Annotated in this window: 41 protein-coding genes and 1 pseudogene (2 of these 42 only partly in view); 17 read left to right on the top strand and 25 right to left on the bottom strand. The window is 57.2% G+C overall.

Annotated features, from left to right (window positions below; translation table 11 throughout):
* From HPC62_RS19020 to HPC62_RS19010, 3 genes are all read right to left on the bottom strand, one after another.
* Positions 1 to 85 carry the 5' end (the start) of a type II toxin-antitoxin system HicB family antitoxin gene (locus HPC62_RS19020; protein WP_216655287.1) on the bottom strand. The gene continues 275 nt to the left of window position 1, outside the view, so only the first 85 of its 360 coding nucleotides appear in the window; the start codon lies at positions 83 to 85; the stop codon falls past the left edge of the window.
* A gap of 590 nt (positions 86 to 675) precedes the next feature.
* A complete protein-coding gene (locus tag HPC62_RS24015; protein WP_267313417.1) occupies positions 676 to 3,420 on the bottom strand; it encodes a hypothetical protein in 2,745 nt (914 codons plus the stop codon).
* Positions 3,421 to 4,000: 580 nt separating this feature from the next.
* Positions 4,001 to 4,771, bottom strand: a complete 771-nt coding sequence (locus HPC62_RS19010; RefSeq protein WP_205369888.1) for a type II toxin-antitoxin system HicB family antitoxin — start codon at positions 4,769 to 4,771, stop codon at positions 4,001 to 4,003.
* 1,068 nt (positions 4,772 to 5,839) lie between these two features.
* Between HPC62_RS19010 and HPC62_RS19005 the strand changes: the two genes are divergently transcribed.
* The 3 genes from HPC62_RS19005 to HPC62_RS18995 all read left to right on the top strand — a co-directional run bounded on the left by HPC62_RS19005 (position 5,840) and on the right by HPC62_RS18995 (position 9,773).
* On the top strand, positions 5,840 to 6,397 hold the full coding sequence (locus HPC62_RS19005; RefSeq protein ID WP_172358078.1) for a hypothetical protein: 558 nt from the start codon (positions 5,840 to 5,842) through the stop codon (positions 6,395 to 6,397).
* 140 nt (positions 6,398 to 6,537) lie between these two features.
* Positions 6,538 to 7,155 (top strand): pseudouridine synthase, encoded by a 618-nt coding sequence (locus HPC62_RS19000; RefSeq protein WP_172358077.1) that lies wholly within the window; start codon positions 6,538 to 6,540, stop codon positions 7,153 to 7,155.
* A 194-nt stretch (positions 7,156 to 7,349) separates the two neighbouring features.
* Positions 7,350 to 9,773 carry a serine/threonine phosphatase gene (locus HPC62_RS18995; RefSeq protein ID WP_172358076.1) on the top strand — a complete coding sequence of 808 codons (2,424 nt, stop codon included), beginning with the start codon at positions 7,350 to 7,352 and terminating at the stop codon, positions 9,771 to 9,773.
* Between the two features lie 22 nt (positions 9,774 to 9,795).
* On the opposite strand, the gene HPC62_RS18990 is transcribed toward HPC62_RS18995, so the two are convergent.
* From HPC62_RS18990 to HPC62_RS18960, 7 genes are all read right to left on the bottom strand, one after another.
* Positions 9,796 to 10,026: a DUF4327 family protein gene (locus HPC62_RS18990; RefSeq protein WP_172358075.1), complete on the bottom strand. Its 231-nt coding sequence runs from the start codon at positions 10,024 to 10,026 to the stop codon at positions 9,796 to 9,798.
* Positions 10,027 to 10,476: 450 nt separating this feature from the next.
* On the bottom strand, positions 10,477 to 11,100 hold the full coding sequence (locus HPC62_RS18985) for a chromophore lyase CpcT/CpeT (RefSeq protein WP_172358074.1): 624 nt from the start codon (positions 11,098 to 11,100) through the stop codon (positions 10,477 to 10,479).
* A gap of 55 nt (positions 11,101 to 11,155) precedes the next feature.
* On the bottom strand, positions 11,156 to 12,055 hold the full coding sequence (locus tag HPC62_RS18980) for a carbon dioxide-concentrating mechanism protein CcmK (protein WP_172358073.1): 900 nt from the start codon (positions 12,053 to 12,055) through the stop codon (positions 11,156 to 11,158).
* A 168-nt stretch (positions 12,056 to 12,223) separates the two neighbouring features.
* Positions 12,224 to 12,865: a transferase gene (locus HPC62_RS18975; RefSeq protein ID WP_172358072.1), complete on the bottom strand. Its 642-nt coding sequence runs from the start codon at positions 12,863 to 12,865 to the stop codon at positions 12,224 to 12,226.
* Between the two features lie 110 nt (positions 12,866 to 12,975).
* On the bottom strand, positions 12,976 to 14,670 hold the full coding sequence (locus HPC62_RS18970; protein WP_172358071.1) for a ribulose bisphosphate carboxylase small subunit: 1,695 nt from the start codon (positions 14,668 to 14,670) through the stop codon (positions 12,976 to 12,978).
* Positions 14,671 to 14,974: 304 nt separating this feature from the next.
* Entirely contained in the window at positions 14,975 to 15,277 is a 303-nt protein-coding gene (locus tag HPC62_RS18965; RefSeq protein ID WP_068507758.1) for a EutN/CcmL family microcompartment protein, read from the bottom strand.
* A 10-nt stretch (positions 15,278 to 15,287) separates the two neighbouring features.
* Entirely contained in the window at positions 15,288 to 15,629 is a 342-nt protein-coding gene (locus tag HPC62_RS18960; protein ID WP_068507759.1) for a carbon dioxide-concentrating mechanism protein CcmK, read from the bottom strand.
* Positions 15,630 to 17,208: 1,579 nt separating this feature from the next.
* Here HPC62_RS18960 and HPC62_RS18955 point away from each other — a divergent pair.
* The 3 genes from HPC62_RS18955 (at position 17,209) to HPC62_RS18945 (ending at position 21,951) form a co-directional block, all read left to right on the top strand.
* A complete protein-coding gene (locus tag HPC62_RS18955; RefSeq protein ID WP_172358070.1) occupies positions 17,209 to 19,044 on the top strand; it encodes an NAD(P)H-quinone oxidoreductase subunit F in 1,836 nt (611 codons plus the stop codon).
* Positions 19,045 to 19,182: 138 nt separating this feature from the next.
* On the top strand, positions 19,183 to 20,694 hold the full coding sequence (locus HPC62_RS18950; RefSeq protein ID WP_172358069.1) for an NADH-quinone oxidoreductase subunit M: 1,512 nt from the start codon (positions 19,183 to 19,185) through the stop codon (positions 20,692 to 20,694).
* 114 nt (positions 20,695 to 20,808) lie between these two features.
* A complete protein-coding gene (locus HPC62_RS18945) occupies positions 20,809 to 21,951 on the top strand; it encodes a CO2 hydration protein (protein ID WP_172358068.1) in 1,143 nt (380 codons plus the stop codon).
* 97 nt (positions 21,952 to 22,048) lie between these two features.
* Here HPC62_RS18945 and HPC62_RS18940 read toward each other — a convergent pair whose 3' ends face one another.
* The gene (locus tag HPC62_RS18940; protein WP_172353244.1) at positions 22,049 to 23,362 is read right to left on the bottom strand and encodes an NF041680 family putative transposase; all 1,314 of its coding nucleotides are present in this window, start codon (positions 23,360 to 23,362) and stop codon (positions 22,049 to 22,051) included.
* 89 nt (positions 23,363 to 23,451) lie between these two features.
* Between HPC62_RS18940 and HPC62_RS18935 the strand changes: the two genes are divergently transcribed.
* The gene (locus HPC62_RS18935) at positions 23,452 to 23,739 is read left to right on the top strand and encodes a hypothetical protein (protein WP_172358067.1); all 288 of its coding nucleotides are present in this window, start codon (positions 23,452 to 23,454) and stop codon (positions 23,737 to 23,739) included.
* Here HPC62_RS18935 and HPC62_RS18930 read toward each other — a convergent pair.
* Positions 23,717 to 24,780 (bottom strand): ISKra4 family transposase gene (locus tag HPC62_RS18930; RefSeq protein ID WP_172353946.1). Its coding sequence is split into 2 segments (ribosomal slippage): positions 23,717 to 24,624 and positions 24,624 to 24,780, totalling 1,065 coding nucleotides; the frame shifts between segments, so codons are not numbered across the junction. The genes HPC62_RS18935 and HPC62_RS18930 overlap by 23 nt on opposite strands.
* 58 nt (positions 24,781 to 24,838) lie before the next feature.
* On the opposite strand from HPC62_RS18930, the gene HPC62_RS23570 reads away from it, so the two are divergent.
* The 3 genes from HPC62_RS23570 (at position 24,839) to HPC62_RS18915 (ending at position 28,464) form a co-directional block, all read left to right on the top strand.
* On the top strand, positions 24,839 to 25,840 hold the full coding sequence (locus tag HPC62_RS23570) for a transposase (RefSeq protein ID WP_172358066.1): 1,002 nt from the start codon (positions 24,839 to 24,841) through the stop codon (positions 25,838 to 25,840).
* A 441-nt stretch (positions 25,841 to 26,281) separates the two neighbouring features.
* Positions 26,282 to 27,343, top strand: coding sequence for a uroporphyrinogen decarboxylase (gene hemE / locus HPC62_RS18920; protein WP_172358065.1), 1,062 nt, complete (start codon positions 26,282 to 26,284; stop codon positions 27,341 to 27,343).
* A gap of 77 nt (positions 27,344 to 27,420) precedes the next feature.
* On the top strand, positions 27,421 to 28,464 hold the full coding sequence (locus HPC62_RS18915; protein WP_172358064.1) for an NAD-dependent epimerase/dehydratase family protein: 1,044 nt from the start codon (positions 27,421 to 27,423) through the stop codon (positions 28,462 to 28,464).
* A gap of 250 nt (positions 28,465 to 28,714) precedes the next feature.
* Here HPC62_RS18915 and HPC62_RS18910 read toward each other — a convergent pair whose 3' ends face one another.
* Complete coding sequence (locus tag HPC62_RS18910) at positions 28,715 to 31,006, bottom strand: M48 family metalloprotease (protein WP_172358063.1); 2,292 nt, start codon at positions 31,004 to 31,006, stop codon at positions 28,715 to 28,717.
* 265 nt (positions 31,007 to 31,271) lie between these two features.
* Complete coding sequence (gene prfC, locus HPC62_RS18905) at positions 31,272 to 32,900, bottom strand: peptide chain release factor 3 (protein WP_172358062.1); 1,629 nt, start codon at positions 32,898 to 32,900, stop codon at positions 31,272 to 31,274.
* A gap of 241 nt (positions 32,901 to 33,141) precedes the next feature.
* Between prfC and HPC62_RS18900 the strand changes: the two genes are divergently transcribed.
* Positions 33,142 to 33,480, top strand: coding sequence for a DUF4870 domain-containing protein (locus tag HPC62_RS18900; RefSeq protein ID WP_172358061.1), 339 nt, complete (start codon positions 33,142 to 33,144; stop codon positions 33,478 to 33,480).
* 175 nt (positions 33,481 to 33,655) lie between these two features.
* Here the strand turns inward: HPC62_RS18900 and HPC62_RS18895 are convergent, their stop codons facing one another.
* The 9 genes from HPC62_RS18895 to HPC62_RS18855 all read right to left on the bottom strand — a co-directional run bounded on the left by HPC62_RS18895 (position 33,656) and on the right by HPC62_RS18855 (position 47,776).
* Positions 33,656 to 35,281 carry a S8 family serine peptidase gene (locus HPC62_RS18895; protein ID WP_216655286.1) on the bottom strand — a complete coding sequence of 542 codons (1,626 nt, stop codon included), beginning with the start codon at positions 35,279 to 35,281 and terminating at the stop codon, positions 33,656 to 33,658.
* 170 nt (positions 35,282 to 35,451) lie between these two features.
* On the bottom strand, positions 35,452 to 35,886 hold the full coding sequence (locus HPC62_RS18890) for an RNA recognition motif domain-containing protein (protein ID WP_172358060.1): 435 nt from the start codon (positions 35,884 to 35,886) through the stop codon (positions 35,452 to 35,454).
* A gap of 507 nt (positions 35,887 to 36,393) precedes the next feature.
* Positions 36,394 to 38,166 (bottom strand): ABC-ATPase domain-containing protein, encoded by a 1,773-nt coding sequence (locus HPC62_RS18885; protein WP_172358059.1) that lies wholly within the window; start codon positions 38,164 to 38,166, stop codon positions 36,394 to 36,396.
* A 121-nt stretch (positions 38,167 to 38,287) separates the two neighbouring features.
* Positions 38,288 to 40,450, bottom strand: a complete 2,163-nt coding sequence (locus HPC62_RS18880) for a molybdopterin oxidoreductase family protein (RefSeq protein WP_172358058.1) — start codon at positions 40,448 to 40,450, stop codon at positions 38,288 to 38,290.
* Positions 40,451 to 40,789: 339 nt separating this feature from the next.
* Positions 40,790 to 41,632, bottom strand: a complete 843-nt coding sequence (locus HPC62_RS18875) for an ABC transporter ATP-binding protein (RefSeq protein WP_172358057.1) — start codon at positions 41,630 to 41,632, stop codon at positions 40,790 to 40,792.
* Positions 41,633 to 41,693: 61 nt separating this feature from the next.
* On the bottom strand, positions 41,694 to 43,694 hold the full coding sequence (locus HPC62_RS18870; RefSeq protein ID WP_172358056.1) for a nitrate ABC transporter ATP-binding protein: 2,001 nt from the start codon (positions 43,692 to 43,694) through the stop codon (positions 41,694 to 41,696).
* A gap of 38 nt (positions 43,695 to 43,732) precedes the next feature.
* Positions 43,733 to 44,575, bottom strand: coding sequence for a nitrate ABC transporter permease (gene ntrB / locus HPC62_RS18865; protein WP_172358055.1), 843 nt, complete (start codon positions 44,573 to 44,575; stop codon positions 43,733 to 43,735).
* Between the two features lie 136 nt (positions 44,576 to 44,711).
* Positions 44,712 to 46,040, bottom strand: a complete 1,329-nt coding sequence (locus HPC62_RS18860) for a CmpA/NrtA family ABC transporter substrate-binding protein (RefSeq protein ID WP_172358054.1) — start codon at positions 46,038 to 46,040, stop codon at positions 44,712 to 44,714.
* A 203-nt stretch (positions 46,041 to 46,243) separates the two neighbouring features.
* Positions 46,244 to 47,776, bottom strand: a complete 1,533-nt coding sequence (locus tag HPC62_RS18855; protein WP_172358053.1) for a ferredoxin--nitrite reductase — start codon at positions 47,774 to 47,776, stop codon at positions 46,244 to 46,246.
* Between the two features lie 335 nt (positions 47,777 to 48,111).
* Here HPC62_RS18855 and HPC62_RS18850 point away from each other — a divergent pair, with 335 nt between their 5' ends.
* The 6 genes from HPC62_RS18850 to HPC62_RS18825 all read left to right on the top strand — a co-directional run bounded on the left by HPC62_RS18850 (position 48,112) and on the right by HPC62_RS18825 (position 55,497).
* Entirely contained in the window at positions 48,112 to 49,569 is a 1,458-nt protein-coding gene (locus tag HPC62_RS18850) for a HEAT repeat domain-containing protein (RefSeq protein WP_172358052.1), read from the top strand.
* Positions 49,570 to 50,063: 494 nt separating this feature from the next.
* A complete protein-coding gene (locus tag HPC62_RS18845; protein ID WP_172359045.1) occupies positions 50,064 to 51,677 on the top strand; it encodes a peptide ligase PGM1-related protein in 1,614 nt (537 codons plus the stop codon).
* 101 nt (positions 51,678 to 51,778) lie between these two features.
* Positions 51,779 to 52,663 carry a LysR family transcriptional regulator gene (locus HPC62_RS18840; RefSeq protein WP_172359044.1) on the top strand — a complete coding sequence of 295 codons (885 nt, stop codon included), beginning with the start codon at positions 51,779 to 51,781 and terminating at the stop codon, positions 52,661 to 52,663.
* Between the two features lie 229 nt (positions 52,664 to 52,892).
* Positions 52,893 to 53,870, top strand: coding sequence for a bestrophin family protein (locus HPC62_RS18835; protein WP_172358051.1), 978 nt, complete (start codon positions 52,893 to 52,895; stop codon positions 53,868 to 53,870).
* 256 nt (positions 53,871 to 54,126) lie between these two features.
* Positions 54,127 to 54,681, top strand: coding sequence for a DNA starvation/stress protection protein DpsA (locus tag HPC62_RS18830; protein ID WP_172358050.1), 555 nt, complete (start codon positions 54,127 to 54,129; stop codon positions 54,679 to 54,681).
* A 51-nt stretch (positions 54,682 to 54,732) separates the two neighbouring features.
* Positions 54,733 to 55,497 (top strand): sirohydrochlorin chelatase, encoded by a 765-nt coding sequence (locus tag HPC62_RS18825; RefSeq protein WP_172358049.1) that lies wholly within the window; start codon positions 54,733 to 54,735, stop codon positions 55,495 to 55,497.
* A gap of 41 nt (positions 55,498 to 55,538) precedes the next feature.
* Here the strand turns inward: HPC62_RS18825 and HPC62_RS18820 are convergent, their stop codons facing one another.
* Positions 55,539 to 55,847 (bottom strand): sensor histidine kinase, encoded by a 309-nt coding sequence (locus HPC62_RS18820; protein ID WP_225910655.1) that lies wholly within the window; start codon positions 55,845 to 55,847, stop codon positions 55,539 to 55,541.
* A gap of 377 nt (positions 55,848 to 56,224) precedes the next feature.
* Positions 56,225 to 57,671 (bottom strand): annotated as a pseudogene (locus HPC62_RS23565) (PAS domain S-box protein) (its annotated part continues 2,075 nt past the right edge of the window); the annotation flags it as partial.

Here is a 57,671-nt window from a genome sequence, read left to right as displayed (position 1 = left end):
CGCGACCATGCAGCACGCCGGCCTGAATATCCACCTCAATCTCTGCTGTATAGCCTTTGTATTCCAACATGTTGCGTTCCAACATCTTGCATTCCAGCATGTCGATCTTGACCCAAACCCATCATCAGCGTGATTCGTGCAGCTCAGACTCAGTAACTCAGACTCAACTGAAGCTTCTACCTTAGTTGAGAACTAGCTGCTGTGGCGTTCCTCAAAGGAGGGAATCTTGGCTCAGCCCTGGGGAGGTCGCCAAAATCAGGGCGATCGCCACAGGGCTGAAACGCAGCCGCGAGCAAGCAAAAGACTTCTGCAAGCAAACTTACAAATCTGCAAGCAAGCTTAATGAAAGAACGTTTGGGAACGAATCTATCCTAGACCGGATGAACTTTTGAAAAAGCCTATCAGGTTTCGCAATAAGATACCAAGAAGTTCGATTGCAAGATGTGCTATCACCCGCCTCTAGTCTGTTTCATCAGCAAAACGCCGAAACCCGGACAGATTCACAGCCCAACCCTCGAAATTCCTCGATGGTTCATGCTGTGGGCGATCGCCAAGTCGAGGATTCCAGGCTTTTAGGCGATTTCGATCTTAGCGCGGCAGGTCAGCAGTTGTGGGTGGAACGACTGGTATGCAGAACCAGTTGCAGGCAGAACCAGTTGCGGGCAGGACGATAGGTTAGGTCGCCGTGGCATTGCTCGTTGGATCAAACAGGTTGCTAAAGTCCAGGCTGTTGGGTTGCACATTCTGCAAAATTGCCAGTGTCCTGCTTCCATAGCGGATGAGGGTATCGCTGCCGCTGGCGCTAAAGGTCAACTGGCTAGGAGATAGGCCGCCCGTTAGTCGCAGTTTGTCTAGCCCCACCTCGAAGTCGGCGATCGCATCCACGCCCGGCCGCAGGCCCAGCACGAAGGTATCTCGCCCAGCACCGCCCACCAGCGTATCGTTGCCGATGCCGCCGTCTAGCAGATCATTGCCATCGCCGCCGCGCAGCAGGTCATCGCCACTCAGCCCCAGCAGCACATCGTTGCCGCCCATGCCATTAATCGTGTCGTTGGAGTTGTCGCGGCCTGTAACGCGGTTGTCATAGTCATTGAGGAAGGTGACAACGTTACTCCGGAAGACAGTCAGGTCTTCGCGCCAGTGGATGACATCAAAGTCATCGGCGATCGCCGTGTGTCCGTCAAACAGCAGGTTGCCGTTCCCAACAAAGTTGTCGAGGTCTTTCAGCGCAAAGTCCTTCAGGCGAATCGTGAAATCGGACGCGCCATCAAAAGTAATCAGCAGGTCAGCCCCGACCTGGGTCAGCAGCATGTTTCTTGCAGTGAACGGCGTACCCACCAGCTGAATCATATCCAGCTCATCCGGATTCGCCGCTGTAATGCTGCCTGTGCCCACGCCGCTGAAGTTCGCAATCACGACTTCGCGGCCCACCGAGACTGAGAGGGTTTCTTTTCCAGCACTCACTAGGGCTTCAGGGTGACCCAGTTGCAGCACAAAAGTCTTGTTGCCTCCTGCGCCATCCAGCATCGCAGGAGGGGGTGTCGGCGACACAGGCACATTGTCCGGCGGGTTGGGTAACTCCCCGTCGCCTGGCTGGTCGTTCTCTCTGCTACCGGGCAAACCCGATTCATCCGGCGGAGTCGGCTGGGTCGGTGGGGGCCCGTCTGCGCCGCCAGAATTGGGTGGGGGCGGCCCGATTGGCGGCTCTGGCAGATTGGGCGGAACGATGGGCGGGCTAGGAAGCTCATCGTCGCCATTTCCCAGTCCTGGCGGCTCAGGCAGTCCGTCATTGTCGCCACTGTTTCCGCTATTGCCACCATTGCTGCCACCTGGCGTATGATCACCCGGCGCGTGATTACCTGGCGTATTGTTATCCGGCGTATTGTTATCCGGCGCATTGCCACCCGGCCCATCTGGCGCATTGCCACCCGGCGCATTGCCACCCGGCGTATGATCACCTGGCGCATTATTACCTGGCACCTCACCACCGGGGGTATCGCCTGGATTACCCAAATTGGGTGGCGGTTGGGTTGGCCCTGGTGGAGGGGCAGGGGGTTCCGGGATGTTTGGGGAATCTGTTCCAGGCGGGCTATCGATGGGCGGCTGGGGAGTGTGTGGAGTTCTGGGTGATTTTGGCTGGCCGCCGCCCCCGCCGCCCCCATTGTCAGGGCTTCCCGGATCGCTACCGCCATCGTCGCTGCCAGGACTTCCCGGATCGTCGCCATCCAAATCGCCGACAACGGGATCGCCTCCTGCCCCATCCGCTCCAGGTTCGGAAAGGTCTAAGGTTGGATACTCAAAGATGGGTGGAGGGGTTGGGCGCGTCGGCTCTCCGCCATTCGTGGGGTCTAGATCGGACGCGGGCGGATCTCCGGCTCCGTCGTCGGGCCAAGTTTCGCCGTCAAGAATCGGAAACTGCGATCGCTTCCCGCCAGCTTTTGGCAGACTGGGGCTATGATCTTCGTCTGGTTCCGCAGGGATGGCGGGTTTTGGTAGAGCAGTCTCTTGAGGACGCAGCGCACCTGGGGCGATCGCCCCATCCAGCGCCCCATCTACAGCAGACCCACTTGTCTGCCCTAGTACGTGCAATGCTACGAGATCGTCAAACTTTCCGCCGCCTCTAGGTGCGTCTTCTGCTCTGACCAATCGATCCAAATTGGCCCAGCGGCGGAGCCAGTCGAGGCTTTCGGCCAGTTCCACAGGCTTGGCAGAATTCCAGCGATGCGCCTCAGTAGACAGCAGGTGGTACAACAGTAGCGCGACAAGGGCTTCGGTCTGCTCTGGTCTTTCCGAGTGAAATCGCAAAAATTGGGACGACAGCCCTGCAACGCTCAGCCCGATCCAGGGCAAAACCGATTTTGAAGCGGTGGGAGCATCGGTTTCTAGGGCCGGGCTGGACTCTTCCGCGACTGGCGTTTCGCTAGGTTCATCGACAGGGTGGGGTATTTGCTGCAACCACTTGAGGAAGTCGCTGGCCGTGTGGATCTGAATGCTGCCATCAAAATTGAAGTAGTTTCCAGGTATGAATGCAACAATGCTTAACCTATCCCGCTGGGCGATCGCCAACTCATGTGGCTTGGAATCGTGATCCTCTCCCCACTCATGCCCCTCTGGCAGCGGCACCAGGCAGAGGTTGATTTGGTCAATCAGGTCTTCAATTCGCTGTGCCAGTTCTGGATGTTGATACTCTCTGCGAATCACGTCCAAAACTCGATCTAGCCCTGGCTTTAGAACCACCACCGGGATGCGAGTGCGAATTAATTCTTGAATAATGCTGTGGGCCTGCTTTTGCAGCTCGACGATAAAAGAGTCAATCTCTGCGCTTGGATACAGGAACGCAAAAACCTCGCTAGCCAAAATCGCAGCGGGCAGGCTAGTCGAGGAAACCAGCGAAACGTGAGGGGGGCGGGCAGGACTCACGAGAAATTTCCTGAGGGGAGCTAAAACCAGTAGTAGTCTATAGGTTCATCTATTTGGGGGATGCGGCCACCTATGCCAGTAGCTTAACCGGACTAGTTCCACTCTAAAAAGTGGCACAGCTTAGAGGTTCAAACCCTGGAAAAAGCTCCACCTAGCGGGGTTGAAAGCGCTCCCTCTCAGAACTGTCTCTTCCGACTCTTGCGACTATTGCGACGATTGATAAAAGCCTGACACCAGTTGCCAGGTGTGGGCACAACGTTCAAAAAATTACTTGATCAGCCTAAAAAGATTGAAGCACCCCAAACGGCTTCTTGCATAGATGGGTCAATAGATGGGTAAACAGTTGAAGTTTTGCCAGATGAACCCGGCCAATGCTAACCCGCCCAACTGGTGCAGAGCAATCATAGCGATCGCCCCAAACTCATCCGGGTTCGAGAATCCTTGCCTTGGGTCAGCGCCTTGGGTCAGCAAGTGGGGTTCAAGCGTCAGACGTTCAAGCGTCAGAGTTCAAGCGTCAACAGAGAAGCACGGGAAAGAGATTGCCCAGGGTATCGGGCAGTTCCAATGCCAATACCACGGCTCAGGTGTTAATTACGGGTGTATTTTCAGGATGCAGCGAAAAATTAACATTCGCCGGTGCAGCAGGGTCTAGATTAATTGTTCTCAACATCTGATCTGAAATCGCCCTCAGCACAAAGGGCGGCACCTCAGCGACATCATCCGACTTGGTGAGACTTAAAAGTTTTGCCATGCCCTCTTGAACTTGAGCGCGATCAATGGCGATGCCTCGCAGAATCAGATCCAGAGACTTCATAATCTCTAGGCTGGCGTGGGGGTCTTTGCGGCTGGCGTAGGGGTTGAAGGCGCTAACCAACTGAGGGGCGATCGCTCCATCCTGGCGCAGAACCTCAGTCAACAAAACCGCAGAAGAAGTCGCAACCGCCTGCTCCAGCGGCACAGCCACAAGCTGATTGAAATGTCCGGCATTGCCCCGCTCATAGCGATAGCCCTTTAGCTCGGCATCGGCCGCTTCACTCAATACCTGATCCATCCACGCATTGATGCTCATATCAGCGCGGGCGGCGGCCAGGGAAATCTTCTTATGGGTTGCCGATGAGGTACGAAACGCAATGTTGCCTTTGAACGGTTTTTCGGGTTCCTGCCCCGTTCGCTCCATCAAACTCAAATACTGATCAACCGCGTCGTGAAAATTGCGCTTAACGTCCTTTATTTCCTTTGCCTGAAAGACGATAGCATCTCGCAAATCTAAAACCGTTCCATGAAGGACCTCAGCTTCAGGGTCGTAATCTACTTTTGCGGTGTAGCCTCGGTAATTCAGCAAAGTACTCATAACATTACTCGTTCGTGCGGGGAGGTTGTATGCCTGACGCGATCAAGAATCGACGGACTTCGATCACCATCAATGGGGCGAGGCAGGGCTGATGGTCTAGCCGATGGAAGATCGCGTTGGCTCGGCGCGTCTCACACCAGACTTGAATCCATTGACCGTCGTTGCCACCGTTTTGAAACAGCTTCGCTCCGCATACGCAAAGCAAATCCAAAACCTTCTCCCATGAAATATCAGGCCGAGGGGGGTTCTCAAAAATTGCCTGATACGTCTGCTGATGGTCGTCACTGGCCGTCATGGAGATGCACTCTGGAACCGCAAACCCAACCCCATTAACCAGAGCGAAACCTCTGGCGGATGGATTTCAGAATTTTCCATATCCTACCCTGGATATCCGATTGGGGCTTAGGGAAATCAGCCCGCTCCAGACCTAGAGTAGCGGAAATCATTGTCCTGACAAAGCTTGCTCAAATATTCAGCCAGCCGGATCGCTTCCAGAATAGGAGCCAAAAACGGGCTGCGGAACATCTAAGACGTTCTTTGAGAGGGCGGTTGTAGAGCCTGTTTTACGCTATCAAGATAAGCTATCAATGTCAAGGCGATCGCCCGTCTTTTGCTGGATCTTCAGCAGAGTGGGCGATCGCCCCATTTTATGCCTAGTTTTCATGAAGATTTCTAAACTAGATTCACAAAAAACTTTGCCCAGAATTTTTCTTGCATATTTTCCGATACCAGATTACGATATCAGTAATTCAATATCAAAAATTGATATCTAAATTCGGGATACCGGAATAGGCCGCTTCCAACGGCTGACACGATGTAGAACATCCGTCTACACCGCACAGTGTGCTGCGCCCGTTTTGCATTCCAGATCTCCATCAATTCTCGATTTTGGATTTGCGATTTTGGATTTGCGATTTTGGATTTGCGATTTTGGGTCGCCAGCCAAAGCGTCTACGGGGCTTCCAGCCATTTCATGCGTAGCTCTGCTTCGGAGAGTAGATACCACTCGCAATCCAGCGAACCCAGCGAATAACCCAGTGAACTCCACACAACGCCATGACTTGCCCAATGCTGAATTACGAAAATCATATGGAATTGCGGCTCGTGAAAGACAAGGAGCCGCCACCCCCCTCCAATGACGCTGGAAAGACTGTGGTGACCATCACCACAATTTCAATTGCCGCAAGTTTGGCGCTGAAAGTGATGCTGCCAGACATCAACATCAACCCGGCGATCGCCCTTGCCGATCCCATGCCACCCGCAGAAGAATTTCCCGCTGCCTTGCCCAATCATCCGCCGCTGTCTGTGGGTGGCCCCTCCACCTCCACGCTGGCACCAGACCCAAGCTATGGCTACGGACGTGGCTTCTTTCAAATCGTTGAGTGCGGCACAGTCTATCCGGCAGCGGCAAACTTTCGAGCTTATCCGGGGCTGGCAAACCACGGCATTCGGGGTGTCGTGCCGCATGAGGAATGGGTGCTGCTGACGGGATTGGTGAGCTACGCCGATGGTATTCTCTGGCATCAAGTGGTGAATCAGTCTCGCCTCTGGCCATCCTTCGCGCCAGGAGCCTTCAACCAGCTTGATAGAAATCAGTTGGGCTGGGTAGCGGGCTGCTTTGTTTAGCTGCTCTGCCTAGCTGCTCTGCGTAGCTGCTCTGTCTAGCTGCTCTGTCTAGCTAGTCGATCGAGTCACATTCCAGGAGCCGAAGTTCGCTAGGATCGGCTTGTCCCATCTCCGCCTGATTACACCCCTGGATCGACCGTGTGCCTCATCGCTATCTATTGTTCTACAAACCCTACGATGTGCTGACCCAGTTTGGGCAGCCTAGCGAACTGCCCGACCCTGCGCCAGCCTATCGCACGCTCAAGGACTACATCCCGGTTCCAAGGGTGTATCCAGTGGGTCGGCTAGATCGAGACAGCGAAGGACTGCTGTTGCTCACCAGCGACGGGCGCTTGCAGCATGTTTTAACGAACCCCAGGTTTCAGCATCCTCGCACCTATTGGGTGCAGGTCGAGCGATCGCCCGATGAGGCTGCCTTGCAACAACTGCGTCAGGGGGTGGTAATTCAAAACTACCGGACGCGCCCGGCCAAGGCTCGAATCTTGTCCCAGGAGCCAGAGTTGCCGCCGCGCGATCCGCCGATTCGCTTCCGCAAGACCGTGCCAACGGCGTGGCTAGAGCTAACGCTGACGGAGGGGCGCAATCGCCAGGTGCGTCGGATGACGGCGGCAGTGGGGTTTCCGACGCTGCGACTGGTGCGAGTGGCGATCGCCCATCTGCGGTTGGACGGGTTGCAGCCGGGCCAGTGGCGCGATCTCACACCTGATGAATTGGCTGAATTGGCAAGATTGTCTCCAAGATCGCGCCCACGCCCGTAGAGTTGGGGGTGCGGGTCGAGAATGGATCGTGTAACCTTTTAGTCAAGCGGCCGATTCGTCAGGTCACGAAAGCCGAGTCAGGTCGCCAAAGCCAGCTTCAACGGCAGCAGAGTGATTCAGTAGAGTGATTCAAGAGCTATTCAGTAGAGTTCCCAGTCCGGCTTGCCGCCTACGGGAGTGAAGGAAGTTCCCCCATGCTTGTTTGTCCTCAGTGCGAATTCGAGAATCCCGACAGTAACAAGTTTTGTCAGCAGTGTGGGGCTTCCCTCCAGGAAATCGCCTGCCCTGCCTGCGGGTCGTCGGTGCCCTTTGATGTGGAACTTTGCCCGACCTGCGGCGCAACGGCGGGAACGTCCTGGCGAGCCATTATTGCCGCCGTTGATGCAGCCGTCGGCTGGCCGCTCGTGTTGCCCGCCCTGCCCTACCTGGATCTGCAACATCGCTATCGGCTGCTGGAGGCGCTGTCTGCAACTTCGCTCTCTTTGGTGGGGGCTGAGGTGCGCGTACTGGACTGCCAGCCGTTTCGCCTGTCGCCGCTAGAGATGCTCTATAGCCAGAACCCCGATGCACCTGATGCGGGGCTAGCACGGAGTGATGAAGCGATCGCCCAGAGCAGCAAGAACACCATTCCGGCGATCGCCCAGACTTATCTGGATTTGCAACAGCAGCTTTATCCGTCTCTGCCCCATATTCACGATGCCTGGGAGAAGGATGGGCAAATTGTGGTGCTACTGGAAGACCGGAGCAGCCTACCTTCCTTGGCAGAACTGGGCGCGTCGGAGGTGCTGCCTCTGTTCCAGATTCTCCACCTGCTCCACCAGATGACGGAACTGTGGAACGCACTGCAACCCGTGGGCTATGCCCAGAGCTTGCTAGAACTCAATAACCTGAAGGTCGATGAAGATCAGTTGCTCTATCTTCAGCGGCTTTATCAGGATAAACCCGACGCGTCCCCCCAGCTCCGCGACCTGGGCCGCGTTTGGAAACTCCTGTTGCAGCAACAGCCCAGCCACGAAAATCTGAATCCCCTGGTGCAGGTCTGTCAGGATTTGGAACTGGGCACAATCGCCACAGTGGATGTGTTGCAGCACTGCCTCAGCATGATTGCGGATCTGTTGCAGGGAGAGCAGGAATTGCCTGATGCAGGGGCGATCGCCCTCGATGCGACTACAGAGGCGATCGCCCTCGATAAGCCTGAAGCGGCTGACGAAACGGCCCCTGATTTGCAAGCACCTGATTTGCAAGCAGATGATATACAGGCAGAAGATACGATCGTGCTTCCCCCTGCGCTTTCCGCAAAGGACACCGCGCCGGCCGACGCTGCATCTGCCAATCATCCCAATCGCCCCCTCGATCCGACAGCGGTATTGCTCGGTGGGGTTACCGCCAGCCTCCTTGACACAGCCCCTCCGAAGTCAGCCACAGACGAACCCATCACCGGTGAGCGAATCCCGTCCGAACTGATTACGGGCGAACCAGTTACAGACGAACCCATCACCGCAGAACTCGTCGCGTCGGAACCCGCCGCAGAACCTGCCGCAATGGAAGCGGAACCCATCACCGCAGAATCTGCTGCTGCCAACCCTGCGCCGGCCCCGGCGACCAACTCAGAAGCCTTGCCGATGTCTGATTCGGCTGAATCGGAAACAACGGAGATTCTTTTTCCCACGGTGTCGCGGATGGCAGATATCAGCGTGTCGTCCAGCCCCACCCGCCTAGAGTTGGGCAGTCCCGACGAAGACAGCGAGACCGAAGGCGACGACCTGCCAACGGTGGTGCTGCCGATGAAGCTGATTGGGCTGGAAGATGCAGGACGGAGCGACATTGGCCGCCAGCGAGAACACAACGAAGACTATTACGCCATCCAGGTGGACGTGAAAAAGCTGGAAAGCCAGAACGGGCGATCGCTCAAGGCGAAAGGGCTATACATTCTCTGCGATGGCATGGGTGGCCACGCCAGTGGCGAGGTGGCCAGCGCCCTGGCTGCCAGTACGCTCCAGCAGTATTTTCAAGATCACTGGAAGGATGGACTGCCCAGCGAGGCAACCATTCGAGATGGCATTTTGCTGGCAAACAAGGCGATTTACACGCTGAACCAGGAAAATGCCAGTTCGGGCAGCGGTCGCATGGGTACAACTTTAGTCCTGGCGCTCATCCAGGACACCGAAGCGGCGATCGCCCATGTGGGAGACAGCCGCCTCTATCGCTACAGTCGCCGTCGTGGGCTGGAGCAGCTGACGGTAGATCATGAGGTGGGGCAGCGAGAGATTCAGCGGGGTGTGGAGCCTGCGATCGCCTACGGTCGCCCCGATGCCTACCAGCTAACCCAAGCCCTCGGCCCGCGAGACGAGCATTTCGTCAATCCCGATGTGCAGTTTGTCGAACTGACTGAGGATTTGCTGCTGCTGCTGTGTTCCGACGGGCTGACCGATAATGACCTGCTGGAAACCCATGTCGAGAGCCACCTCGACCCAATGCTCGACGGGCAGGTGAGCCTAGATAACGGTGTGAACATGCTCATCGACCTGGCAAATCAGCATAATGGCCATGACAACATCACGGCGATCGCCATCCATGCCCGCGTGCGTCCAAATCTAGACCTGATGAAGCGCGGATAGGCGATCGCAACCTAATTGCTCATTAATCTTCGTCCCAGGACTCTACAGCAAGCAAGTCGGCTACGGGATCTCGCATGGAAAAGTCGAAGTCCTCCAGTTCGCGCTTCCAGTAGGCCCACTCGTCGCCATAGAGCAGCGCAATCTTCCAAAGGCGATCGCTCGGCTTCAGAATATCTGAATCTACGAGCGATTTCACCTGACGCTGAAATTTCACCATCGGATGCAAATCCGGGCTAACAACACGATTCACCATAATTAACTTGTTAAATTTCCTCTAGGGTAAAAGTTATCCTGACCTCGCAGAGCGCTCCCTCAGCAGCGTGGAGTCTAGCAGCGCGGAGCCACAGCCGCACCCAGCGGTTCAATTCAATCAGCCGATGCTCAATCGGCCGCACTTGGGTAACAGATCAACTCAAACTCAGCCAGCAACTTATCTGTCGAAACACATCCTAGCTCATCCCTTCAGTCTTGCATCTCAAAATCCCGGATGCAGGCGGCAATATTCATTTCTTCTATGGGTCTATAGAGAATCAATTAGGAACCCTTGTTTTCAGACGCTCCACAATCCTCTGATTGGGTGAAGTCACTCCTCGGCGGCAAAAGCCGAAAGCCCTCAGCGATCGCATTGGGAAGATTGACGATGTTTCTTTTGCAGGGGTTTGGGTCATCCCTGGTAGGCGATCTTGGCACTCCTGCTGGCGTTTCAGAGGGGATAGTCCACCTGTTTGGTGAATTCGTAAGGGCCCATCAGCGCTCCCCAAAGCGCCTGGCCGGTGTCTGGGTCAACGCCTTTGTCGTAGCTGCGAAAGCGGCCTGGGCTGGCTTCAAACCCCAGCACAACCTGGCGCGTTTCGCCATTGTATTGAAAACAGCAGCGATCGCCCTCGATGGGTTCTGCGGCCACCCCGTCTCCCTGAGGCCGCAGCCGCAGCCGACAGCCCGGTAGGGGCTGCAAGTCGTCTAGCGCTAAGTCAGACAGTAGCTCCGGTCGTGCGCCCGCGCCCCGAAACCGATCCGGCTGGCGAAAGGCCCAGTATTGCACGGTATATTGCACAGCAGGCTTGCCGTCGTCCCCACCGCCCGCATCGGTGTTCCCGTCGTCATTCTCCTGCAAGACCAGCACCCGCTGTCGGTAGGGGTTTTGCAAATACAGCGCGTTGGCCTGTTCCGCAAACAGCGCAAGGCATCCATTTATCCGAATGGGCAGGGGGCGGTGCCATAGCCGCAGGTGAACAAACCAGGCCGGCTGGTCAAGCGACTGGGCGCGATTGTCAAACTCGCCCGCAAGCCACCGGGCCAGGGTGGGCAAATCCAGAACTGGAGGCATGTTGAAAGGTGAGAGCGAGTTTAGAACTGGGGAAAGTCAGATGATTCTGATTTGATTATTCTTCAGGATTTTCCAGGCGCTTGGGACGCTGATCAGCCAGGGGGGCTAGCTCTGGCAGGGGAATCGGTTCGGCAAGAGGGGGAGCAGCGTGGGGCGATCGCGCTTCGGGTTCCAGCGGCTCCGCCGACTCGATGGTCTTTTGTACGGTTATCTTTTGCACTTCAACTTCGGGCTGTTCTGGTGCCGCCAACTCCTTCTGCGGCGCTTTTAGATCAAGCGGCAGGGCGATCGGCTGCGGCCTCTCGATCCAGTAGCTAGCCAGAGGAAGGGTTTCTTCCAAATCATCTAGCGGGCGCGGAATCACCATCACAGCGTGCAGTTCACCAATCCGCTCGGCTTCGTGCATCCCGGCTTCTACGGCCATTGCCACATCCGCCACACGCCCGCGAATAATTGCAGTACACAGCCCGTCGCCAATCGTTTCGCACGCCGCAAGCTGCACCTCGGCCGCCTTCAGCATGGCATCGGCTGCGCCGACCATCGCCGGATAGCCGCGTGTTTCCAGAAGCCCTACGGCCTGCTTGCTGAGGCGGCTATAGCCCCGGTCGGAGAGAAACTTTGCCAGCCGACTGCCGATGGGTAGCACGGCTTCGAGGTTGGGCGAGGGGCGAGCAATAATGGTTTTAGAAATAAACTGGTCGAACCGTCGCGCCGTTTCTTCACCCACATCCACAGCAATGCGGACATCGGAAATGCCGCCCCGCACGACGGCAGTGCAATAGCCGCTGCCTGTTTTTTCATAGCCAATCAGCGTCACGCCGGAGGACTTCAGCATCATGTCAGCCGTGCCCACAATGGCGGGAAAGCTGCGCGTGCAAACTAACCCCAAAGCGCTGTCTCCAAAGTCTCGCCGGGGCGGGGTCGTTCCAACCTGAAGTTTGCCGGATGCGTCCATAGGGTTTGATGCTCAGATTGGCGATCGCCTTCTCAGCTTAACACTACGCCCTCGGCTTGGCGGTCTTTTGGCTCGCACTGCCCAACTTGCGCTAGACACTGGCGCGATTTCTGCATGATTTCTGCACAATATTTCTGCACAATTCTGTACAACATTAAACCAAATGATTCAGCCAGCATCAGGCGGCGAAGCGCCATCTGTCTCCGCTTGCCGATAGGGAAACATGGTTGCTAGAAGCTGCTGAAGTGCCTCCCGTCCGTAGACCGGGGGTGTGGACAGACTAATCGGCGCAGTGGTCGAGAGTCCGCCCACAGAGCGATGCTCACTCAGCGCATCGGGCCCGGGCCCAGCAGCAGACGTGGAGGGTGGAGTAGACAGCGGTATGGATGGAAGTATAGATGGAACCGCACCGCTGAAGTCTGGCATCGCGGAGGCGAGTGGAGTATCCAGGTCAACCCGACGGCTCGTGTCTCCCAGCAATGCCCTGGGTGGCACTATTTCGCCGGGGGCGATCGCCGGATTCAGAATCGTCGCCTCAGCACCGATGCAAGCTGTCGCGCCGATGTGTCCCGCCCCAATGATTAGCACCCGCGAACCGATCGTCGCGCCTGCCTCGATCGTCAGCGGGCCGCCGTGGGCGTGCAAGATAGCCCCCGCCGCAACGCTAACCCCTGCCCGAATCGTAATCTGACTGCCAGGATCAGTCTGGAGCAAAACCCCAGGGGCGATCGCCGCACCGGGTTCAATCACCACATCGCCACTTGTCAGCCCAGGGCTGCCCTCAACTGACGATAGCGATGACCTCTGCATTGCCCTAAAGGTGTATAAACCAATCTGTCGTTAAACCTGACCCCACCCGATCAACGAGCCGCAACGCCATAGAGCAGCTACACGGCAGCTACACAAAATGGCTAGAGGGTCTATGGACGCTGAATGATCGTCTCTGCAACCCGCCGCTTGGACTGAGTATCGACTCCATAAACCCGGACATACTGCCCTTGGTTATCTCCCAAGCAGCGCTCCAAAGCTGCCAGCACATCCGATTCGCGACCCGACTCGATCGGCGAGCAGCTTTCCCAAGAGCCAGTCTGGAAGCGGCGTTTGTCGGCGTGTTCTACGGCAACCTTGTAGCCCTGAGCCAGCAGGTGGCGAACCTGATCGACGACTTCGGGGCTGAGGCGCTGGCTCGAAGTAGCAGAGCTATGGCCTGCGTTGAAGCTGCTGGCGGCGGGCTGCTGATAGGATAAGCCACTGCTGCTGTAGCTAGGGGCAGGAGCGCTGCCGTTTTGCCCATTGCCAGGACGCTGCACGATCAGTTCTCCAACCCGCTGCTTGAGCTTGGGATCAATGCCAAACAGCCGGACATACTCACCCGAATGCTCTGCCAGACAGGCTTGCAGTGCCGAAATCGCTTCAGAGTCGCGGGTTGCCAGGATGGGAGCGCAGGTATGCCAGGAACTCGTTTGAAAGCGGCGCTTGTCGGCGTGTTCGGTGCCAATTTTCAAGCCGCGAGACAGCAGCCCACGAACATGTTCCACCACTTCCGCCGACAGTCCAGACGGGTTTGTGCTGCCATAGGACGCAGCAGGCTTGCTATAGCTTTGGCTAGTGTAGCTTTGGCTGGAATAGCTGGCAGCACTGGTCGATGCGCCGTTTCCGTTGGTGCGATCGCCCGGTCGCTGCACGATCAGTTCCCCGACGCGCCGCTTGGAGTGAGTATCGATGCCAAACAGCCGCACGTATTCGCCACTATGCTCCGTCAGACAGGCTTGTAGCGCCGCCAGCACGTCTGCCTCGCGGGAAGACTGGATGGGCGCACAGCTATGCCAGGAACTGGTTTGGAATCGGCGAGTATCCGCATGTTCGGTGCCAATTCGATAGCCCTGGGCTAGCAAATGGCGTACCTGTTCGACAACTTCTGGAGTTAATTGAGTATTCAGCATCTCAGGATTTTGGCTGGAACGATAGGAGGACTCGGCAGCGCGATCGCTCGGCTGCTGAAGGCGGGCTGATTCGGAGCGGGCCGGAGAACCAGCGCCCCCCCCACCAGACCGCATTGCGTCGTTGAAACCAACGACTTGGGAAGCAAACTCGATATCAACCGACTGAACCTCTGGCAAGCGGTCGGCCTGCTGCTGGGTGGTGATGATCGACCCAGAGGGAACATACCGACCCGGCGGAATTTCCACATCCTGGATGAGCGCGTGCATCATGACAATGCAGCCCTCGCCGATGCGGGCGTTGAACACCGTAGACCGAAAGCCAATAAAGCAGCGATCGCCCACATAGGCCGGCCCATGAATCAGCGCCATGTGGGTAATAGAAGCGTCTTGACCAATCCAGACTGAGTAGGGCTGCTGATCATCCCCCAGCACGCGCCCTTGCGGCAACCCGTGAACGATCGCCCCCTCCTGAACGCTGCTGCCCGAACCGACATAAAAGGGTGCGCCCTCCTCTGCTCGGATGGAAGCGCCCGGTGAGATCAGTACGTTTGCACCAATCTGCACATCTCCCATCACTGTCGAAAAGGAGTGAACGTATGCAGTCTCATGAATCTTGGGCTGCGTTACCCCCTTTGCCCAGGGTGTAGCAGCAACGGAGCTTTGAGCAACCATGACCACAGCTCTCCTGACCCAGCAACAAAACTCGAACCGTGACCGGCAAAATTAACAGGCCGATCAACCCGCAAAACCGGCCGACACAGATCGAGCAAGGTCAATCCAAACCTTTCACCACCCTCACAGCCCGATCGACCCCGATCAGCCGTAAACCGAGAGCCTGAAACACATGGTCAGGCTCTCGGTTTCCCACAGCACTCAACGGGCGATCGCCCTCACCACTCTAGAATCGGAACGCTAGAACTTAGAACTCTAGAATCGGAACCACTGCTGGACAGCCCTCTTAGACAACCATTGACAATCATCGATCTTGATCCCGCTTGCGATAAAGCATGAGATTCTCCACGCTCACGGTATCAATAATGCCAATCACTAGGGCATCCAGGGGACGAGACTCTCCGCCAGGGGTCTGACGCGCAGCACTGCCTCGACTGACCAAGACCCATTCATCTAGCCCGGCCCCTACGCTGTCTGCTGCCACCTCATAGTCTGCCAAGAGGTTTCCCTCCACATCGACAAACTGCAACAACAGAAACTTGACCCCCTGCAAGCTAGGCTCTTTTTGAGTGCTAACGACCGTACCGCAAACCTTGGCAATCTGCATCTAGCGGCTACTACGGACGGTTGACGGGGCGAATCCCGCTGACGCTTTCCCGGAAGGCTTCAACGGCTTCGGTATAGCGAATCGGCAGCACGTACTCCAGGTTTTCATGAGGACGAGCAATAATGTGAGTGGACAGCACTTGTCCGCCGTTGACTCGCTTCACGTTTTCAATCCCAGCTGCCACGGAAGCTTGCACTTCGGACACGTCGCCACGGACAATCACGGTCACCCGCCCACTGCCGATTTTCTCATAGCCAACTAGCGTCACCCGTGCTGCTTTCACCATTGCGTCCGCCGCTTCGACCACGGCAGGAAAGCCCAGAGTTTCTACCATTCCAACTGCAATTGCCATCGTTTTCTCCCTTCCAAAAAACGGTACTCAAACAAAACTACAACCTGCGATCGCCATTCATCGCCACTCGCAGCCTGGGCCAGCAAACTCGTCCAGAACCCTTATTCACCAGCCCAACACCGTCAATCTGTCTGCAACTGTTAATTATGACAAGTTATGTGCAACTAAGTAACAGCCAGCAGCGACTTTAGATATAACGACTCTGCTTCAACCTTCCATCAGTCTTGCAGAATGGACTTAAGCGACCATAGGTGTGGGAAATGACGCAAGCGATAACGCTTTGTCTCAGCTATACAAGCTGCGGTTAGCCAACCCGGCAACCATCATCCTCAGCGTGCTTCAAACCAGAACAACCGTGCAACATGGGCATAGAGCAATTACTCTGGAGTTTCCTGTAGGAACCTCTGAGGAGATCTAGCCATAGTCAACAACCTGTACGGCTTCAAATCCTTAGATAAAGTGCTGAAATTTAGATTCAGCCGATATCACAAGATGTCCAAAAAATCTCTAAATGAGCAAACAAACTCGGCATTTGCATCACAAGAAATAGATTGGAAAAGCACGACGGAATTCCCATTGTCAGAATACAAGGGGGTTGGACGCTTTGGCAATATAAACCAAAGTAATTGTTTTTATGGTCTATATAACTCAGCGTTATATCCGTTGGCAATCTGCTCCTTAACAGGCTTGACCCAAGAACAGAGCGCAAAGGCTTGTAGTGTAATGCGTGGTGTGAGCAAAGCTGCACATAGAACCGCACATCCTGTGCATTGTGGCAATACCTACAAAAAATATCTGACAAACTATCTGACAAATATCTGTGAACAATACCAAGGACAGGCACACCTACCGAAAAGTGCTGTTTCGGAAGTTGCCAGATCCTTGAACCTTTAACTCCTTATCCTGTAATGGCCCCTATATTCTATGAGGAAAGCGAGAGCCAATGTTTTATTCTAGGAAAACAGTTCGTAAACCTTGAGGGGATTTAATATTTTGTGTTTTTTGATTGAGAATCAACACAATAATTTACATTTCAACGTTGTCAATCGTGTGAAGCCAGAGGGTCAACAAGTTGTTTGCTTTTTTTAGCTTTTGCGGCGGTAATGCTATAGTCCTTATTACAAAAACTTTGTGTAGCGGCGATCGCACGTTCTAGAGAAAAGTGCGATCGCCTTTTTAGCACCAAGTCAACTTAGCACCAAGTCAACAGAGTCAACAGCACGTCGCAACCCGCCAGCATCCAGGAAAATCCTCGGTTCGCTTGATCTGGCATTAGCAGCGATGCGAGAATCGCTCAAGTTGCTCAAATAGTTCTAGACCAATGGGTTCAAGCTAGTTCACACCTTGGCTAAGACCACTTTGGTTTGGACAAGGGCACGAACCTACTAGGCTCAGGGTTTGGATTCGTCTGAAATTAGTCAGGCTTATAGGGTTTGCTGCGGTAGAGTAGCCTCAGGCTCGCTAGGGAAACGTTTGAGCCACTATGGCATGTCTACGAGTTGACAAGAGACAGCCCAAAATATTGGCACCTATTTGGCACCTATCTTGGTATGTGTAACGCGCGTAGGGGATGGTATCGATGGTTCAGTTTCTAATTGAAACCAGTTGGTGGGTACCAGGCTATGGGCTGTTGGGGGCGCTGTTGACGTTGCCCTGGTCTGCGGGGGCGGTGCGGCGAACGGGTCCCCGGCCAGCGGCCTATTTCAATATTTTGATGACGCTGCTGGCCCTGGTTCACTGTGCGCTGCTGCTGTGGGCCGTTTGGGATATGCCGCCCCAGTATGAGCCGCTACCCTGGCTGTCGGTGCTAGATCTGGACATTACCCTATCGCTAGAGTTATCCCGAATCAGCGTTGGCGCAGCACTGATTATTACGGCCTTGAGCCTGATTGCCCAAGTGTTTGCCCTGGGATACCTAGAGAAAGACTGGGCGCTGGCCCGCTTCTACGCGCTAATGGGCTTTTTTGAGGGAGCCATGAGCGGACTGGTGCTAAGTAACTCGCTGTTCCTCAGCTATGCCCTGCTGGAGATGCTGACGCTTTCGACCTATCTGCTGGTGGGATTTTGGTATGCCCAACCGCTGGTGGTCACGGCGGCTCGTGATGCCTTTCTGACCAAGCGCGTGGGCGATGTGCTGCTGCTGATGGGCGTGGTTGCGGTGGGTCTACTGGCGGGTGATTTAGATTTTCCCTATCTAGAAGCCTGGGCTGAAACAGCGAATTTGTCGCCGCTGGTGGCAAATTTGGTGGGTCTGGCCCTGATCGCGGGCCCGGTCGGCAAGTGTGCCCAGTTTCCTTTGAACCTGTGGCTGGATGAGGCAATGGAGGGGCCAAACCCGGCTTCGATCCTGCGGAACTCGGTGGTGGTGGCCTGCGGAGCCTACGTGCTGATTCGGATGCAGCCGATCGTGGCGCTGTCGCCTGTGGCGCTGACGACCCTGATGGTGCTGGGGACGGTGACGGCGGTTGGGGCTTCGCTGGTGGCGATCGCCCAAATCGACATCAAACGCGCCCTTTCCCACACCACGAGCGCTTACCTGGGTCTGGTGTTTTTGGCCGTAGGGCTACAGCAGCATGACACTGCACTTCTGCTGCTGCTAACCCACGGAATTGCCAAAGCACTGCTGTTTATGTGCACTGGCTCAGTGATTCTGACCACCAGCACTCAAGATCTGCGAGAAATGGGGGCCCTGGGGTCGCGGATGCCTGCAACCGCTAGCGCTTTTATTATCGGGGCGCTAGGGTCTGTGGGATTGGTGCCGATGGGCTGCTTTTGGGCGATGTATCAGTGGGCGCTGCCGGTGTGGCGGTCTTCGCCAGGTTTGCTGGCGGTGCTGCTGATCGTCAATGGACTGACGGCTTTTGGGCTAACGAGAGTGTTTGGTTTGGTCTTTTGTGGTGAGGTAAAGCCTAAAACGCGACGCGCTCCTGAAGCACCCTGGCCGATTGCAGTGCCGATGGTATCGGTGGCGATCGCCACGCTGCTTGTGCCCGTCATGCTCCACAACTGGGGACTGCTGCCCGACTGGAGAGACGTGAATCTGGCGATCGCCGGGGCGCTATTTGCCTCCAGCATCACAGGTTGTGGGCTGGGTGTTTTCTTTTACATGGGATCTCGCCCCCTGCCGCAGCCAGGAGGACTGGGCTGGAAATCGCTCCAGGATTTCCTGGCCCACGATTTTCGGATTGAGCAGCTTTACAAGCTGACGGTCGTGTTTGCTGTGGCTCAGGGGTCGCGGCTCACGGCCTGGTTTGACCGATACGTGGTAGACGGCATGGTGAATCTCCTTGGCGTTGCCTCGCTGATTGGTGGCGAGAGCCTGAAATACACCGTCTCAGGACGCGCCAGACACTACCTGCTGACCGTGTTTATCGGAGTCATTTTGGGCATCGCCTGGCTGGGCTGGATGTTTTAAATCGCTATTGCTGAATTCAAAACGCCCGTCGCCAAAACGTCTAAAAGAAAAAGCTGTCATCCGAGCGTTTTAACCAAACTTTTCATTCAAACCCTCTACCCAAACCCTCGCCCAAGCATCCAACCCTTCCGATTCGCCATGCTGAGTGTTCTAATCTGGTTTCCGGTCATTGGTGCGCTGATCATCAGCTTCTTGCCCCAGGCGCAGGCAGCAGAGCGGGGTCGCCAGGTGGCGCTGGTGTTTGCAACGATGGTTCTGGCGTGGACTGGGGTGCTGGTCAGCCAGTTTGACACGAGTGCGGCTGGATTTCAGTTTCAGGAATCGCTGACGTGGATTGAGCAGCTTGGGCTGAGCTACAAGCTAGGGATGGATGGGCTGTCGCTGCCGCTGCTGGTGCTGAATAGCCTGCTGGTGTGGCTGGCAATCTACAGCACCGATGCGAATCTGAACCGTCCCCGGCTCTGGTACTGCCTGATGCTGCTGCTAGAAGCGGGCGTGGCGGGGGCGTTTTTGTCAGAAAACCTGCTGCTGTTCTTCCTGTTCTACGAGGTGGAACTGATTCCGCTTTATCTGATGGTGGCAATTTGGGGTGGTGCGCGGCGAGGCTATGCGGCAACCAAATTTCTGATTTACACTGCCCTGTCTGGAATCCTGATTTTGGCTGCTTTCTTCGGGCTGGCGCTGCTCAGTGGGACAGGCAGCTTTGACTATGCGGCGCTGCAAAACCCGGCGCTGCCGATTGCCACTCAGTTGGTGCTGCTGATTACGCTGCTGATTGGCTTCGGCATCAAGATTCCAATTGTGCCGCTGCATACCTGGCTGCCAGATACCCACGTCGAAGCGCCAACGCCAGCCTCGGTGCTGCTGGCGGGTGTGCTGCTGAAGCTGGGAACCTACGGAATTGTGCGCTTTGGGCTGGGGCTATTTCCTGAAACCTGGCAAGTCGTCGCACCGTGGCTGGCCTGGTTGGCGGTGGTGAATGTGCTGTATGGCTCCTTTGTGGCGATCGCCCAGACCGACATGAAGAAAATCGTCGCCTACAGTTCCATCGGGCACATGGGCTATATCCTGTTAGCCGCCGCCGCCGCCACGCCGCTGAGCATCGCCGGGGCGATCGCCCAAATGGTCAGCCACGGGCTAATTTCCGCGCTGCTGTTTTTCCTGGTGGGCGTGGTCTATGCCAAAACCGGGACGCGGGATGTGACGGTGCTGCGGGGCCTGCTGACCCCAGAGCGAGGTCTACCGCTGGTGGGTTCCCTAATGATTGCTGGGGTCATGGCCAGCGCGGGCATTCCCGGCATGGTGGGCTTTATTGCTGAGTACATCATCTACCGCAGCAGCCTGCTGGTCTTCCCCATCCAGACTCTGCTGTGTATGCTCGGCGTTGGGCTAACAGCCGTATACTTCCTGAATTTGATTAACCGCGTCTTCTTTGGACGGCTGCCGGATGCCCTAGCGAACCTGCCGGCCATCTACTGGAAAGACCGCATTCCTTCGATTGTGGTCGTCGTTTTGGTCATCTTCCTGGGGCTTCAGCCCAACTGGATGACCCGCTGGAGTGAACTCACCTCCCTGTCGCTGGGCACGCTAGACGACCGGGCGATCGCCGCTGCGCTGGCACCCCGCCCCCTCCGCCGAAGCGTTGAGTAATTTTTGAGTAATTTTCTTAAACATCCTTAAAGATCAGGGATCACGCAGCTTACGCAACCATCCCACCACCCCACACCCAACCCCCTTGCTCTATAAGATCCTGAAGCTCCTGCTATGCTAACCGCACCTCCTCCCGCCGCCCATCCCCTCGCCTACATCGTGGACCGGATTGAATCTGGCGGTGCGCTGCTGCCCGACACCCCGGAAAACGTCGTGGAAGTGGTGGGCATTCTCAAGAGCTATGGCGTGGTGCTGGATGCCTACTGGCGCAACCTGATTTACATTTCAGAGCATCAGTTTTTGGTGCTGTTTCCGTTTTTCAAATATTTCAACGGCGAAATCACAACAGCCAAGCTGCTGCGCCACTGGTGGCACGACCGGATTAACTACGAATTTGCCGAATATTGCATGAAAGGCATGTTCTGGCACGGTGGCGGCGGGCTGGATGCATTTCTCGACACGCCGGAGTTTGTGAACCTGGCGAAAACGGCGATTCGCGCCAAGGTCAAGTCCAATCCGTTGATGAGCGGCCTCAATCAGATATTTCCCGACTTCCTGGTAGAACAGGTGCGGCAGCTTTGCTACTACAGTGGGCTAGGGCAGTTTTGGCGGGTCATGAGTCCGATGTTCCTGACGCTTTCGGATCGCTACGACCGGGGAGAAATCCAGACAATTGCCGATGTTGTGGCGCATGTCAAGCAGGGCTTAGTCGATGCAGCCGCACTGCCGATCACCTATGCGGTCAATATTGACGGAAAATCCTACGACCTGCTGCCAGCTTCCGCTGGGTTGACCTTTTTGCCCGATACCGCGCTGCCCTATGTGGAAGCGGTGTTTCTCCGGTCGTTTCCCTTCTTTGGCACGGTGTCTTACAACGCACAGGCGCACCAAATTTCAGCCAACCAGGCAGACTTTAACTATGGAGCGCTGTTTGCCGATCCGCTGCCCATTGGGGGTGGAGGCATTCCGCCCACGCTGCTGATGCAGGATATGCGCCATTTTCTGCCTGATTACTTGCACAAAATTTATCAGCAAGGGCTGCGCGGCGAAGATGACCTGCGGGTGAAGATCTGTCTCAGCTTCCAAAAATCAATGTTTTGCGTGACGACGGCAGCTATTTTGGGCACGCTACCGCATCCGCTAGATACAACCGATCTTGCCCAGCAACAGTCCAACCGGGCCTATCTCGAAGCCTGGGTGGAGCGCCTGTCGCCCTCGCGTTTGCCGCGCGTGCAGGAATACTTTAGTTTGGACTAACTGGCATCACAATAATGCTCAACAGGATGCCATAAAGAATCTGCTCAACCGTTCATAACAGTTGAACTTAAGGAATTGGATACAATCCTGCTCGCAGTTAAGCTGCTGTTGCAACCGGACTGTTCAGGGATTGTTCGGATGTCTTGCGTTTCGAGGCTCGTTTTTTGACCATCGGATAGCAGGGACGAGGAGTTGGCTTGTGCCCCTTGCCTCGTCCTGGCGATTTACCACGAGGTTTAGGCGCAGGAGCAGGGGTGCCAATCGCTGCCAAAATGCCTGCAAACGCTTGTGCGACCCGACCCGGAGTCAACGTTTCTTGCGGTGCCTGCCAGGGCAAGGGGTGGTCAGTACAGTCCTTTCGCGCTAACCACAACTGCCAACTGAGCAACGGCATCAGGCTGCTCCACTGTTCGGTTGCCGATACAGAACTGAACTGGGGATGTGTCCAATATAGCCTCTGCTTGGCAAAGCGATACCAGTGTTCAATGGCAAAGCGACGGAGGTAGTGCAACCACAGGGTTTCTAACGGAGGCATCTGCTCACCCAGCCAAACTAACCACAAAGGAGCCAAGCGTCGCGTGCTGCTCTGTGTCTCCAGCACCTCCACGCGCAACACTTCCATTGCCCGTTTGGGGGATTTGCGGAAATGGTATGCACTCCAACGACTGACCCGCACTCGTCCCCAGTTGGGATCATCGACTTCAACGGTTTCGACCGGGACACTCCAAGTGTCAGGGTCATTGAGTTTCATCTTATGTCCATGCTTGGCAGGTGCGCCTCGCCCTCGATACGCTGGGGGCGCGCCATAGACACATCGATTGGATGTAACCCGCAGCAGCAAGTCTGCCTCAATCCCTGCCGTTTGGTTGACAAAACTGGCATTGCCGTACCCTCGGTCGTAGATCGCCAACGGACGCACCGCTAACTGCCGAGTCACTTGTTTGAGTTGGAATGCCGCTTTACTGGCGGGTGTTTCAAAGCTGGTGATGCGCTCATGCCGCAATGGTAATGCCCAACTGCCCCTGTCTTCAGCAATCCAGGCTAAGGTACTGTAGTTTTGTCCGGCTATCGGGGCATGTCCTGTTCTGCCTGATAAGGTGCGGTCTTTCAAACGCCTGGCAGCAGGACGGTTCCACCGACTCGCATCACCTGCCAACAACGGTTGCTGCTGAGTCGGTATCTGCTGCACCAACAGCTTCAGCACCTTTGATCGGGGTAGGCGGCTATCGCGCAACGCTTCATAGGTGCTCGACCACTGGCGACGAAAGACAGGACTCTGCGATAGCCTCACAAACGACACGATGCACGCACTCACTAACACGGCATCCATCAGATCAAACAGGGCATCTCTGGCGTTTCCCAAGCTGGCATACAACGTTTGGCGAAATTGCTGAAGTTCGTTGAAAATCATGGGGTCAATGTTGGTTGTACTTCATTGACCTTACGGCAGTCGGTGCTTCTCATTGACTGCCTTCCTCTTCACCATTAGTCCAAACTAAAGTGAGTGCGTGCATCGTGTCGTTTGTGAGGCTATCGCAGAGTCCTGTCTTTCGTCGCCAGTGGTCGAGCACCTATGAAGCGTTGCGCGATAGCCGCCTACCCCGATCAAAGGTGCTGAAGCTGTTGGTGCAGCAGATACCGACTCAGCAGCAACCGTTGTTGGCAGGTGATGCGAGTCGGTGGAACCGTCCTGCTGCCAGGCGTTTGAAAGACCGCACCTTATCAGGCAGAACAGGACAGGAGCATCCCACTTTCGATGAAACAGTCAACTGGCGAGCTGTCCATTGAGGTAGGCACAGCGCAGACTCAACATGGCATTAACGGAGGCCGTATTCCAGCGAGCACCCGAAATTTGGAGGCGTCGCCCAATCTGTTTGACAGCCGATTCTACGGCTCCTGATCCAATAGAACAGAGTTGCTCAGCCTGGTAGAACCCATAATTCACGATGCGAGAGCGATGGGTGCTCAGATAGGCTTCAAAATTGCGGGCTTGCTTGCGCCGACAGTCGGCAAAGAGGGCCCTGGCGGCTTCCACTTGACCTTGCCATAACAGCATTTCCGCCGCTGCTAAGCGCTTGAGCGACCCACCGACTTTGTAGAGGTTTTCTTTGAGATGGTACCAATCGAGGATTTCCCAACGGGTCTCAACGGTGGTGAGTTGAGCAAACAGATTCCACACCCCAGCGTGACCATCGCCCAGACAGACCAGTGGGGAGAGCAAGCGTTGAGCGCTGAGATAATCAATCAAGCTGTCATTGTCTTGGAAGAAGGCGTTGTAATCAATCCCCTCCACCCGCACCGCTTTGTAGTCTCGCCACGGGCTATCGGACTCTAGCAGGTCACGCAGACGGACTTTGCCGCCATCAATGCTGACCTCACTGACGCCTTGTTTAGCCTCGGCAGACTCGAACGACTGACGCCCCACCAGACGTTGTTGGGTCGAGTGCCCGACCCGCATCCCGGTCAGGGCTACGATGTCATCCTCTGCATCTTGAAACGATTCGTTGGCACTTAAGCGTAGGTTGGCTTTCTCTAGGCCACCACTGAGACGGCTGTAAGCCTTTACGCCTAACCGTTCTGCCTGACTTTGACGAATCTCAAGGACCCCTACTAAACTCTTCAATCGGCGAACCCGGCCTCGGGCGGGGTAGGCTTTCTGGTTGACAAAAAAAGGGCAACTCGAGGGCTCACCTCCTCTAGCATTTGCCGTCGTACAGTCTGCTCGATGCCTTCTAGACTATCGAGCCCCTCTCGGTTGCTATTGCGATACAAAATCTCGGCGATCTCTGCTGTACAAGTTTCCAATCGCTTTTGGTCTTCAGGTGTCATGGTGAGTCATCCCTGGGGCTACCCTCCCATTCTCACCCTTCGCACTGTTTTCGCGAAAGTGGGATGCTCCCGAACAGGACATGCCCCGATAGCCGGACAAAACTACAGTACCTTAGCCTGGATTGCTGAAGACAGGGGCAGTTGGGCATTACCATTGCGGCATGAGCGCATCACCAGCTTTGAAACACCCGCCAGTAAAGCGGCATTCCAACTCAAACAAGTGACTCGGCAGTTAGCGGTGCGTCCGTTGGCGATCTACGACCGAGGGTACGGCAATGCCAGTTTTGTCAACCAAACGGCAGGGATTGAGGCAGACTTGCTGCTGCGGGTTACATCCAATCGATGTGTCTATGGCGCGCCCCCAGCGTATCGAGGGCGAGGCGCACCTGCCAAGCATGGACATAAGATGAAACTCAATGACCCTGACACTTGGAGTGTCCCGGTCGAAACCGTTGAAGTCGATGATCCCAACTGGGGACGAGTGCGGGTCAGTCGTTGGAGTGCATACCATTTCCGCAAATCCCCCAAACGGGCAATGGAAGTGTTGCGCGTGGAGGTGCTGGAGACACAGAGCAGCACGCGACGCTTGGCTCCTTTGTGGTTAGTTTGGCTGGGTGAGCAGATGCCTCCGTTAGAAACCCTGTGGTTGCACTACCTCCGTCGCTTTGCCATTGAACACTGGTATCGCTTTGCCAAGCAGAGGCTATATTGGACACATCCCCAGTTCAGTTCTGTATCGGCAACCGAACAGTGGAGCAGCCTGATGCCGTTGCTCAGTTGGCAGTTGTGGTTAGCGCGAAAGGACTGTACTGACCACCCCTTGCCCTGGCAGGCACCGCAAGAAACGTTGACTCCGGGTCGGGTCGCACAAGCGTTTGCAGGCATTTTGGCAGCGATTGGCACCCCTGCTCCTGCGCCTAAACCTCGTGGTAAATCGCCAGGACGAGGCAAGGGGCACAAGCCAACTCCTCGTCCCTGCTATCCGATGGTCAAAAAACGAGCCTCGAAACGCAAGACATCCGAACAATCCCTGAACAGTCCGGTTGCAACAGCAGCTTAACTGCGAGCAGGATTGTATCCAATTCCTTAAGTTCAACTGTTATGAACGGTTGAGCAGATTCTTTATGGCATCCTGTTGAGCATTATTGTGATGCCAGTTAGTCCAAACTAAAGTTCCTAAGGCTAGATTTGCTTTGCTTTGTGCGGCGTGGAAAAGGGATTTTTGGGGTGCGCGATCGCGTATAATCAGACGTTACCGCTCAGTTGTGTGTGACTGACCTGCCGGAGTTTGTGCTTGACGAAAAGACGCTCTGGCCAGTTCACTTGTCGAGTGAATCGAGTCAACCAGAGCGCGTTCATCCAGGCTCATATATTCCAGGCTCATTTCTTACAGCTAACCTCGCCATTTGCCTGGTCTTCTTACCCTCGCGCCAGCCATGCGGAGCGACAGCGCTAGTCCCCAAACCCTAATCCCTAACCCCTTTAAAAGAGAGACGTTTCAATGACAGGATCAACCCAAGTGCCATACTTGCTTCGGGCTGCGCGTGGAGAGGTGTTAGACCGCCCGCCCGTGTGGATGATGCGCCAGGCCGGGCGCTACATGAAGATTTATCGGGATTTGCGCGACAAATACCCCTCCTTCCGTGAGCGCTCGGAAACGGTTGACCTGGCGGTAGAAATTTCGCTCCAGCCCTGGCGAGCCTTTCGTCCCGATGGGGTGATTCTGTTTTCCGATATTCTCACGCCGCTGCCAGGAATTGGTATTCCCTTCGACATCATCGAAAGCCGTGGCCCCATCATCGATCCGCCCATTCGCACCCAGGCGCAAGTCGATGCACTTCATGAACTCGACCCCGAACAGCATCTCAGCTTCGTCGGCAAGATTCTGCGGACGCTGCGGCAGGAAGTGGGCAACGAAGCGGCAGTGCTGGGCTTCGTCGGCGCTCCCTGGACGCTGGCGGCCTATTCCATCGAAGGCAAAGGCTCGAAGGATTACACCATTATCAAGAGCATGGCGTTTACGGAGCCTGCGATTCTGCATCAGTTCTTGAGCAAGCTGGCAGATGCGATCGCCACCTACGTCTGCTATCAAATCGAAAACGGCGCACAGGTGGTACAGATGTTTGACTCTTGGGCGGGTCACCTTAGCCCGCAAGACTATGACCAGTTTGCCCTGCCCTACCAGCAGCAGGTTGTGCGCCAGGTGAAGGCCAAATATCCCGACACGCCGATGATTCTCTATATCAACGGCAGCGCCGGATTGCTGGAGCGCATGGCACAATCGGGCGTGGATATCGTCAGCGTAGATTGGACGGTAGACATGGCCGAAGCGCGTCGCCGCTTAGGGCCGGCCGTAGGGGTGCAGGGCAATATTGACCCGTGCGCGCTGTTTGGGTCGCAAGCCTTCATCCGCGATCGCATTCTCGACACCATCCGCAAAGCCGGAAATCAGGGGCATATTCTCAATCTGGGCCACGGCATCCTTCCGGGCACGCCCGAAGAAAACGCCGCTTTCTTCTTTGAAACCGCCAAGCAGGCCGACAAACTGCTGGCGATCGCCTAGCGGCCTTTGTAGAGTGAACGCCTGGGTACATCGTGCCCAGGTTTTTACTTCGTTTCTTCACTCCGCCACCCCCACACATGACTCCGAAGCGAATCCTCCTTACGGGCGCAAGCGGCTGCGTTGGGCACTACATTGCTGACGCGCTGATTCATCAGACGCAGCACGAACTGTTTCTACTGGTGCGAAACCCGCAGAAGTTTCGGCTGAGTGTAGACACGCGGCCGGGAATCCACCTCATCGTAGGCGATATGCGCCAGATCGAGCAGCAAAATAAGCTGCTTAAAACCATTAATGTAGCAATCCTCACCGCTGCCGTATGGGGCGGGGCACAGGACGTGTTTGACGTAAACGTGATTAAAACCGTCCGGCTGATGAACCTGCTTGACCCGGATGTGTGTGAACAGGTCATCTATTTTTCCACTGCCAGCATTTTGGATCGCGAGGGCAAGCCGCTCAAGCAGGCGGGCGAAATCGGCACCGACTATATCCGCGCCAAATACGCCTGCCATCAGCGGCTATCTAAGCTGGCGATCGCCCCCCAAATTACCACCGTTTTCCCCACACTGGTCTTTGGTGGCGATGACACCAAGCCCTACTCGCACCTCTCAGGCGGCATTACCGAGGTCACAAAATGGATCGGGCTGCTGCGCTTCCTCAAGCTCGACGGCAGTTTTCACTTTATCCACGCACAGGATATTGCCCAAGTTGTCGCCCATCTCGTAGAACACCCGCCAGAACTGGGCGATTCTGGGACGGATTGCTTCGCGAATTGGCGCGAACTGGTGCTGGGCAGTGAACCAATCACGGTGAACCGGGCGATCGCCGACATGAGCGCCTACCTGGGTAAGCGCATCTATTTCCGCATTCCGCTGACTCGTCGGCTGATCGATCTCCTCATTGTCCTCTTCCGCATCCAGATGGCCGCCTGGGATCGCTTCTGTCTAGGCTATCGCCACTTCACCTATCAGCACTTCGTCAACCCCAGCACCTATGGGCTGCCCATGCGCTGCGCCACGGTGGCCGAACTGCTGGCCGCCAGCGGTGTGCCTGGTTCCCGCGTGCCTCCAGTGGCGATCGCCCCCGCCCCGCTGGTCAAGGCAGAATCCGGCAGTGCAGAATAAGGGCACTCGTTCTGCGATGTAGCATTCACAATAGTTTCACAGTTTCACAACAGGTTGAACAGCGGCTCAAAAAAGCGCCGAATCTGTGACTATGGGTAGATCTCTTCTAGACCATGCCCTGCGGTAAAACCGACATTCTTACACAGCGCCACCAATGAAATTCCTGGCAGCTCACAGACACTAGACAGGCGCTCTAAAATCGCAAACCCAAAACCCAAAATCTAAAACCCAAAATCTAAAACCCAAAATCCTAAAAGCCCGTCAGGATGACATGGAAGCCCCAGAGCGCAGCGGCGATCGCCACGAGCGTAGACCAGAGGGGGTGCTCGCTGCGGCAAACTGCGCCCTGCGTCGTTTGAATCGTTTCTACATCGATCCAGGGTGTTGCGCCCCGGCGAAACCAGCCTGTAACCGTGACGGGGCGGCCGATCAAGCCGCTGGGGTGACGACCGGGTGCGAGGAGGCTGCCCAGCGGGCCGAAGCGGTGTGTGTGGTGCAGCCGGATTAGCCCCGTTTCGCACTGGAGCAGCAAGTCCTGGCTGGGCAGGGCGCAGATGCCGCGCTGACCCAGCAGCGTTCCCCGCAGGCGCAGCGGTTGTCCGGGTAAGGGAATTGGAGCGGGGGGCTGCATCAGTTCTACCAGAGACAGGTCGGTGGGAGCCGTGCGGGGAATGTCGCGGAAGAAGGAATTGATGCGGACAAACGTGCCAAAGCTAAAGCCCAGCAGCCCGCAGCCCATCAGCAGCGTGCGATCGCCCCACATCCAGGTCAGCCCGCGCCAGTTGAACTGAGTGGCGACTCCGCCGACCAGCCAGAGGAAGAGCGCGATCGCCAGCCCAATGCCCAGCCCCAGGTATGGCGAGGCTTGCAGCAGCAAAGGACGACGTTCCTTCCAGGACAGACGAGGCGGGGCAGCGGGCGGCAGGTCGAGTTCGGGGAACAAGCGCCAGTGCTGGGCATAGCGGCTGAGGTGCTGGAGGCGATCGCCCAAGGGGGGATGGGCATTGCTGACCGAGAGCCAGTGGCGGTAGGGATTTTGGCAATCCCACTGGAGCAGGTCGGGGCTGGGGTGCTGGGCGTAGAGGCTGCCCAGCGTGAGTGACGTTTTGATCCCAACGGGCATGAGCAGTTCCAGGCTCTCTAGCAGTGGGCTAGTCTGGCGCTGCTGGGCCACGGCCTGCGACAGGCCCAGGCTACATTTCAGCAGGGCGCGGCTGAGGGCGTTGGGGTTGCCCGTCAGGTTAGAGGAGGTGCGATCGCTGTAGAACAGTCGCCGCCGCGAAAACCACAGCCCCACGGCCCGACATAGCCAAAAAAGGCCGTAGCCCAACAGGGAACCGTCCATCGCCAGAGCGCGTAGCCCGGCATTGCGCTGGGAATCGCCCCACTGCCCCAGCACCCGATACAGCAGATAGGGCAGCAGCCCCACCAACGTTACCAGCGACATCACGCCTGCGGTCCAGTGCTGCAAATGCCCGATTTCCCCGGCCACCAGCGCCGCAATCTCGTCATCCCGAAGCTGCGCCAACAGCCCACGACTGAGAACCAAATGCGACAGGCGAGGCAGCGATCCATAGGTCAGCAGCAGCGGCGCGTCTGTGGGCAATAGTTCCAGCTTGGGCAAGGGGCGCTGCTGTTGGCCAAAGATTCGCTTTAGCACGCGGGCGGCTTCGGGGCTGGCTTGTTCCAGGGTATCTACTGCCAGCGGCTGCATCTGGTAGGCTCGACGCAGCAACAGCGTCATCAGCCAGGGTAGGGCGATCGCCAGACCCAACAGACCGAGCAGCACTAGCGCCGCCGGATCGCGGTAAATGCTGTAATACCGAAGGTCAACCGGAAATGTGATGCGGGCGATCGTGTGGTTAAATAGCCAAAACGTCGCCAGCAGTAGCCCCCGCAGCAAGGCGAACAGGGCCATCGCCGTTCCCAGGCCCAGCGCCCAAAGACCCGCCCGATCCACCATCGGCAGCGGCGACCACTTTTGGGCGCGGCCGGCCAGCCGCCAGTCAATGGGCGTTGTTTGAACGGGGGCGATCGCCGTGTCGTTGGGCAGGGAGCTTGCCGACGCAGCGGGGGGATGGCTGGGCGATCGCAACGGGCGGCTGGGAGAGCGACTGCCGGGAGCGTGAGTCAACCCCGCCGCGAGGTCATCTTCTGACGCGGGTCGGGCAGCAGCCGGAGGAGCTTCTAGAGACTGTGCCGAAGCAGCGGCAGGTTCAGCGGCTTCTGGATGGCGCTGGGCAATCTCTGCCAGGGCTTTGGCGGCCCAGCGGCGGGTCTGCACATGGGAACTGTTGCTGAGGGTTTGACAGAGGGCGATCGCCTCCTGCACATTGCCCGATTTTTCGTAGGCCATCACCAGCCCCATTCGCGCCTTAAGCTGCACCGAGCGCTCGGCGGGCGTGCGAAACAGGCTCTCCAGATGGGCGATTGCCGTGCCATATTCCTGCCGCTTCAGCGCTGCCAACCCCGCATCCAGCAGCGCCCGCGCCGCCGCGCCCGTGGACCCGGACGATACAGGCAATTTTGACCGCTCGCTCATATCCGCTCCTCGCTGGCGTGGCTCAAAGGATCATCTAGCCCAAAGGCTGAGTCAAGCGCTAAGGCTCGTTAAAATGCTGCGCTAGTCGTGCGTTAGAGAAAGTTACACAGTCCCTAACCCAAGCATAGGGGCTATTCGCAAACCGGCCCAGAGAAAAGTGCAACTTGGAAAAATGCAGCTTGCCTCTAGGCTTCCCAGAAAATACGGAAATTACACGCGATCGCGCGGTTATTAGGCTAAAATCACACCGCTGCGGGTTCCTGAATCACACTGCTGCGGGTTCCTGACCCGACGCAACCGGGGCGATCGCCCGCAGATCCAGTTCTGGATGCTCCCCTTCCACCTGTTGGCAGTTCCACTCGTTTTTGAACAGCAGCACCGGACGACCCCAGCTATCCTTCACCGTCACCGTGTTGAACAGGCGACCTGCCTTTTCCAGCGCTGCCCAGCCACCACCCACCCAGCGGGCCACGCTGTAGGGCAGCGGATCGAGCAGGCTGTCCACGTTGTATTCATTTCGCAAGCGGAACTGCACCACTTCAAACTGGAGTTGCCCCACGGCGGCGAGAATCGGCTCCCGCTTCGACTCGTCCGTGGAATACATAATCTGCACCGCGCCCTCTTCCCGCAGCTCGTTGACACCCTTTTGAAACTGCTTGAACTTGCTGGGGTTGGGGTTTCGCAAATAGGCAAACAGTTCTGGCGAAAAGGAGGGAATGCCCTCGTATTCCAGCTTTTTGCCGTTGTAAATCGTGTCGCCAATGGCAAACATACCCGGATTGTTCAGACCAATCACGTCGCCGGGATAGGCTTCATCGAGGGACTGCCGCCCCTGCCCAAACAGTTTTTGCGGATGAGACAGGCGCACCGTCTTGCCCGTGCGGGCGTGGTTCACCACCATGTCTTTTTCAAACTTGCCGGAGCAGACCCGGATAAACGCGATGCGATCGCGGTGCTTGGGGTCCATGTTGGCTTGCAGCTTGAACACAAACCCAGAAAATTCGGGATAGGTCGGGTCGATGTCGCCCTGGGTGCTGCGGCGAGAACCGGGCTTCAGCGCGTAGTCCAGGAAGGATTCCAAAAATAGCTCCACACCAAAGTTGGTCATGGCGCTGCCAAAAAAGACAGGCGTTAGCTTGCCCGCATGAACCTGCGCCAGGTCAAACTCTGTGCCCGCTGCCTCCAGCAGTTCTAGTTCTTCTTTGAACTGGTAATACAGGTCTTTTTCGAGCAGATCTTCGATGCGCGGATCGCCCAGATCCACCACAGTATCTTTGGCCTCGCGGCTGCCGTGGGCCGTGCGCTCAAACAGGTGAATTTGCTGTTTGCGGCGATCGTAAACCCCTTTGAAGCGATCGCCCATGCCGATGGGCCAGTTCACTGCATAGGTTTGCAGCCCCAACTCCTGCTCAATTTCGTCCATTAGCTCCAGCGGCTCGCGCCCCGGCCGATCCAGCTTATTGAAAAAGGTGAAGATGGGAATGCCCCGCATCCGGCACACTTCAAACAGCTTGCGGGTTTGTGGTTCCAGACCCTTGGCAGCGTCCTCCAGCATTACCGCATTGTCGGCGGCGGCCAGGGTGCGGTAGGTGTCTTCGCTAAAGTCCTGGTGTCCGGGCGTATCCAGCAGGTTGATCGTGTAGCCGCTGTAGTCAAATTGCAGCACCGTGGAGGTGATGGAGATGCCCCGCTGCTGCTCCATTTCCATCCAGTCTGAGGTGGCGTGGCGCTGCGCCCGCTTGGCCTTGACTGCACCTGCTTCGTGAATCGCGCCTCCATACAGCAGCAGCTTTTCGGTGAGCGTGGTTTTACCCGCGTCGGGGTGGGAAATAATTGCAAAGTTGCGCCGTTGGTCAACCGCAGTCGCAATTTCAGCTTGGAGGTCGGTGGTCATGCCAGAAAAGACTCAGAGCAAGTAGAGCATATACAGGAAGCAACCTTTATCGTAGCAAGCCAGCCCGAATCGTGGGCGATCGCCGGAAAAGCCGCCCCGTCTGGTGAAGACACTAGTATTCCTGACTCACACTCCTGACGCATAATCCTGAGTCATACTCCCGGCTCGTAATCCTGAGTCATACTCCCGGCTCATATTCTTAACTCAACTCCTCACATTCTTAACTCAACTCCTCATACCCATGACTGACCTCGAACAGCGCAAGCTCTATTCAGTTCTCTGCCACGGGTCGCAGTTGATTTGCTATTCGCTGGTATCAGTTGCAGTGCCCATCGTCTTGCTGCTGATTTCGGATGATCCCATCGTGCAGGGCAATGCCAAAGAAGCCATCAACTTTTACCTGACGGTGCTGATCTGGGGCGTGATTTTCCTGGTGCTGTGCTTCGTGCTGATTGGCATTCCGCTGCTAATTGGATTGGTAATTGTCAGCACAATCATGCCCATTATTGCAATGGTGAACGCTGCCACCAACCTGGAGCGCCCCTATCGCTACCCCTGCATCTGGCACTTTATCCAATAGGGGTTGTAGTAAACTCGTTAACCAATAGGGGCTGACGAGTGTGGAGACCTGCATCTGGTCCTTTATCCAATAGCGGTACAAATAGCGATAGCGAATAGCGGTTGTAGGAGTGCTTGCAGGAGTAGTTGTAGTTTAAGCTCCCGATGCGTCGAAGAAACTAGGGATTTGACGAGCGCTACTCTGCCGGAGCCGTCCACCAGGCCAGGGCGTAGGCTTGGGTGGGCGTGTTGACGCGATCGCGGTACACGACGCGAATCTTGTAGCGCCCCGTTGCGGGAACAGGGTGGAAGATATGCTCCACGCTGTCTACGGCGCTGACGGAAGACCAGATGCGATCGCCCTCCCGCTCATCCTCCGCCCGCATTAGATACACGTCCAGGTTATTCAGCCCCTTGTCTTCAAAGGTTTCGCCAATATCGTACAGCCCGTTGCGGTTGGTGTCCTTCAGTTCCACCACGCGGTTCCAGGCAAGAGTGATGGCGACGTGGCTGCCTGCTACCAGCGGCCGCTCCAGCACATAGTCTCGATAGGCGGGCGCGTCTCGTCCAGTGCCAACGGTGCGATAATCCCAGCCAACAGGCGGCACAGGGGCATCGGGCGAAAACTGACCCGAACCGAACTGGATTAGCGACCGATAGGCGTGCAGATGCCCCGTGCCCATGTCGGCATCCAGGGGTTTGGCTTCGTCTGTATAGGCATCGGAACTGAGCCAGTCGCGGTTTTGCTTGTTGACGGCGGTGCGGGTCATGCCCAGCATCAGGCCGTCGCCCCGGTCTTGAATCTTATCTGCCGCGTTCATCATTACTGCTTTCATGACCTCGTGGCGGCGGGCATCCAGGCTCCAGTTGGGCTGCTGTTCGCGGATTTGGCGATCGCCATATTCCTGCAACAGCGCCACCATCGCCGTAACATGCGGGGCAGCGAAACTGGTTCCGGTTGCAGGGTTGCTGAGGCTGCCGTCGGGGTTGATGGTTTGAATATTGGTGCCAGGAGCCATCAGGCTGACCGAGCGGCGCGGGCCGACATTGGTCTCCGGTTCGCGGGCCCTGCCATAGATAGGCGGCGGCTCGCTCCCCAGGTCAAAAAAGCTGACCTTTCGATACACGCCATTGACGGCGATCGAGTTAGACACGATCATGCCGTTGAAGTTGTCGGTGGGGATGGGGATGCCGCCTTCGCCTTGGTTGCCCGCGATCACATACAGCACATTATGCTGATTGGCCGACCAGTCGATGCACTGGGTCAACAGGGCGTTGCCATCGAGCCGCGCATTGGGGCGTGGGTCCTGCGCCAGCGACTCGCCGAAGCTGAAATTAATTGCCCGCACGTCATCGCCGTTTTGCAGCGCCACGGTTTGGGAGGCGAGGCATTCCTGCGGCTGGCCGCCCCGCCGCTCGAAGCCCGCAGCGGCTGCGTATAGCTTTGCCTCTGGCGCAACGCCCTGCACCAGCTTGTCGTTGCTCACCATGACGCTGGCGACGCTGGCCGCGTGGGGGTCAACGGTATCGTTGGGACGAGCTACCCCATCCCGAAAGAACACCTGGCGCACCCGCACCGCAAAGTTATTGGCAGCGGTTTTATCGAGGCCAAACAGGGCTGGGCGACCGATTTCTACCTGACCAATAGCGATTTTGCGGCCCATGAGGTTGTAGGGTTCGGACTGCACCCGCCGCGCATCGATGCCGCCTGCTTCCATCGAGGTCATAGAGGCAATGTAGGCGATCGCCGGGGTGCCCAGCAGCGACGTTGCCAGCCCCGCCATGACCCATCGCAGTCGTCTTGCCAGTCGCCGCTCTGCCATGAAATCTTTCTCCCAACAACAGCCTGAAAAGTGGATTTGCCTTACATCCTAAAGTTTGTAGCAGCCAACGGCAACCAACAGTGGTAACCAGTGGCAACAAAAAGGACGATCGGAGTGCGATCGCCCTTGTCCAGATTAAGGAACCTGGCCGCCGAACGCAGCCAGCAAAACTATGAATTTGCCGTTTGAGTAGACAGCAGTTCCTTCAGTTTCTCTAGTTCCTGCGCCCAGCGAGGATCGGGCTGTACGGATTCTGGCTCGGTCGTTGCGGCCGCCTTCTTAGCCTTGCTGTTGTTCTTCTTGCGGTTGCTGTTGCTTGCGGCGGGAGCGGCCTCATCGCCTTCCTCACTGCCCTTTTCGCGGGGCTGGGCGCGTTCGATTTTCAGCGGGGTTTCCTTAAACAGAAAACCGTCAAACTTTTCGATGACCTGGTCTGCCTGCTCTTCGCTTTTCACCGTGACAAACCCAAAGCCACGGCACTTCCCCGTTTTGCGGTCGGTGATGATTTTGGTGGTCAAGGTTTCATCAAATTCCGCAAACAGGGCAGCTAATTCCTGCCGCTCTAGCTCTTTGGGCAAATTGCCTACATAAAGACGAATGGACATAGTGTCGAAGATTCCTCCAGGTTGAAATTCAGTCTAATAGCTTGGAAGTCTTGCTATGAGAAGCCTGTGATGCGGGCAATGTCCCCAGAGCAGGCTAGTTTCCAGAGCAGGCTGTGGTTTATTAAAGTCTGATGGAAACGCTTTAGGCGAGTATTTAGTAGGCAAGTTCCTTCGGCATATCGACAAACCTGTCGAGGACAAACCTGTCAGGCCGTCAGGATTTGCATTCAGAGGTAGGACGTTATCAGTTCATCGAGTCAGTCTTTTGAAAACTGCTTTGAAAACTGCGGCGTAGGATACCGTCGCCTTCATTAAGGTATCACGGCGACTGGCTCCGAAGATGTCAATTACATAGATTTCATGCTGGGGGTGTAGAGAGAAATGGGCCGATGTCCCTGGTTTTGGGTCGATGAATCAGCGCGTATTTCGCTGCCGAAAGACGATTGCAGGCGGTGAACCGCACCAGAAGCGCTTGTTAGCCAAAATTTTCTTGGAAATTTCCTGTTTTTACCGCAAGCTCAGAGATCGCAGACGATTCAAAGCTGCGGCAAGTTCCAAAGGTCGAACCGCAACCAGATCCCCCTGGCGATAAGTCGTCAGTTCGTCTATGCGGTTGGTGGCAAGCTGGGGTGTAATCTGGTTCAGAAGATCGGGCAGCGTGCGGCGACCGTCGAGGTAGTGCTGCTGTAAATAGGCGATCGCCGCGCCAATGGTTCGCACCTGTCCTACTTCCACTAGTTGCTCTATGGCGGACAAATCTACGGTTTCCGAGCCAAACACTAGTTCGTCAATGTCTCGTGCCTTCAGCTTGGGGCCGCGTCCTGGGCGATCGCCCTCCACCGGGCGAGTATCCCCCCGGCGGCCGCCGTGCCAGGATTGTTCCCCTTGCTTTTCGGGCGAGTCGAGGCGCTTGGGGAGGGGAACGCGAGGGGTGAGCGAACCAAAGCGATCGCCCCCTTCAGCCCTGCGTTGAGTGGCAAACTGAGCGGCGATCGCCCTGGCCTGTTGGGTCACGTCCTGGGGCTGATAGTCGGTCATGGCGATGACGGTATCCGCCACGTCGAAATAGTCGCCGCTGCCGCCCATGACGAGGATCGTGGACAGGTCGTAATCCCGATAAAGCTGGCGGATTTTGTCGATCAAGGGCGTGATTGGCTCTTTGTCTTTGGCGACGAGGGCTTGCATCCGGCGATCGCGGATCATAAAGTTCGTAGCGGAGGTGTCTTCGTCTACCAGCAGCAGCCGCGCCCCCGCCTCCAGCGCTTCTATAATGCTGGCTGCTTGGGAGGTGCTGCCGCTGGCGTTTTCGGTGCTAAAGCGCGTCGTCGAGCGGCCCTGGGGCAGGTGGTTGATAAAGGGCGAAATGTCTACGCCCGTGATGCTGCGGCCGTCCTCGGCGCGAATCTTCACGGCGGCTGCGTCGGTCACCAGATGTTCGCGTCCGTCGCCGGGAATGGCGGTGTAGATGCCGAGGGCGATCGCCCTGAGCAGGGTGGATTTGCCGTGGTAGCCGCCGCCGACGATGAGCGTGATGCCTTTGGGAATGCCCATGCCAGAGATACTGCCCTGGTTGGGCCGATGGAACTCCACCCGCAGCGACGCAGGCGAGCGAAATCGCACAGCGCTGGAGTCTTGAAGCGGGCGCTCGTCTACGCCGCTCTGTCTGGGCAAGAGCGCTCCATCGGGCACGAAGGCCACCAGCCCTCGCGCTGCCAACTGGTCGCGCAGCCAGTCGGTGTCTTCTGCCACGGTCAAATGCTGCTGGAGTTCAGTCGGGTTCAAAGCCGAGTAAAAGAGCGATCGCCCCACAATTAGCGGCAGGTCGTCGCACAACAGATCCGCCGCCGTGCGCCCCAAGATTTGCCGTCCCCGTGCGGGCAGCCCCACCCAAAATCGCGCTTCGACCACCGCCTCCGACACCCACAGGGCCGATCGCTCTAGGATGTATTGACTGGTCGGGGCGATCGCCATCAGGCCGCTGTTGCCGCTGCCCCGCTTTTCGCGCACCGCCGCCGCTGCCTTGCCAAACTGCCGCGTTAGGTAATCCCGCAGGGCGATTTCCCGGCTGCGCGAGTGGAACGTTTCTGTTGGGAAACCCGCCTCCGCCTGGGGCACGACGACCCGCAGCCGACTAGGAGCCGCAAACGGATCGCCCTGTACAAAGTCAATATGCAGCGTAAAGCCCGGAAACCGATAGCTGCCCTGAATCTCTTTATAAGCCTTGTAGCCCAGCCCATCCAGCCGCACCAGAGTTTGCCGCAGCACCTGATCATCTGCCATAGCGCCTGTTTATCCAGCCAGCCCACGGCCAGCCTATGGAAGGGTCTTGTATCGATTTTAGATTTTAGATTTTAGATTTTGGATTTTTCTTCGTTCTTCCTTCTTCCTTCTCCCTTCTCCCCTACCCCACCACGCCCAACTCCTCGCGCACGGGCGTTTCTACCCGAATTGGCAACAGTTTCACCGCGCAGGCCTTCAGTTCCGGCTGCTTCGAGTCGGGGCAGGCTGTGGGATGGGTGAGGGCGTTGGCTTCGGCATGGTCGGCCCAGAGAGCGCCCCAGTGCATGGGTACGAAGACGGTTCCAGGGGCGATCGCCCGAGTGACTTTAGCGGGAAAGCGGGCCCAACCCCGGCGCGATCGCACTTCTACCACATCTCCCTCGACAATACCCAGCGGCTCCGCATCGCGGGGGTGAATTTCGATAAACGGGTTGGGGTACATTTGCGTAATCTTTTCGGTGCGTCCGGTGCGGGTCTGGGTGTGCCAGTGGCCATACAGCCGTCCCGTCGTCAGCACCAGCGGAAAGTCGGGGTCGGGGGGTTCTGCTAGCCCCCGCGAGTGAGAGGCGCTAAAGCGGGCCCGGCCATCGGGCGTGGGAAATTGCAGGTTGGTGTAGAGGCGCTTGGCAGGCTGGGTCTGCGATTCAGGATTCTCACCGCTGGGCAGTGGCCACTGCAAGGGGCCCTCCTGCTCTAGCCGCGCATGGCTGATGCCGCTCATGTCGCAGGGGCGGCCCTGGGTGAGCTTCACAAATTCGGCATGAACTTCAGCGGCGGTTTGGAAGGGGAACTGGGCGGCAAACCCAAGGCGGCGGCCGACTTCGCAGAAAATTTCCCAGTCGGCGCGGGCTTCACCGGGGGCAGGCTGGAAAGCTTTAGCCAGCGTGACCATGCGCTCCGAGTTGGTCATCGTGCCGCTCTTTTCGCTCCACTGTGTCGCAGGCAGCAGCAGATGGGCAAATTCGGCAGTTTCGGTGGGGAAGTAGGCTTCTTGATAGACCGTAAAGGGCGATCGCCCCAGGGCCGCCTTTACTCGCACCAAATCGGGCAGGCTCACAGCCGGATTCGTCGCCGCAATCCAGAACAGACCCACCTCCCCCGCCTCCAGCCCGCGAATCATGTCCCACACGGTGCGTCCGGGGTTGGGCGAAATTTGTCCCGCTGGCAGATTCCAGGCGTGTTCGACCTCAGCGCGATGCTGGGGATTGGCCACAAATCGATAGCCGGGCAGCAGGTGCGACAGGCCGCCCGCCTCGCGGCCGCCCATTGCGTTGGGCTGGCCCGTCAGGGAAAACGGGCCCGCGCCCGGTTTGCCGATTTGCCCGGTGAGCAGGTGCAGGTCGATCAGGCTACGAACCTTGGCCGTGCCCTCGCTCGACTGGTTCAATCCCATCGACCACAGCGACAGCACCCGCCCCGACTTGCCCCACCAGCGGGCGGCAGTTTCCAGGTCAGAGATAGAGATGCCGCAGCGATCGCTTACCACGTCAGGCGAGTAGTGACGCACCACCTCGGCGTAGTCGGCATAGCCGCTGGTGTGCTGCTGGATAAACGCCGCCTGCTCGAAGCCCCACTGCATCAGCAGGTAGGCGATGCCATTGAATAGGTCAATATCTGTACCGGGGCGGAGGGCCAGGTGCAGGTCGGCTGCGTCGGCAGTCTGGGTGCGGCGCGGATCGACCACGATCAGGCGGACGTGGGGCGTTTTTTTGTGATACTTCCGCAATCGGTTGAAGGCGATCGGGTGGCACTCGGCCATGTTGCTGCCGACGATCACCGCGCAGTCCGTTTGCTCCAAATCCTCATAGCAGCAGGGCGGCCCGTCTGCCCCAAAGCTCTGTACGTAACCCGACACAGCAGAGGACATACATAACCGCGAGTTTGCGTCAAAGTTATTCGTCCCCAAACAGCCCTTCATCAGCTTTTGGGCGGTGTAGTAATCTTCGGTGACGAATTGGCCAGAGCCATACATGCAGATGCCGTCGGGCCCCTGGCTCGCCAGAACCGTCTGGAGGCGATCGCACAGTTTGTCCAGCGCCTCCTCCCAGCTAATTTGCCGAAAGTTTTGCTCTAGCGACTCGCGCCACATCGGATGGAGCAGCCGATCCTTGCTAATCGACTCTGCCACCGTCGCACCCTTGACGCATACCATCCCCTGGCTCGACGGATGAGCGCGATCGCCCCGCACCTGCCACGCCCCCTTGCCCTGCGACGGCACGACCTCTAGCCCACAGCCCACGCCGCAGTAGGGGCACAGGGTTTTAATTTGAGTTTCATCCTTCACTTGGTTAACCCTTTGCTATCGCCCTGCTCAAAGTCTCCCTTTTGAAGGGGGATTTAGGGGGATCGAATTAGATGCAGGAGTCTTGATCCCCCCTAGCCCCCCTTAGCAAGGGGGGAACCAGACTCCTCAAAGTCCCCCTTTTTAAGGGGGATTTAGGGGGATCGGATTAGATGCAGGAGTCTTGATCCCCCCTAGCCCCCCTTACTAAGGGGGGAACCAGACTCCTCAAAGTCCCCTTTTTAAGGGGGATTTAGGGGGATCGAATTAGATGCAGGAGTCTTGATCCCCCCTAGCCCCCCTTAGTAAGGGGGGAACCGGAGTGCCCTCTCTCCCTCAAACTCAGCCCACGTCATCATGGGCATAGCGGTGATACAGAAAGTCCAGCGCTTCGTTCCGCAGTTCGTAATAGCGGGGGTCTTCCATGACGCGGCTGCGGTTGCGGGGACGGGCAAAGGGAATGTCGAGGATTTCGCCGACCTTGGCGGCGGGGCCGTTGGTCATCATGACGATGCGATCGCTCAGCAGCAGCGCCTCGTCAATGTCATGGGTAATCATCAGCACCGTGACCCGGTGATCTGTCCAGATTTTTAGCAGTTCCTCTTGCAGTTCCTCACGGGTGATGGGGTCGAGGGCCCCGAAGGGTTCGTCCAGCAGCAGCACCTCCGGGCGCAGGGCCAGGGCGCGAGCGATGGAAACGCGCTGCTTCATGCCGCCAGAGAGGGCGCGGGGTTTCTTGTCCATCGCGTCGGCCAAACCGACCATGGCCAGGTGGTCGCGGGCGATCGCCGCCTTTTCGCTCTTAGAAAGCTCTGGTCGCGCCGCGTGCAGCCCTAGATACACGTTCTCGTAGGCCGTCATCCAGGGCAGCAGCGAGTAGTTTTGAAACACCACCATGCGATCGGGGCCGGGTTCTGTGATCCGCTGGTTTCGCAGGCGCACCTCGCCGCTGGAGGGCGTGCGAAAGCCCGACACCATATCCATGAGGGTCGATTTGCCGCAGCCGGAATGGCCGATGATGCTGACAAATTCACCTTCCTGCACCGCCAGATTCACGCCATCCAGCACGGTGTAAGTGCCGCCATCTTTGGTGGGATACACCTTCGAGACATTCTCGATCATCAAAAACGCATCGGTCATGGGCACGGGCTGCGGCTGGAGTTGGGTTGAGTCGAGAGTCTGCATTGTTAGGGATTCAGGGTTGAGAGAGAGGAGAGAATGGGGCATAGGGCTGGCTTTTTACACCTCACACGGTCACGACATCAATGCTGACTTCCTCAACTTGCACGTCGCGCTTGATGGCAAGACTGTGGAGGTAGCCGATGGGGTCGTCGGGGTCAAATACGCTGCCGTCGGCAAAGTGGATGGGGCTGCGGTTGGGTTCGGTGTCCAGCAGGCCCAGGTCGCGGGCGGCGGCTCCGAACACATCCAGGCGGCGGGTGCGGTCGAGGATGTCGAACCAGTTGCGGGGGAAGGGGGTGATGCCCCAGCGGGCAAGCTGCGTCATGATCCACAGACCCTCGGTGCGGTAGGGGCAGTTGGTGCGATCGACAAAGAACTGGTTATAGCGCAGCAATTGCTCTGGCTCGTCGCCTGTGCCCCGGTCGTAGGGCGTGACCAGGCCGGGACGGATTTGATCGACCGTCGCGCCAACATACTCGTCGCGGGAGAGGAGTTCGGCCAGGGCTTCTCGGTTGCGGCGATCGTCGCAATATTCGCAGGCTTCGAGCAGCGCCGTGACGAGGGCGATGTGGGTTTTGGGATAGCGGTTTGCCCAGTCTTCGCGCACGCCCAGCACTTTTTCCAGGTGGCCGGGCCAGATGTCGAGATCCGTGGCGATCGCATAGCCCAGTCCTTCCTGGATGGCGCGGGAGTTCCACGGTTCGCCCACGCAAAAGCCGTCGATGCCGCCGCCCTTGAGCGCGGCCACCATCTGCGGCGGCGGAATGGTGACAAGGTTCACGTCTTGGTCGGGGTCGATGCCGCCCGTGGCTAGCCAGTGGCGCATCATCAGGTTGTGCATCGAGGCGGGGTGAACGACCGCCAGCGTGGGCACTTTGTCGGGCGTGCGGGCGATCGCCGCCTTTAGTTCTTCCACCGTCCGCACGCCATCGTGCAAAAAGCGCTGGCTGAGGGTGATGGCGTTGCCGTTGCGGCTGAGGACTAGGCCGGTGGTCACGGGAACAGGCGCTTTGCCGCCCATGCCGAGGGTCAGCGCTAGGGGCATCCCAGCGATCATCTGGGCGGCATCTAGGCGGCCGCTGGTGATGCCTTCGGCGATCGCCTTCCAGCTTGGTTCGCGGCTCAGCGTCACCTGTTCCAGCCCATATTTCTCAAAAAAGCCCAGTTCCTTGGCCACCACCAGCGGCGCACAGTCCGTCAGCGGCACAAAGCCCAGTTCCAGGTTCACCTTTTCCAACCCGTTGCGGGCGATCGCCCCCACCTGCAAGGCGGCCTTGCGCTTCTTGGCCTGCTTCTGCTGGTTCAGGAAATAGACAATTTCGCTCCGCATTCCGTAATAGCTGGGATGGTTCACCACCTCCAGTCGATCGCGCGGCCGCTCGAAGGGCACGTCCATAATCTGCCCCACGTAGGATTCTGGCCCGTTGGTCAGCATCACGATGCGATCGCTCAGCAGCAGCGCCTCGTCTACGTCGTGCGTCACCATGATGCAGGTGAGTTCGTGTTCCTCGGCGATTTGCATCAACTGGTCTTGCAGGCTGCTGCGGGTGAGCGCGTCCAATGCGCCAAAGGGTTCATCCAGCAGCAAGAGCTTGGGACGGATGGCCAGGGCCCGGGCGATCGCCACCCGCTGCTTCATGCCGCCGGAGAGTTGCCCCGGCCGCTTGTCGGCCGCGTGGCGCAGGTTCACCAAGTCAATATGCTGCTCTACGATGGCGCTGCGTTCCGATTTGGAAGCCGTTGCCATGACGCGATTTACCGCCAGGGCAATGTTTTCGCGCACCGTCAGCCAAGGCAGCAGCGAGTAATTTTGGAAGACCACCATGCGGTCAGGGCCGGGTTCAGTGACCTGGCGACCTTCCAGCACCACGCCGCCCGCCGCAGGTTTCGCCAAGCCCGCAATGATGTTCAGCAGGGTCGATTTGCCGCAGCCAGAGTGGCCCAGCAGCGAGATAAACTCGCCCTTGCGAATCGTCAGATCAATATTCTTCAGCGCGATGTATTCTCCGCCGCCGGGGAGCGGGAAGACCTGATCTACGTGGTCGATTTCTACGAATGGCAGCATGGGGATTTTGGATTTTAAGATTTTGGATTTTGGGATACTTACTTCTGTTCTTCGGGCACGACGCGGGAGGCAATGAAGCCGATCAGCGCGTTGAGCAGCAGCCCCACCAGACCGACGTAGATAATGGCCAGGATCACTTCACTGTTGCTGCCGCTGTTGTAGGCATCCCAGATAAAGAAGCCAATGCCCACGCCGCCCGTGAGCATTTCTGCGGCAACGATCGCCAGCCAGGACAGACCGATGGCAATCTTGAGGCCGGTGAAAATATAGGGCACAGTGGCAGGCAGCAGCACCTTGAAGAAGTAATCGAGTCGGGACAGCTTTAGCACGCGGGCAACGTTGTTGTAATCCTGAGGAATGTTTTGCACGCCAACGGCCGTGTTGATGATGATGGGCCAGATGGCGGTGATGAAAATCACGAAAATGGCAGCGGGCTGGGAGTCGCGGAAGGCCGCCAGGGAAATGGGCAGCCAGGCCAGCGGCGGCACGGTTCGCAACACCTGAAAGATGGGATCAATCGCCTGAAACATCAGCACACTTACGCCGATCAGGATGCCGAGGGCGATGCCAGCGATCGCCGCCAGGAGATAGCCCACCGCCACCCGCTGCAAGCTGGCCGCAATTTGCCAGAACAAGCCCTGATCTGTACCGCTGCCACGATAGAACGGGTCGATGATCAAGTCCCATGTATCTTGCACCACCTGGATCGGCCCTGGCAGGGGCGCATTGTCGCCTGAACACACCAGTTGCCAGATGCCCAGGAGAATGAAGAGGGCGATCGCTGTGGGGATGGAACGGCGAATCGTCTTGCCAAGCCATGCGCCCAAGCTGGAAGAGAGCGATCGCCCAGGCCGGCGGGGAGAAGAGAGGTCGGCTGTCATACGCTAGGGGTTAGAATTAGGATTTAGGGCAGAAAGGTTGAACTATGGGAACAGAAGTCGGGGGATAAATAAGATAAAGCAAGAGTCCTTCATGCCTCAGTAGCTTTACTCACTTGTTTACTTACCCCCGACCGCATTACACCTTTTTAATCTTCAGCGACTTTAAGTACTCGCTCGGATTTTCGGGATCGAATTTCACGCCATCAAAGAAGGTTTCCACGCCGCGAGAGGTGCTAGCGGGAATGGCGGCTTCCTGCCCGATCGCCTTGGCGGCTTCGCGCCACAGGTCTTCCCGGTTTACCGCGTCAATCAGCGCTTTGGTGTCGGTGTCAGCAGGCAAGTAGCCCCAGCGGATATCCTCCGTCAGGAACCACAGGTCGTGGCTCTTAAACGGATAAGATGCCGCATCGTTCCAGAACTTCATCAGCAGCGGGCTATTTTCGAGCTGGCGCACACCCATATCAAAATTGCCCTTGGCCCGCTCTAGGATGTCTTCTACAGGCACCTTCAGCCATTCTCGCCCGGAGATAATTTGGCACATCTCCTCCTTGTTGGCCATGTCATCGCACCACATCTGAGCTTCTTGCACTGCCATCAAAATTGCCTTCGCTGCATTGGGGTGTTGTTCTACCCAATCAGCCCGCATCGTCAGCGATTTTTCAGGGTGATCTGCCCAAAACTCGCCTGTCGTGATGGCGGTATAGCCCAAGTCTTGGTTTACCGTTTGAGCAGGCCAAGGCTCACCCACGCAGAAAGCTTCCATGTTGTTGACCTTGATGTTGGCCACCATCTGCGGCGGCGGCACCACAATCGTCGAAATGTCTTTGTCGGGGTCGATGCCGCCTGCCGCCAGCCAATAGCGCATCCACAGGTCATGCGTGCCACCAGGGAACGTCACGGCTGCTTTAATCTCGCCCTTCTCAGATTTCGCCTTAGCAAAGGCTTCCTTGAGTGGCGCGCTGTCAGTGCTAATTTTCAAGTCCTTGTAGGTGTTGGCAAGGCAAATCCCCTGACCATTCACATTGAGCCGAGCCAGAATATTCATCGGCACCTTCTGATTACCTTTGGTAATCGTGCCTGCCGACATTAGGTAGGGCATAGGGGTCAGAATGTGCGCTCCATCGATGCCGCCGCCAGCAGACCCCAGCTCCAGGTTGTCGCGAGTGACAGCCCAGGAAGCCTGCTTCAGCACTTCCACATCGGGCATTCCATACTTAGCAAACAGTCCTTTTTCCTTAGCAATGATCAGGGGTGCGGCATCGGTCAGGGCGATGAAACCGAGCTTGGCAGTGGTCACTTCGGGCGTATCGGCTGCGGCTACGGGTGCGGGCGAGGCCGGAGCGCTGGCGGCCGGGCTGCTGGTATCCGAAGGCGACGAGCCGCCGCTGCATCCATTGGCCAGGATCGTTGCGCCTGCCGTCACGCCTGCCGTAAAGATAAATTTCCGCCGAGAGAGTCTAGACATAGGTTCAGTTCTCCGAAGTTGTGGTTAGGGTAATCAGTTGGCAAATTTTGGGATGTAAAATCCCCTACCAGTTGCGCCCGGTGTCAAGATCCGGTGAGAAACTGGCTGAGTGAGGGATAGGATTTGGGAACGGGTCAGAAATCAGGTAAAGATAAGCTGCTAAGCGCCGATACCTGACCCCTGGACTCTGAGCACCTGGCAACTTACTTCGGTCGTGCGCCGAAGTTTTCGATCAGCAGATTCCGCAGGATGGGCTTGAGGTCGTCGCAGGGAATGCCTTTTTGGACGCAGGTGCCGAGTTCGGCGTGTTTGCCGACTTTGCCGCCCATGTACAAGTCCACGCCTTCAGCAGCTTTGCCGTCTTTGCGGACTTTGGTGCCCATCAGACCGATGTCGGCGACCTGGGGCTGGCCGCAGGAGTTGGGGCAGCCTGTCCAGTGGATGCGAACTGGGCGCGTGATTTCCAGTTCAGATTCCAGTTCGTTGATCAGCGCCATTGCTCGGTTTTTGGTTTCGATCAGGGCGAAGTTGCAGAACTGGGCCCCAGTGCAGGAAACGAGCGATCGCACGAGTAGCCCCGGACTCACCGAAAACTTCTCTAGCAGCGGCTCCTTCAGCAAGGGCGCAACGCGAGAATCGGGCACGTCGGGAATAATCACATTTTGCTCGACGGTTAGGCGGATTTCGCCGCTGCCGTAGACCTCGGCAATCCGCGCCAGGTCAAACATATCGGGCGCATACAGCCGACCGACGGGAACATGCAGCCCCACGTAGTTCAGCCCCGGCTGCTTTTGGGCGTGGATGCCGATGTGGTCGCGCTTGTCCCACAGGATTTCGTCCTTGGGCGCGGCAGTTTGCAAGGGATGTCCCAACTGCTGCTCCACTTCGGCACGAAACTTATCCATGCCCCACTCGTCGATCAGCCACATCAGGCGAGCTTTTTGGCGATTGGCCCGCAGCCCGTGATTGCGATAGACGATGAGGATGGCTTCGCACAAGGCCACCACATCACGCGGATCGACCCAGGCATTGAGCGGCACAGCGGCTTCGCAGCGCTTGGCCGAGAAGAACCCGCCCACCAGCACGTTAAACCCCAGCCGTCCGTCCTTGTAGGCAGGTACAAAGGCGATGTCGTTGATCTCGGCGTGTACCGAGTTGTCGCGGCATCCGGCGATCGCAATATTGAACTTGCGCGGCAGGTTAGTGAACGACGGGTTGCCCTCGCCGTTGTTGGTGATCATGTCCTGCACCTTTCGCACCAGCCCGCGAGTGTCAATCAACTCGTCGGCATCAATGCCCGCCACGGGCGAACCCGTGATGTTGCGAACGTTGTCCATGCCGGACTGGATGCTGGTCAACCCTGCCTGCTCAAACCGCCGGAAGATATCGGGAATATCTTCTAGCCGAATGCCGCGAAGCTGGAGGTTTTGCCGCGTGGTGATGTCGGCGTTGCCATCTTCGCCGTAGCGCTCGACAACCTCCGCCAGCACCCGCATCTGTCCGCTCGTGAGAATGCCATTGGGCATCCGCATCCGCAGCATGAACTTACCCGGCGTGACGGGCCGAAAAAACACGCCCATCCACTTCAGGCGATGGTCGCGGTCGGTCTCATTCATCGCTTCCCAGCCCAGACGGGCAAAGTCTTCCAGTTCAGACTTGACCGCCAGACCATCTTTTTCGGACTTGAGCTTCTCGAACTTATTCAGACTGGTTTCTGCTGGAACGGTACTGGTCATAGCAAGAGACCTTGGATGGAAGAAACGGCAAGTAATGCTGCGCGTAGACCTGCGTTTTTGACTCAACGCCTAGAATTAGAACCCGTGTTGGCTAAAACTTGTGTCTAAAACTTGTGTCTACGGAGACTTGACTAACGCCGCAAGACTCAAGCCTGCATTGCCTTGCATGATTGATACGTTAGAAGCATTAATTCTGAAAATTCGTAGCTCCTGTTACAAAAATTTTCGTTGCATGAAATTTACGAATTGCAACAATGCACAACCTGCATAATGAACCTGAGCCTGACTCAACAAAACCCAGCGCTTCTGGCTAGAATCCAAGAGCAGTCAAGGCATTGACCGCATTTTTCTATCTGGCGGCACAGACGAGTATGGTCAGCAATCCGCGTATTTTATCTGCCCAATCGCAGGACTTCCCGCTGCTTCCGCAGGCAGAGGATGGGGCGATTCCCGCAGGGAGCGCTTCGCAAATCGCCGCCGATTGGGAATTGCTGGTACAGCGGGTACAGCAACACTTGGGGCATCTAGAAGAACAGTTGCAGACCAGTGGTATCCGCCCCGCTCGAACAGAACTGGAAACGCTGAGTCAGTGGGCGATCGCTGTACTGTGTGAGGGCGACTTTCAAGACCGCTGGGACATGGCCAAGCTATTTCCTCGGCTAGAAGCCTTGGCGGCTGAACCGGCAGAGTCTGTCAAGCAACTGCTGCTCGACCCGCTGCTGGCGCTGCTGCAAGACGAAGAGGAAGACCCGGATACGCGCTGGTTTGTGGCTCGGATCTTAGGCGAGTTTCGTCAGCCTGCGGTGCTGACAGCGCTGGTTCACCTATTGCAAACCGCCCCCACCGAAGATTTGCAGCAGATCGCGGCGGCGGCGCTGGCAGGCTTTGGAAAAGCGGCGATCGCCCCCCTTGCCCAACTGCTCCAAGTTCCCCACACGCGCCTGCTGGCCGTGAAAACCCTGTCCCAGATTCAAGATCCCGGCGTGGTTCAGCCGCTGATGAAACTGCTGCGCGATCCTGACCCACAGGTGAGAGCCGCCGCGCTCTCTGCCATCGGCAGTGCCCGCGATCGCCACATTCCTGACCTGCTAATTGCAGCACTGGGCGACTCCTCAGCAGCAGTGCGCCAGGTAGCAGTGACGGAACTCGGTTTTCGCGCAGACCTGCTGTCGGACTATGACCTAGTGAGCTTAATCTATCCGCTGCTGCTGGATGCTAGTGCTGGCGTGGCCCAGCAAGCGGCGATCGCCCTGGGTCGCCTGGGCACCAATCCGGCCGCCACCGCGCTCTACCGCGTCGCCCACTTGTCCCACACGACCCATCCACAGCGCATGGCGCTAGTGCAAGCGCTGGGCTGGATGGGCACACCCACTGCCCTGCACCATCTGCATCGGCTGGCGCTCCAGTGGAGCGAGGAAGCCCCATCCGCCCCACTGCTACACGCTACGATTCAGGCAATGGGTCGCGTCGAAGTCCCAGAACTGCGCTGGCAGGCGGCCCGCTATCTGGTGGAACTGTTGGAACTGTTGCACGGTAATCTACCTGCGGTGCAAACTGCTGCCGTGAAACAGGCGATCGCCCTCCAGCTTGGAAAATTGGGCGACCTTGACGCGCTGGATGCCCTGGTTCACCTGGCAACCGAGCCGGATCTGGGCGTGAAACTCCATGCGATCGCCGCCCTCAAGCAGCTTCACCCCGACCAAGGTCGGCAGCAGCTCGAAGCACTGTCCAACAACCATCAAGTTTCAGAACAAACCCGGCAAGAAGTGGCGATCGCCCTCGCAGAGTGGTAATCCAATTTCCATTCCTCCCTCTTCCCTCTTCGTTCTTCCCTTTTCCCTCTTCCTTTTTCGTTCTTCCTTTTTCGTTCTTCCCTTTTCCCTCTTCCCTCTTCGCGAGGATGTAATTTGGCGCGGCTACTCGATAGAATCGTCAAACATCCTCCTCAAGAGGCAGTCGCAAACGCTTTCGCTGGGTGCTAGGGTTCGGTAGGCTGGGTTTGCCTAAATTTAGGGTTGCCTGGTCGATTTTACGTAATTTGAAGCGCTAAGCGCGGATCAACGGGATAGAACAGGGGTTGCCGTCTGGAAAGATGGCTGCTTCAGAGTTTTGTTTTCTTAACAAATTTCGTTTGAACTAGTTCGAGCTTTATCAATAGGACTTACGCAGTAGGACTTACGCGGTGGGACGATTTCTCGCGGAGAAATCGTCCAAAACCCAGAAAACTTATCGTAAGTAAGTCCTGATTACAATAAACCTTTGAAAGATGCCCGAAACTGGGGGATTTATGCAGACATTGACGGTGGCTCCGATGGTGCAGGGTAGCGATCGCTTTCACACGTTGCAACGACAACTGCGCGATCGCTGGCAAACCATCGATCAATTTGACCGGGGAGAACATGACATTCTGATCGTTCCCTCCCTGACGCTGGATCAGCGCGAATTGCAAAAGGTCAAAGGGGTTCACCATTACGAAGAGCGGCTGCTGTTTTCGCTGATTCGCCTGCGGAATCCGGGCACGCGGCTAATCTACGTCACGTCGCAGCCAATTCACCCCAGCATCATCGACTACTATCTGCACCTGCTGCCCGAAATCCCCTACTCCCACGCCCGCGATCGCCTCATCCTGCTGTCTACCTACGATTCGCATCCCAAGCCCCTGACGCAAAAAATCCTGGAGCGGCCGCGCCTCGTCCAGCAAATCCGCAGCCTGCTGCGCCCCGAAAAAGCGTATATGTCCTGCTTCAACGCCACTGCGCTAGAGCGGGAACTGTCGCTTCAACTGGATATTCCGCTCTATGGGCTGGACCCCGACCTGCTCTATTGGGGCACCAAGAGCGGCAGCCGCCAGGCCTTTGCCGAAGCCAACGTGCCCCATCCCGACGGCAGCTTGCAGACCTGGACCGCAGAAGAACTGGTGCTGGCAACGGTAGACCTGTGGGAGCGTCGCCCCGACCTGAAGCGGATGGTCGTAAAGCTAAACGAGGGCTTTTCGGGTCAGGGGAACGCGCTGCTGGATCTGCGGCCGCTCTCCGCCGTTGCGCCGGGGCAGGCATCCACCGAAGCCCGACGGGAAGCGATCGCCCAGGCGTTTCACTACCTCAGCTTCCAGAGCGACACCGAAACCTGGGACAACTTCAGCAGCAAAATTCCCGAACTGGGGGCGATTGTCGAAGCGTTTATCGAAGGCGAAGAAAAGCGATCGCCCAGCGTCCAGTGCCGCATTACGCCGCTGGGTGAGGTCGAGGTGCTGTCTACCCACGACCAGATCTTGGGCGGGCCCGACGGGCAAATCTTTTTGGGCTGTCGCTTTCCAGCGGACGAGTCTTACCGGATGCGCCTGCAAGACTATGGCTATGCAGTGGGCAAGGTGCTGGCAGAAAAGGGCGTTTTGGAACGGTTTAGCATTGATTTCATGGCAGTCCGGCCAGACGCGACGGAGGACTGGGATTTGCAGGCGATCGAAATCAACGTCCGCAAAGGCGGCACAACGCATCCCTTCATGACGCTGAAGCTGCTCACCAGCGGCAGCTACGATCCCCAAACTGGGCTATTTCTCAACCAGCACGGTCAGCCCAAATATTACATCGCCACCGACAACTTGCAGAGCGATCGCTATCTCGGCTTGCTGCCCAGCGACCTAATGGACATCATCGTGCAGCATCGCCTCCACTTTACGCCCATTACCGAAACAGGCAGCGTGTTTCACATCATGGGCTGCCTGTCGGAATACGGCAAACTGGGGCTGACCAGCATCGGCGACTCGCCCCAGGACGCAGAAGACCGCTATAACCAGGTGATCGCCACGCTCGATCAGGAAACTGAAGCGAACCTGTCGCACCCGTTTCATCCTGCGTCCCACACGCCGCCCATCAACTGGCACTTTCACCACGAAGGCTAGCGCCTGCTTGGGAGGGGGCTGGAAACGGTTGGGTTGCGCGTGTCTTGCACAATCCACCTTCTCGGATTTTTGAGGAAAAATAGCTGGCGATCGCCCGCATGATCGAACTGCGTCACCTGCGCTATTTCATCACCGTGGCCGAAGAACTGCACTTTGGGCGGGCCGCCGCACGGCTGCACATGGCCCAGCCGCCCCTCAGTCAGCAGATTCGTCAGCTAGAGGAGGAATTGGGCTTCCAGCTTTTCTACCGCACCAAGCGCAGCGTGCAGCTCACGGAGGCAGGCGCGGTGTTTTTGGCGGAATGTCGGCGAATCATGCAGCAGTTGGATCAGGCCGTGCAACTGGGGCAGCAGGTGAGCCGGGGCGAACGGGGACAACTGGTGATCGGCTTCGTCAGTTCCGCAGCCTACAGCGTGCTGCCGACGCTGCTCCGGGGCTTTCGCGCCGCTGCGCCGGATGTCAGCCTGGAACTGCACGAACTGACCACCGACCAGCAGGTGCAATGGCTGCGCGATCGCCGCATGGACGTGGGCCTCGTCCGCCCGCCCGTAAACGAGCCAGACTTCTGCCTGATGCCGCTGTGTGAGGAGCCGCTCGTCGTCGCCCTGCCCCAGCAGCATCCCCTCGCGCAGCAGCCGAGCGTGTCGCTCAAAGATTTGGCGGGCAAACCCTTCATTTTGTTTCCCCGGCCGCTGGCTCCCGGACTCTACGACCAGATCATTAGCCTCTGCCATCAGGGCGGCTTTAGCCCCGCCATCGTGCAGGAAGCAATCCAAATGCAGACCATTATCAGCCTAGTGGCCGCAGAAATCGGCGTGGCCATTGTTCCCCTGTCGCTGCAAAACCTCCAGCGCACCGGGGTTGTGTATCGCGAACTCCAGGAACCCACCCCCAAGGCGGCGATCGCCCTCCTCACCCGCCAGCCCGACCCCTCGCCCACTGTGCAGCGATTTTTGGCGATCGCCCAAAAAATAGGCAAGAGTTAGAGGTTAGGCTAAATCGGGGATCATTCTTAGGGGAGCGGATTCAGGCAGTGATGGAGTGTCGCAAGTCCCCAAATCCCCTACTAAGTAGGTGGACATCAATAAACATAAAACCCAAAGACCCTGCGCCGCCCGCGCAGCGGGCGGCGCAGGGTTCAGGATCTGTTTTTTAATCTGGTCTATCTACATTAATAGCTAATACCAGTCGCCCTATCTCAATTCGCCAAACCTCATGCCTCAACCCCGTTGGAACCTCCTCCTTGCCCCCCAAAAGCGAAGCTGGTTTCGCTCTGCCCTGCAACTACGTGGCTCGGTCGTGCCCTACGTCTTGCCCAGAGCGTTGCTATGCGGACTGTTTGGAGAACTCATCGCCATCCTACATGCCCGTGACCTCGCAGTTTCGATTCCGGCGCTGTCTGGGCTGATTCCCAATATCGTGCTGGGCCTGCTGCTGGTCTTCCGCACCAACACCGCCTACGAGCGCTTCTGGGAAGGGCGAAAGCTGTGGGGCACCCTGACCAACACCACCCGCAACTTGGCGCGGCAAATCTGGGTAAATGTGGCTGAAAAGAATTCTCAAGATCGCGCCCAAAAGATTTCTATCTTGCGATTATTGGTTGCGTTTGCAGTGGCCACCAAGCTGCACCTCCGCAAACAGTCTTTTGAAGACTTGATGCTCCTTGATTTGCTCCCCAAAGATTACTACTTTAAGCTGCAAAATACCAACACGCCACCCTTAGAAATAGCCTTTTGGATTAGCAGCTATTTACAAAAGCAGCGCCGCCGAAATCGGCTTACAGCCTATCAACTCGACACAATGCAAAAAATGATTAGCACGATGGTCGATGTGCTGGGAGGATGTGAACGAATTTTAAGAACGCCTATTCCCCTGGCTTATGTGATTCATTTGAAACAATTGCTGTTGCTTTATTGCCTGACGTTGCCCTTCCAATTGGTCGCAGATTTACAGTGGGCGACCGGGCCCATCGTTGCTCTCATTACCTTTACGCTGCTGGGCATCGAAGAGATTGGCATTGAAATTGAAAACCCCTTTGGCACCGACGCAAACGATTTGCCGCTGGATGCAATGTGTTTAAATATGCTGCGGGATGTTGAAGATTTAATTAGTCTGGGGTCTGCTTGGGCAATTGATTCTAAGCCCTTAGCGGAAACTCAAGTTCAACCCAAAGATGCTTATGCTGCTGAATAGTCTTGGCATCGGAGAGCAATGCTTGGGCGATATTTTAGTGTTTTTTGGGCACTGCTTAATACAAAAGCTCTCAAAGAAGACTTGGGTTTGTATAATCGCTATTGAATTCGTTGTGAATTGTCATGATTTTTTGTGTTTTGAGAATCTTTCTTATTAAGAAATTGTGTGGTAGTTGACGGCTTTTTTTAATCTGTATACTGTGTTGAGTATCGACTGAAAAAAACCAGGAAACCTGCGATCATTGAGGAGCGCACCTATGGCTATTACGGCAAGTCCGATTCAAACCTTTGAGCAGATGAAAGACAACCCCATCGGGTTGGAGATGAACGTCACCACAGCGGTTTGTGAAGGCTTTAACATTGTCCTGGCAAGCTTCCAAGCGCTGTATTTGCAATATCAAAAGCATCACTTTGTGGTGGAAGGCTCTGAGTTTTATCAACTGCACGGATTTTTCTCGGAAGGCTATGACGAGGTGCAGGGCCATGTCCATGAGATTGGTGAGCGGCTAAACGGTCTGGGCGGTGTGCCCGTTGCCAGCTTCAGCAAACTGGCAGAGCTATGCTGCTTTACGCCAGAGCCGGACGGCGTATTTTCCTGTCGGGCCATGGTGGAGCATGACCTGAGCGCAGAGCAGGAAATCATCAAGGTGATCCGGCGGCAGGCTGGGCAGGCAGAGAGCCTGGGCGATCGCGCCACTCGCCACCTCTATGAAAAGATCCTGCTGGAGTCGGAAGATCGCGCCTTCCACCTGTCGCACTTCCTGGCCCACGACAGCCTCACACCGGCCTTCACCTTAGCCAGTCAGAATTGAGGATAATAAGGGGCAGATTCCTTTTTGACTCAACCCTAGCCAAATTCTGAATTGCCCGCCCATCTTCCCGCCTACCTTTTGGTGACTCACGGCAGCCGCGACCCCAGACCTCATGCCGAGGCTGGGGTTTTGGCGCATCAGGTTGCGGCGGAGTTGCGACGGCGGGAGGCGGGTGGGCTGCCGCCGCTGGTGGAGACGGCCGCACTGGAGCTAAGTCCACAGCCGTTGCACCAGCGAATCTTGCAAGTGGCGACGCAAGCGCTGACCCTGGGGGGCGATCGCCTCGTGATTATCCCGCTATTTTTGTTGCCGGGGGTGCATGTAATGGAAGACATCCCCGCTGAGGTGGCGATCGCCCGCCAGCAGGCTAGCCCGCGCCTGTCCATCGAGATTGCGCCCCATCTGGGGAGCCACCCCAGGCTGGCAAACTTATTGCCTGCCCCAAATTCTGAACCTGTGGCCCGAATTTTGCTGGCGCACGGCAGTCGTCGCCCCGGAGGCAATGCGCCCGTGGAAGCGCTGGCCCAGCAAATCGGGGCGATCGCCGCCTATTGGGCCTTGCCGCCGGGGCTTGCCGATCAGGCCGCCAGGCTGGTAGCTCAGGGCGCTCAGCAGGTGGACATTCTGCCGTTTTTTCTGTTTCCCGGCGGGATTACCGAAGCGATCGCCCAGGACGTGCGCGACCTGTCCACGCAGTTTCCCACCTGCCAGTTCCGGCTCTATCCGCCGTTCGGCGCGACTCCCCAGCTTGCTGCGCTGGTTCTGGATCTGGCGACCTGTCCGCTGGGTTGGGGCGAGGCGAGGCGGTCAGGCTGAGGGTTTTTCCCCTCTGCTGAGTGGGGCGACGTTTCCAGCAATCACTGCCGCAGAACGAGCGGAAGGCGGAGCCAGACGGTGGTTTGTCCTGCGCTGCTGCGAATGCCAATGCGGCCGCCCAGCAGTTCCGTGAGCTTTTTGACCAGCGCCAGCCCCAGGCCAGTGCCGCTGTGCCTCCAGGGGTCGCTGCTGGGGATGCGATAAAACCGATCAAACACGCGATCGCACTCCTCTGGAGGGATTTCGACCCCTGTGTTGGTGATGGTGATGAGTAAGTGAGGGAGTGGAAGGGGGCTGGAGAGCGGGCTTTCAGATTCGGCTCCATCTTGTTCCACTTCGTCGCGCTCCATGCGGTCGCTGCTGAGGCTGGCTCGCACCTCGATGCGTTCGCCGATGGCGAATCCAACCATGTTCGACTTCTGACGTTGTTTACGAGGCTGGCTCGCACCTCGATGCGTTCGCCGATGGGGGTATATTTGCGGGCGTTGTTGAGCAATTCAGTGAGGATGCGCTCAAAGTGGCTGAGGTCGGTGGTGAGGGGCGGCAGGTCGGGCGGCAGGTCAAGGCTGAGGTGCTGCTGGTGGCGATGGATGCGGTCTAAGAAGGGTTCCGCAACGTGGGAAATCCAGGATTGCAGGTGAATGGGAACAGGGTGCAGCAGATCGACTTCGGCATCGAGCCGGGAAAGGTCAAGCAGGTCGTTGATTAGATTAATCTCTCGCTGACATTCCTCTTGCAAAGTCTGCACATAGCGCCCTAGCGGATGGCTGGGGTTGTCGAGGATGCCCTCTGCTCGGAGGGTTGTTTCAACCATCTGAGCTGCCATTTTGACATTGGCGACGGGGGTTCGTAGCTCATGGGAAATGGTGCAAAGAAAGTCGTCTTTGAGCTGATTCAGGCGGGCCAGTTCGGTGACCTGGGCCTGGGCGGCCTGATAGAGGCGAGACTGGCGGAGGGCGATCGCGCACTGGTTGGCCACCTGCTGCACCAGCCGCACCTCCAGCTCGTTAAAGAATTCATCGGCGGGCCGCAGCAGCACCATGTCTCCCAGGACTCCCTGATCGTCTCGGATGGGGCAGGAAAAAATCGTACAGTGTTTGGCCACTGGGCGGGTCAGCAGACGATTCGCGAAGCGATCCCTACGGGAATCGCGCGTCACCTCGTTGGCATAGCAAAACTGCTGATGCATTCCCTGCAAAAGCTGGCGATAGAGATCGGGATAGTCTGCCATGAGGATCTGCGTGCCCTCTTCGGACTTAACCTCGCGGGTATAGTCGCAGTAGATGGTGGAAACCTGGTTTTCGGCATCGTAGAGCGCGGTGTCGCAGCAGAAGACCCCAAGCGCCTGCCCCAGCTCTTGCACCGCCGTTTGCAAGATTTTGCGCTCGTCGAGGCTATCGCGGACTTGGTCAGTAATTCGCTTGAGCAAGGCTTCGAACTCAAGAGACTGGCGCAGTTCGCCCGTGCGCTCGGCCACTTTGGTTTCTAGCTCGGCGTTGATCCGCTGCACTTGGCTGTAGAGTTCCGACTGCTGCACGGCGATCGCCAACTGGTTGGCCAGTTGCATCAGCAAATCTATCTCCCAGGTCTGCCACTCTCGCAAAGATTGGCATTGGTGAACACACAGCAGCCCCCACAGATTGCCGTCGCAGTTGATGGCAACGGTCAGACCAGATTGCACGCCCACGCGGGTCAGCATCTCGCGAAACTCTGGCGAGAGGTTCGCCGTGTGAATGTTGTCGATGCGGGTGGGTTGAACTTCGGTGCTGGGGCGATTCGCGAAGCGATCCCTATGGGAATCGCCATATTGCCGCAATAGCACTTCTTCGACCCGACCGCAGACCTGGGGATCGTCTAGCACCACGCCCCAACCGGGCAAGCTCGATTCCACAATCGCCTGGGCAGGTTGCGTGGAAACCTGATGAAAGCGGTAGATCAAAGCGCGATCGCACTGAAACAACTGCCGCACGTCCGTAACCACAGAGTTCAAAATTTCGCTTAAATCGAGCGACTGGTGAATATGCCGCGTCACGCGAGACAACAGCCGTTCCCGCTCTACCTGGAGCCTTTGCGCTTCTTCCGCATCCTTGAGATGGTGGATATCGGTCATGGTGCCAATCATCCGCACGGGCGTACCATGTTCGTCGCGGAGGATCTGCGCTCGATCTAGCACC

Origin of the sequence: Thermoleptolyngbya sichuanensis A183, from assembly GCF_013177315.1 — a bacterium.
GTDB lineage: Bacteria > Cyanobacteriota > Cyanobacteriia > Elainellales > Elainellaceae > Thermoleptolyngbya > Thermoleptolyngbya sichuanensis.
The sequence above is the reverse complement of the archived record's forward strand: the minus strand, read 5'-3'. Positions and strand labels throughout refer to the sequence as shown.

What these genes read in the sequence shown, in the direction of transcription:
- HPC62_RS18975 (WP_172358072.1), bottom strand. Translation starts at nt 12,865, where the DNA reads ATGCAGAGGTCATCGCTATCGTCAGTTGAGGGCAGCCCTGGGCTGACA.
- HPC62_RS18895 (WP_216655286.1), bottom strand. Translation starts at nt 35,281, where the DNA reads ATGGCAGAGCGGCGACTGGCAAGACGACTGCGATGGGTCATGGCGGGG.
- HPC62_RS18985 (WP_172358074.1), bottom strand. Translation starts at nt 11,100, where the DNA reads ATGCCTCCAGTTCTGGATTTGCCCACCCTGGCCCGGTGGCTTGCGGGC.
- HPC62_RS18885 (WP_172358059.1), bottom strand. Translation starts at nt 38,166, where the DNA reads ATGGCAGATGATCAGGTGCTGCGGCAAACTCTGGTGCGGCTGGATGGG.
- HPC62_RS18820 (WP_225910655.1), bottom strand. Translation starts at nt 55,847, where the DNA reads ATGGAGCGCGACGAAGTGGAACAAGATGGAGCCGAATCTGAAAGCCCG.
- HPC62_RS18890 (WP_172358060.1), bottom strand. Translation starts at nt 35,886, where the DNA reads ATGTCCATTCGTCTTTATGTAGGCAATTTGCCCAAAGAGCTAGAGCGG.
- HPC62_RS18995 (WP_172358076.1), top strand. Translation starts at nt 7,350, where the DNA reads ATGCTTGTTTGTCCTCAGTGCGAATTCGAGAATCCCGACAGTAACAAG.
- HPC62_RS18965 (WP_068507758.1), bottom strand. Translation starts at nt 15,277, where the DNA reads ATGCAGATTGCCAAGGTTTGCGGTACGGTCGTTAGCACTCAAAAAGAG.
- HPC62_RS18945 (WP_172358068.1), top strand. Translation starts at nt 20,809, where the DNA reads ATGCTAACCGCACCTCCTCCCGCCGCCCATCCCCTCGCCTACATCGTG.
- hemE (WP_172358065.1), top strand. Translation starts at nt 26,282, where the DNA reads ATGACAGGATCAACCCAAGTGCCATACTTGCTTCGGGCTGCGCGTGGA.
- HPC62_RS18835 (WP_172358051.1), top strand. Translation starts at nt 52,893, where the DNA reads ATGCCTCAACCCCGTTGGAACCTCCTCCTTGCCCCCCAAAAGCGAAGC.
- HPC62_RS18910 (WP_172358063.1), bottom strand. Translation starts at nt 31,006, where the DNA reads ATGAGCGAGCGGTCAAAATTGCCTGTATCGTCCGGGTCCACGGGCGCG.
- HPC62_RS18830 (WP_172358050.1), top strand. Translation starts at nt 54,127, where the DNA reads ATGGCTATTACGGCAAGTCCGATTCAAACCTTTGAGCAGATGAAAGAC.
- HPC62_RS18900 (WP_172358061.1), top strand. Translation starts at nt 33,142, where the DNA reads ATGACTGACCTCGAACAGCGCAAGCTCTATTCAGTTCTCTGCCACGGG.
- HPC62_RS18970 (WP_172358071.1), bottom strand. Translation starts at nt 14,670, where the DNA reads ATGGTTGCTCAAAGCTCCGTTGCTGCTACACCCTGGGCAAAGGGGGTA.
- HPC62_RS18845 (WP_172359045.1), top strand. Translation starts at nt 50,064, where the DNA reads ATGCAGACATTGACGGTGGCTCCGATGGTGCAGGGTAGCGATCGCTTT.
- HPC62_RS19010 (WP_205369888.1), bottom strand. Translation starts at nt 4,771, where the DNA reads ATGAGTACTTTGCTGAATTACCGAGGCTACACCGCAAAAGTAGATTAC.
- HPC62_RS18855 (WP_172358053.1), bottom strand. Translation starts at nt 47,776, where the DNA reads ATGACCAGTACCGTTCCAGCAGAAACCAGTCTGAATAAGTTCGAGAAG.
- HPC62_RS18875 (WP_172358057.1), bottom strand. Translation starts at nt 41,632, where the DNA reads ATGCAGACTCTCGACTCAACCCAACTCCAGCCGCAGCCCGTGCCCATG.
- HPC62_RS18980 (WP_172358073.1), bottom strand. Translation starts at nt 12,055, where the DNA reads ATGGACGCATCCGGCAAACTTCAGGTTGGAACGACCCCGCCCCGGCGA.
- ntrB (WP_172358055.1), bottom strand. Translation starts at nt 44,575, where the DNA reads ATGACAGCCGACCTCTCTTCTCCCCGCCGGCCTGGGCGATCGCTCTCT.
- HPC62_RS18915 (WP_172358064.1), top strand. Translation starts at nt 27,421, where the DNA reads ATGACTCCGAAGCGAATCCTCCTTACGGGCGCAAGCGGCTGCGTTGGG.
- HPC62_RS18955 (WP_172358070.1), top strand. Translation starts at nt 17,209, where the DNA reads ATGGTTCAGTTTCTAATTGAAACCAGTTGGTGGGTACCAGGCTATGGG.
- HPC62_RS18940 (WP_172353244.1), bottom strand. Translation starts at nt 23,362, where the DNA reads ATGATTTTCAACGAACTTCAGCAATTTCGCCAAACGTTGTATGCCAGC.
- HPC62_RS18990 (WP_172358075.1), bottom strand. Translation starts at nt 10,026, where the DNA reads ATGGTGAATCGTGTTGTTAGCCCGGATTTGCATCCGATGGTGAAATTT.
- prfC (WP_172358062.1), bottom strand. Translation starts at nt 32,900, where the DNA reads ATGACCACCGACCTCCAAGCTGAAATTGCGACTGCGGTTGACCAACGG.
- HPC62_RS18870 (WP_172358056.1), bottom strand. Translation starts at nt 43,694, where the DNA reads ATGCTGCCATTCGTAGAAATCGACCACGTAGATCAGGTCTTCCCGCTC.
- HPC62_RS19005 (WP_172358078.1), top strand. Translation starts at nt 5,840, where the DNA reads ATGCTGAATTACGAAAATCATATGGAATTGCGGCTCGTGAAAGACAAG.
- HPC62_RS18860 (WP_172358054.1), bottom strand. Translation starts at nt 46,040, where the DNA reads ATGTCTAGACTCTCTCGGCGGAAATTTATCTTTACGGCAGGCGTGACG.
- HPC62_RS18950 (WP_172358069.1), top strand. Translation starts at nt 19,183, where the DNA reads ATGCTGAGTGTTCTAATCTGGTTTCCGGTCATTGGTGCGCTGATCATC.
- HPC62_RS18960 (WP_068507759.1), bottom strand. Translation starts at nt 15,629, where the DNA reads ATGGCAATTGCAGTTGGAATGGTAGAAACTCTGGGCTTTCCTGCCGTG.